The organism is Variovorax stachyos, from assembly GCF_051400855.1.
Lineage (GTDB): Bacteria > Pseudomonadota > Gammaproteobacteria > Burkholderiales > Burkholderiaceae_C > Variovorax.
In genome coordinates this window covers 272759-326635 of record NZ_JBLFFN010000005.1, presented here as the reverse complement: position 1 = coordinate 326635, position 53877 = coordinate 272759, and the positions used below count along the sequence as shown (strand labels likewise).

Here is a 53877-nt window from a genome sequence, read left to right as displayed (position 1 = left end):
GGCCTCGCGCTGGTTTTCGTCATCGCTTCTTTCGCGCTGCCGGCCTGGACGGACCCGCAATGGGCAGCGATGTTCCAGAAGTCGAAGAGCGCACACAGCCCGAAGGCGGGCCACTATGTCCTGCTGTGGGTGATGTACCTGATCAGCTTTTTGGTCATGACCTTTTTCAACACCGCATTGGCGATCGTCGTGCTCGCCCGCGCCGATGGCCACGCGCTGTCGATCGGGCAAGGGCTGCGCGAGGCGCGGGCCAAGCTGCCCGATCTGCTGATGTACGCGCTGGTCTCCGCCACGGTGGGCATCGTGCTGGAGTTCGTCGACGAGCGCGTTCCCGTCATCGGCAAGTTGGCGATCGGCCTGTTCGGCGTCGGTTGGAGCATCGCCACGTACCTCGCCAGACCGGTGCTCGCGGCCGAGAACGTGGGACCGGGCGAGGCCATTGCCCGCAGCCTGAAGCTGTTGCGCACCTGCTGGCGCGAAGGCCTTGTCGGCACCGCCGGATTGCGCGTCGCCGCCGGTGCGATCACGACGCTGGTGGCGCTGATCGCCATCGGCATGATGTCCGTCGGCTCCAGCACGCTGCCCGGCTTCGCGTTCGGCATCGCCGGCATCGCCGCGGTTTCGCTGGTGTTCACCGCGCTCGACGCGATCTACTGCGCTTCGCTCTACCGCTACGCCATGGATGGCGAATCGGGCTCTTTCGACGAACACCTGCTCTCGGGCGCCTTCCACGAGCGCTGAGCGCTCGCCCGCCTACTGCATGAACCAGCCGTGGCTCACCACCAGCGACTGCCCGGTGAGCGCATTGGTGGGAAAGGCGGCAAACAGCAGCGCAACGCGCGCCACGTCGTCGGTGGTGGTGAACTCGCCGTCCACCGTCTCCTTGAGCATCACGTTCTTGATCACCTGCTCCTCGGTGATGCCGAGGGTCCTGGCCTGCTCGGGAATCTGCTTCTCGACCAGCGGGGTACGCACGAAGCCGGGACAGATCACGTTGGCGCGCACGCCCTGCTTGGCGCCCTCCCTCGCCACCGTCTTGGCAAGCCCGATCAGGCCGTGCTTGGCCGTGACATAGGGCGCCTTGAGCAGCGAGGCTTCCTTGGAGTGCACCGAGCCCATGTAGATCACGCTGCCGCCGCGGCCCTGCGCGTACATGTGCTTGAGGCAGGCCTTGGTGGTGAGAAAGGCGCCGTCCAGATGAATGGCCAGCATCTTCTTCCAGTCGGCAAAGCTGAACTCCTCGACCGGGTGCACGATCTGGATTCCGGCATTGCTGATCAGGATGTCGATGCCGCCGAACGCCTGGGCGGCTGCCTCGACAGCCGCGTCGACCTGCTCTTCGCTGGTGACGTCGACCCCGACGCCGATGGCCTGCGCGCCGCTCACCTCGAGCTCGGCGGCGGTGGCGTCGGCAGCCTGCTTGTTGAGGTCGGCAATCACGACCTTCGCGCCTTCCTGCGCGAACAGGAGGGCGATTTCCTTGCCGATGCCGCTGGCCGAACCGGTGATGAAGGCGACCTTGTCCTTGAATTGCATGGAATGTCCTTGGGATGAAGGTGGAAGGATGGTGGCGCGTGCAAGCTGCGTGCCGGTGACAGAGCTTGGCGCAGGAGTCTTGGTCCAGCCTGACCAGCCGCGTCAGCGCGCCGCCTCCGGAATCGTCGGCACCCGCATCGGGCGGCGAACGCGTGGCTTCTCGGGTTCGGCGAGGTCGAAGGTGGTCACGCCGTTGGCCTGCGCCGCTGCGCGCAGCAGCTCCGGGTGCTCCAGCGTGTTGCGGATGTCGCGCAGCCCGGCCTCCCAATGCTCGTCGACGGAGGCGCGGGAGAACTCGTAGTCCTTGGAGTCGAGCTCGTACGGCTTGTCGCGATAGATCAGGTGCACGATCTCGATCGGCTGGTGCGTGAGCTGCGCGCACACTGCGGCCACGCTCGGGTCTTTGCGCAGCGAGGCCGGCAGCTTGGCGATCAGGTCGGCCACGGCCTGCTGCAGGTTCATGTTCGAGGCCAGCGCGTCGGTGTTCATGCGGGTGCGGCTCGAGTAGGTGATGTCCTTCTGCCGTTCCAGCGTCTCGGCCAGGGTGCGCGGCATGATGCCGCGAGCGCTGAACAGGTCCACCTGCAGCACCAGCAGCGGCTCGGTGCGCGGATGGGTGTCGAGCACGTATTGCAGCGGCGTGTTGGAGACGATGCCGCCATCCCAGTAGTCCTCGCCGTCGATGTGCACCGGCGCGAAGCCGGGCGGCAGCGCGCCGCTGGCCATGATGTGCTCGGGGCCGATGCGCTGCCGGGTGTTGTCGAAGTACACCGAGTTGCCGCTGCGCACGTTGACCGCGCCCACGCTCAAGCGGATGTCGCAGTCGTTGATGCGATCGAAGTCCACCAGCCGCTCGAGCGTGGACTTCAGCGGCGAGGTGTCGTAGTAGCTCAGCACCGGCGCAGCGCCGCCGAGCAGAAGCACGGGGTTGTTCCGCGGCTTGAAGAAGCCCGGCACCCCGAACATCGCCGTCGAGTTGGCGCTCCACTGGTTGTAGAGCGCACGGTCACTCCAGCCCGGCGGCAGCCGTTGCGCCGGGCCCGAGGACACGAGGTCCCAGAACTCGCGCAGGCGCGCCACGCGCAGGTCGGGCGGATTGCCGGCGATCAGGGCGGCATTGATCGCACCGATGGAGACACCGGCCACCCAGTCGAGCGCCTTGTGCTTCTCGTACACGCCGGCATAGACGCCGGCCTGGTAGGCGCCGAGGGCGCCGCCGCCCTGCAGCACCAATGCCTTCTTGGCGGCCGTGATGTCGACGCGCGGGAAGGAACGACGCGAGGCGGAACCGTTGGTTTTCTTGCTTGGCGTGGTGGTACGCATGGGCCGATTGGACACCATGCGTGCCGAGCCCGAAGGGCCGACGCCTTACATCTTGGGCAGCAACTGGCCCCGGATCTCGCCGTTCGGATTGGCCGCCGTATGGATGTTGGCGTACCACCGGCCGGCCACCAGGTCGGCGGCCTGGGCCGGGGTCAGCGTAGCCTGGCCTTCGATGGGGCTCGCAGGATTCGCGAAGGGCAGCACCACGCCCGCGTTCGCGCCGGCGGAAGCAGGGCCATGGAAATGCGCCGCCGTGGCCGGGCCGCTCAGTCCGGTGTAGGTGATCTTGTATTTGAGGACATTGGTGTCCTTGTTGAGCCAGGCTTCGGCCAGCCCGCTGCCGCGCGTCATGTTGGGCGGCACCTGGCTGGCCGCGTTCATGGTGCCGCTGAAGCTCACCGTGTTGGACCTCGACATCATGCCGCAACCCGCGAGGGCGGCCGTCGCTACGCCCGTCACGAGGGCGGCGCGCAAGAGGGTGGCAGTTCGATTCATGAGCGGATCTCCATAGTTGCGTGAGCGAACAGCATAGGCAGCACGGAACGGCGCGCGTGTCGGCCACGGGCGCGTTTTGGGCGGCGGACAATGGCATCATCCGGCGCATGACGACTGCTCCCCTGCCCTCCGCGCACGAGGTCGCCTCCTTCTGGCGCGACGCTGGCCCTTCGCGCTGGTTCGCGAAGGACGATGCCTTCGATGCCGAGTTCAAGGCACGCTTCGAAGCCGCGCATCACGCTGCCGCCACCGGTGCCCTCGATGCCTGGGCCAGCGAGCCCGAAGGCGCACTGGCGCTGCTGGTGTTGCTGGACCAGTTCCCGCGCAACGCCTGGCGCGGCAGCGCCCACATGTTCGCCACCGACGGCAAGGCGCGTGCGATCGCGCGCGCGGCGATCGAAGCGGGGCTCGATCGGCGGGTCGAGGATGCGCTGCGGCCCTTCTTCTACCTGCCGCTCATGCATTCCGAGTCGCTGGAGGACCAGGAGCGTTCGGTCGCCCTGAATGCGTCGCTGGATGCCAACACCCAGCGCTACGCGGTGCTGCATCGCGACATCATCGCGCGCTTCGGGCGCTTTCCGCACCGCAACAGGATGCTCGGGCGCGAGACCACGGCCGAAGAGCAGGCCTTCCTGGACCAGGGCGGCTTCGCGGGCTAGCGACCGTTCCCCGCGACCGGCTCGCGCATGGGCGAAGGCGGGGCGTCGGGCCGCTGGAAGTGGCGCAGCGAGCCGTACTTGTGTGCATAGACCCAGGTGAACTCCGCCCCCAGCAGGAAGATCTGCGCGGAGTAGTAGACCCACACCAGCACCACCACCAGCGAGCCCGCGGCACCATAGCCCGAGGCCACGCCGGTCTTGCCGATGTACAGGCCGATGAGGTGCTTGCCCACCGTGAAGAGCAGCGCCGTGACCGCCGCTCCGATCCACACGTCGCGCCACTGCACACGCACGCGCGGCATGATCTTGTAGATCATCGCGAAGGCCACCGTCACGATCACGAAGCTGAAAAAGAAGTTGACCGCCTGCGCCAGCGCGGCCCAGCCGCCGAAGACCGGCGCCCACCACTTGCCCAGCGCCGCCAGTGCCGCACTTGCCACCAGCGAGACCATCAGCAGGAAGCCGATGCACAGGATCATGCTGAAGGACAAGAGCCGCACGCGAAGCAGGTTGAACAGGCCTTTGCTGCTGTCGCGCGCGGGTGCGCGCCAGATGCGGTCGAGCGCATCCTGCAGTTCGCCGAACACGGTGCTCGCGCCGAGCAACAGCAGCGCGACGCCGATCACCGTCGCGAAGATGCCTTCCTTCGGCTTGTTGACGGCCTCCAGCATGCCTTGCACCGCGCGCGCGCCCTCCTCCCCCATCAGGCCCGACAGCTGGTTCATGATCTCGCCGCGGGCGGCCTCCTCGCCGAAGACCAGGCCCGCGACGGAGATCACGATCAGCAGCAGGGGCGCCACCGAGAACACGGTGTAGTAGGCCAGCGCGGCGCCCATGCTGGGGGCGTAGTCGGCCTTCCATGAGAGGAACGCCTGCCTGAAGAGATCGAGGAGTGCGCGCACCTGCATGCCCGCCAGTGTCGCAGCATGGGCACGCGAGCGCGTCAGCGCCATTCCAGTGCGGCGGCCGGACCGTGCTGCGACCATAATCGGGCGCGATGCATCCGGCCCCTTCCCTCGCGGCGCAATCCGACCGTCCGCAGCCGCGTTCCGTCGGCGACCTGTTCTTGTCCTTCACCTGGCTGGCGCTGCAGGGCTTCGGCGGCGTGCTCGCCGTCGTGCAGCGCGAGATGGTCGAGAAGAAGCGCTGGCTGACGGCCGACGAGTTCCTCGAGGACTGGGCGGTGGCCCAGGTGCTGCCGGGGCCGAATGTGATCAACCTTGCCTTGATGATCGGCGACCGCCATTTCGGCCTGCGCGGCGCGATCGCCGCGGTGGGCGGCATGCTGGCCGTGCCGCTGTGCGTGATCCTGGTGCTGGCGCTGCTCTATGCCCACTATGCCGGGAACCCGCAGGTCGCCGGCGCACTGCGCGGCATGGGCGCGGTGGCCGGCGGGCTGATCGCGGCCACGGGCATCAAGCTGATTCCCCCACTGCGGCGCCATCCGCTCGGCTTCGGCGTCTGCCTCGGCATCGTGGCGCTGGTCTTCGGCGCGATCGCCCTCGTTCGCGTGCCGCTCGGCTGGGTGCTGCTGGTCGTCGGCGGCGCTGCGTGCGCATGGACCTGGAAGAGGATCAAGCCATGAGCATCGCCGGGGCCTCATGACCATCGTGATGCACTGGCACGACTGGCTCGGCTTGTTCGGCCAGTACTTGATGCTCTCGATGCTGTCGATCAGCGGCGCCATCACGACCGTGCCCGACATGCACCGCTACCTGGTCGACCGGCACGGCTGGCTGACGGACGCGCAGTTCAGCTCCTCGGTCGCGATCGCGCAGGCGGCGCCCGGCCCCAACGTGCTCTTCGTCGCGCTGATGGGGTGGAACGTCGGCATCAATGCGGGCGGCGGCATCGGCGCCGGCCCGCAGGCCTGGGCGCTGGGCCTGCTCGGCTTGACCATCACGATGGTCGGCATCATGGTGCCGAGCACCACCCTGACCTATGTCGCGACGCGCTGGGGCCACCGCAACCGCGAGCGGCGTGAAGTGCGCGCCTTCAAGCAGGGCATGGCACCGGTGGTCGTGGGCCTGCTGATCGCCACCGGCTGGGTGCTGACGGCCGGTAACCATGGCGGCAACGCGCCTGCCTGGCACCTCTGGCTGCTGAGCGGCGTGGTGGCGTTTATCGTCTGGCGCACCCGCATCCACCTGCTGTGGCTGCTGGGTGCCGGTGCCTTGCTGGGCGCCTTCGGCTTCGTCTGAACTTCCCTGGAAAAGCATCCATGCAACTTCGCCCTCTCGGCCGTTCCGGCCTCCAGGTCTCGCCGCTGGCCTTCGGCGGCAATGTCTTCGGCTGGACGGTGGACGAGAAGCTCTCGTTTCGCCTGCTCGACGCCTGGCTCGATGCCGGCTTCAACTTCGTCGACACCGCCGACGTCTACTCGCACTGGGTACCGGGCCACAGCGGCGGCGAGTCGGAAACGATCATCGGCAAATGGCTGCGCCAGGGCGGCAAGCGCAACCAGGTGGTGCTCGCGACCAAGGTCGGCAAGCCCATGGGCGAGGGCAAAAAGGGCCTGTCGCCGGCCTACATCCGCCAGGCCGTGGACGCATCGCTCAAGCGCCTCCAGACCGACCACATCGACCTCTACCAGTCGCATGACGACGACGCCGACACGCCGCTGGCCGATACGCTCGGCGCCTTCGCCGAACTGATCAAGGCCGGCAAGGTGCGCGCCATCGGCGCCTCGAACTACAGCGCGCCGCGGCTCGCCGAGGCGCTGGACGTGGCCGAGCGCGAGGGCCTTCCGCGCTACGAGAGCCTGCAGCCGCTCTACAACCTGTACGACCGCGCGGTCTTCGAGGAGGCGCTGGAGCCGCTGTGCCTCGAGCGCGGCGTCGGCGTGATCAACTTCTACGCGCTGGCGGCCGGCTTCCTGACTGGCAAGTACCGCAGCGAGGCCGATGCCGTCAAGAGTGCCCGCGGCGCCAGCACCACGAAGAAGTACCTGAACCCGCGCGGCCTGCGCATCCTGGCCGCGCTCGACGAAGTCGCGGGGACGTACCGCGTGACCCCGGGGCAGGTGGCGCTCGCGTGGCAGATCGCCCGGCCGAGCATCACCGCGCCGATCGCGAGCGCCACTTCGGTCCAGCAGCTCGAAGAGCTGGCAGGTGCGGCGCAGTTGTCGCTCGACGCCGAGGCGATCGCGCTGCTCGACAAGGCCAGTGCCGAGACCGCACAGCCGCGGTAGGTGGCCGCCGACACGCGTTGGCGGCCGTTGCCGCCGCATGGCCTGCCGCTGGAAGTCCAGACTGTTTCGATCTTCAATTCGGAGAAACAAAACATGTCCTTCGCGCTCTACATGATCGGCTTCCTGCTCTTCCTGGCCGGCCTGGCCTGGGGCGCCTCGGTCATGGGCGTCCCGACGCTCTACATCGGCATCGGCGCCCTGATCCTGCTTGGCATCGGCATCTTCAGCGCCGTCGGGCGTACGCGCAGCAAGGATCCTTCCTAGTCCTGGTGTGGAGGCGAAAAAGGGCCACGAGGGCTGGTCCATGCTCCACCATTGGCGTGCCGTATCGCCGCCCGCCGCCCGCACCACAAGGGCGCATGCGGCCTCTTGAAATCCTCTGCATGCGCTCCTAATTCCTCCCCCGGAAGCGCCGGAGGCGTCTTCGACGCTCCGTCTGGTTCAACCGTATGGAGGTTTTCGCCATGTATCGATCCTTGTTTCCGCGCGACCTGTTTGCCGAGATGGATCGCCTGCAACGCGAAATGCAGCAGGCCTTCGATCTGTCTCCAAGCATCCGGGGCCTGGGCCGCGGCGGGTTCCCGGCCCTGAACGTCGGCGGCACACCGCAGGCGGTCGAGATCTACGCCTTCGCACCCGGCCTCGATCCAGCCAAGATCGACATCCAGCTCGATCGCGGCCTCCTGACCCTGTCCGGCGAGCGCCCATCGACGTTGCCATCGGCGGAGGACTCGAAGTCGACCGTGCACATCAACGAGCGCTTCGCGGGCAGCTTCCGTCGCACGCTGACCCTGCCCGACGATGCCGACCCGGACGCGATCAAGGCCGACTATCGCGACGGCGTCCTGCGCGTCACCGTCCAGCGGCGTGCGTCCGCGCAGCCGCGCCGCATCACGATCCAATGAGGAGCAGCGACATGAACGACGTTGACACTTTCCGCGCGAACACCCCCTCGGCCGCCACCCGGAAGGACAGCTCCGGCTACGGCGAAGCGGCGCTGACGCCGCCTGTCGATGTGGTGGAGGACGCCACCGGCATCACGCTGTATGCCGACCTTCCCGGCGTCTCCAAGGAGAAGCTCCATTTGCAAGTGGAATCCGACACGCTCACCATAGAGGCAGAATCGGATCTGAGCGTGCCCAAGGAGCTGCAGTCCAGCCACACGGAAGTCGGGCTCGGGCGCTTTCGCCGCGTGTTCACCTTGAGCAAGGAGCTCGACACCGAGAAGGTTTCTGCCGAGCTGGCACGAGGTGTGCTGACGCTGCGTATCCCCAAGGCGGCCCGGGCGCAGCCCCGGCGCATCGACATCTCGGTGAGCTGACGGCGCGCACCGGCTTGCCCTTCGGGCGGAACAACCGCCTGGAGGGAGTTGCCCACCGAAAACGAGGAGGAATGCAGGCAATGGACGATGACGGCGAGGTGAAGCGCTTCATGTACGAGGCCTGGGAGGTCCGCGTGTACCTGAACGGGGTGGCTCTCGAAGAGCAGGCCTGGGGCCACGCGGATCTGTGGCGCGATGGCGAGCACAAGTGCCGCGTTGCCTTGAGCGGCCGCTTCGAGGACGCCGCAAGCGCCCTGGATGCACTGGAGCGCAAGGCGAAGGCCTGGGTCGACGACTGGAAGGTGCGCGATCACTCGGGCGAGACGGGCTTCGCCAGCCTGTGATCAGCCTGTGCTGCGCTGGCGCATCGCCTCGTAGAGGCACACCCCGCTCGCCACGGAGACATTGAGGCTTTCCACGGCTCCCGCCATCGGGATGCGCACCAGTTCGTCGCAGGTCTTGCGGGTGAGCTGGCGCATGCCCTCGCCTTCGGCGCCCAGCACCAGCGCGAGGGGCCGCCGGAGATCGCTCTGGTACAGCGTCCCGGGCGCATCGTCGCTGGTGCCGACGCACCAGATGTTGCGCTCCTTCAGCTCGTTCAGCGTGCGCGCCAGGTTGGTCACCATGAAGTAGGGCACGGTCTCGGCGGCGCCGCTCGCGACCTTGGCCACTGTGGCATTGATGCCGGCCGCGTGATCCTTGGGCGCGACAACTGCATGCGCACCGGCACCGTCGGCCACGCGCAGGCAGGCGCCCAGGTTGTGCGGATCGGTGACGCCATCGAGCACCAGCAGCAGCGGCAGCGTGCCGGCGGCTTCGAGGTCTTCGAGCAGTTCGTCGATTGAACGCGTCTGGGCGATCGGCTGCACCCGCGCGGCGACGCCCTGATGGCCATGACTGCCGCTGAGCTTGGACAGGCGCAGTCCGTCGGCCTCGATCAGGCGCACGCCGGCCTCCTGCGCGCGAGTGACGAACTGGCGCATGCGGGCATCGCGCCGGCTGGCGTCGAACAGCACCTCGATCACCGATTGCGGCGCGGTCTTGATGCGCACGCCCACGGCATGGAAGCCGAAGATCACTTTGGGGGAAGACATGGCGGGATTATCGAGCCCGCCTCGCGAGCGCCCTCAGACGCTCTGGTCGCCCTGGTCGTCGAAGCCCACGCGCCCGGCCTCGATGGTGATGCGCCGCTCGCATTGGGCGGCGATGCCGCGGTCGTGCGTCACCAGCACGAGCGTGGTGCCCAGTTCGCGGTTGAGGTCGAACATCAGCCGCATCACCTGCTCGCCGGTGGCGAAGTCCAGGCTGCCGGTGGGCTCGTCGGCCAGCAGCAGCGCGGGCTGGACGACGAAGGCGCGGGCCAGCGCCACGCGCTGCTGCTCGCCGCCGGAGAGCACCTTGGGATAGTGGTTGAGGCGCTGGCCGAGGCCGACGCGCCCGAGCATCTCGGTCGCGGCCTTGCGCGCGTCGCGGCGGTCGGCCAGCTCGAGCGGCAGCATCACGTTCTCGAGGGCGCTGAGATTGCCCAGCAGCTGGAAGCTCTGGAACACGAAGCCGACCTTGCGTGCCCGAAGCGCAGCTCGGTCATCCTCGTCGATGGCGAACAGGTCCTCGCCGGCCAGCTTGACGGTGCCGCGGGTCGGCGTGTCCAGCCCGGCGACGATCGACAGCAGCGTGCTCTTGCCCGAGCCGGAGGCGCCGACGATGGCGGCGGTCTCGCGCTCGCCCAATTTGAAGTCGATGTCCTGCAGAATATCCAGCGTGCCGGCGGAGTCGGTGACCGACTTGAAAACGTGTTCGACGGCGACAATGGCTGCGGGTGGGTTCGAGGACATTGAATGAGGGTTTGCGCGTGGTGAATCGACGTCACTTTATCTTGACCGGCACCGGGGCCGGTTTCGCGGGGTATTGGCCGGTCGCCATGGCCCAGGCTGGGGCTGCGCGCAAGCCGGTGATCCTGATCGTCGGCGACTCGCTTTCCGCCGAGTACGGCCTCAAGCGCGGCGAGGGCTGGGTGCCGCTCCTCGAGAAGCGGCTGGCCGAGCAGAAGATTGCCGCCACGGTCATCAACGCCAGCATCAGCGGCGACACCACGGCCGGCGGCCGGGCGCGATTGGCGGGATTGCTGTCGCAGCACAAGCCGACGCACGTGGTGCTCGAGCTGGGCGGCAACGACGCGCTGCGCGGCCTGTCGCTCGCGGGCACCGAGGACAACCTCATGCAGATGACCAAGGCCGCGCAGGCGGCCGGGGCCCAGGTGCTGATCGTCGGCATCCAGGTCCCCCCGAACTACGGCAGCGACTACACGCGGCGCTTCGAGGCGATCTTCACAAGGGTGGCCAGCAGCACCAAGGCGGCGCTGGTGCCCTTCCTGCTCAAGGGCGTGGCCGACGGCGCCGAGGCGGCGACACTGTTCCAGCCCGACCGCATCCATCCCACGGCCGCCGCTCAGCCACGCATGCTGGACAACGTCTGGCCGGTGCTGCGCAAGCTGCTTCCACCCAAGTGAAGAAGTGAAGCCACAGTCACGAAAAAAGCCGCTGCAGGTCTCGCCTGCGGCGGCTTTTTTCCACTGATCGGGGTGCCGAGCGGTGTCGGAGCGGCTCAGCCGTCCTTGGTCGGCAGATCCGGCACCGTAGGCGGATCGCGTTCCAGCGAGGCGACATCGGTTTCGGGGTCGCCTGGCGCGAGGCCTTCGCTGCTGGGGTTCAGCTTGCGAGCGGCTTTTTCGCGCGCTTTTTCTTCCTTCTTCTTCTTCTTGGCCAACTCCTTCTGACGCTTCTCGTAGCCGTAGTTCGGTGTTGCCACGTGTACTCCTTCCTGAAAGGCAGTCCCGGTGACTGCGCGTTCCCCACTGTACGCGATAACCGGGCCGGTTCAGAGCGCCGCGAGAGCCTGCTCGAGGTCGGCGCGCAGGTCCTCGGCGTCTTCCAACCCGACCGAGAAGCGCACCAGCGTGCCCTTGTGCGGCCAGTGCGAGACGCCCGGGTCGCGCATCAGGCCGATGTCGTAGGGCACGACCAGGCTGATCGGTCCGCCCCACGAATAGCCGAGCCGGAACAGCTTCAGGCTGTCGCAGAAGCGGTCGACCTGCGCGGCGCTGTAGCGGCCATCGAACACCACCGAGAACAGGCCGGCCGCCAGGTCGGCGGCACCGCACAGCCGCAGCCAGTGCGCATGGCCCGGCGAGCTTTCGAGTGCAGGATGCAGCACCTGCGCGATCTCGGCGCGATCGGCCAGCCAGCGGGCCAGCTCGCGTGCGCTGCGGTCGTGCGCCTCGTAGCGCAACGCGATGCTGGGCAGCGAGCGCAGCAGCGTCTCCACGTCCCCCACGCCGACCCCGAAGCCCATGCGCATGTGGCTGAGCTTGAGCGCGCGGTGCAGCCGCTCGTCGCGTGTGACGACGCTGCCCATCAGCAGGTCGCCGCCGCCGCTCGGGTACTTGGTGAGCGCCTGGATCGAGATGTCGACGCCCTGCCCGCTGCCGTTGAAGTCGAAGGGAGCGAAGGCAAGGCCTGCGCCCCAGGTGTTGTCGAGGGCCGTGAGCACACCGCGGGCGCGGCAGGCCGCAACCAGCGCCGGCAGGTCCGGAAACTCCATCGTGACCGAGCCGGCCGCCTCCATCCACACCAGCCGGGTGCGCGCCGAGAGCTTGGCCGCGAGATCGGCCGGGCTCATCGGATCGTAGAGCCGGTACGTGATGCCGAAATTGGCCAGCTCGCCGCTGCACAACGCCTTGTTGGGGCCGTAGGCGTTGTCGGGGAGCAGCACCTCGTCGCCGGTCTTCAGGAAGGCGAAGGCCACCAGCGCGATCGCCGCCAGGCCGCTGGGTGCCAGCAGGCATTCGGTGCCGCCTTCCAGCGTCGCCAGGCGCTCCTCGAGGGTGAAGGTGGTGGGCGTGCCGTGCAGGCCGTAGGTGTAGCCCGCCTTGGTCTTCCAGTCGCGGGCGCGCATGGCCGCGACATCGGTGAAGAACACGGTTGACGCCTTGTAGACGCCCGGCTGCGGCGCGGCGAAGTTCGCGGGGGGCTTGTAGGGGTGATGGATCAGGTCGGTGATGGACTTGGGCATGCCGCCATGCTAGTCGACGCCCGCGCGCTGGCGCCGGACAATGGCGCATGCTGCTGACCCGCGCGCCCTGCCCCGCGCTTCGCGCCTTCGTCCGCTCCGTGTGGGTGGCGAGGCCTTCCGAGGCCTGCGTCAGTGCGGCCGTGCCGCTGCGGGAGCATGTGCTGCCGACCGGCGACATGCACCTGGTGCTGCGCCTGTCCGGCCCGCCGCTGCGGCTGTTCGCCGGCGCCTCGGATGCGACCGGCTACACCGTCGGCTACGCGATCGTCGGCGGGGCCCGCTCGGTCTTCCATGCGCGCGATGTCTCGGTCGCGACCGGCTCGGTGGGCGCACAGCTGCGGCCCGGCGCGGCGTGCGCGCTCTTCGGCCTGCCGGCCGGCGAGCTGGCCGAGCGCCACACGCCGCTGGAGGCGCTCTGGGGCCACGCCGCCGCGGAGCAATTGCTCGATCGTGTGCACGCGGCCACCGGTCCCGAGGCACAGCTCGCCGTCTTCGAGGCCCTGCTGGCCGAACGCCTTGCTCGGCAGCCGCGCGCCATGCATCCGGCGGTGGCCGGCGCCCTCGCCCGGCTGGGCGGCGGCCTGCCGATCCGGGCGTTGGTCGAGGCCAGCGGCTACAGCCATCGGCGCTTCATCACCCTGTTCCGAGACGCCGCCGGCCTGGCGCCCAAGCAGTGGCAGCGAGTGCAACGGCTGCAGCGCGTCGTGACGGCCCGGCCCGGCGTGCTCGCCCGGCCCTGGGTGGAGCTCGCGCTGGATGCCGGCTACAGCGACCAGTCCCACTTCAACCGCGATTTCCTGGAGATCGCGGGCATGACGCCCCAGGCCTACCGCCGGGCGGCGCCGGCCTCGCCCAACCATGTGCAGGCCGGGTTCAATTTCGTCCAAGACCGAGGGCGGGCGCATGGCCAGAATGATGGCCGGACCCACACTTGCAAAGGAGGCCCCGATGGCCATTCATGAACTCTTCGCCTATCTTTGCGTGAACGACAGCGCCAAGGCGATCGCCTGGTACGGCGAGGTCTTCGGCGCGACCGAGAAATTCAGGCTGACCGAGCCCAGCGGCCGCATCGGGCATGCCGAGCTCGACTTCGGCGGCACCACACTGATGCTGTGCGACGAATTTCCCGAGTACGGCATCCGCGGTCCCCTGAGCACCGGCGCGACCTCGGTGACGATCCACCTGCATGTCGACGATGCCGACGCAGTGGTCGAGCGCGCGCTGGAGGCCGGCGCCGAGCTCGAGATCGCGGTGCAGGATCAGTTCTACGGCGAGCGCTCGGGGTCTTTTCGCGACCCCTTCGGTCACCGCTGGAACATCGGCCACAGCATCGAGCAGCTGTCGCCCGAGGAGATGCAGCGTCGCTACACCGAGATGCTGAAGCAGCAGTGACGCCCCTGCGTCTTCAGACCGACCATTTCTCGATCAGCTTCTCCGCCCCGAGCGAGTCGTAGCCCTCGAAGGGCTGGTGGATCCAGGGATTGGTGGGCAGGTACTCGACCGAGTAATCGGGCGTGAAGGTCGACAGCGCCTTGGTCCAGATGACGGCGCTGCGCAGTTCGGTGATCGGCGCGTAGTTGCGCTTGAGCATCTCCACCACCGCGTGCAGCGTATGGCCGGAGTCGGCCAGGTCGTCCACCAGCAGCACGCGGCCGGCGATCTCGCCCTTGGGGGTGGTGATGTAGCGCGCGATGTCCAGGTGGCCCTGGATGGTGCCGGCATCCGCCCGGTAGGAGCTGGTCGACATGATGGCCAGCGGCTTGTCGAAGATGCGCGACAGCACGTCGCCCGGCCGCATGCCGCCGCGCGCCAGGCACAGGATGGTGTCGAACTGCCAGCCCGACTGGTGCACCTTGATCGCGAGCTTCTCGATCAGGTTGTGGTACTCGTCGTAGCTCACGTAAAGGTGTTTGCCGTCTTCAGTCAGCATGGGAAGCCATCTCCTCGGGGGGGGTCGTTCGTTCAATCTGCCAGATACGGGTGCCGCATCATGATCGTGTGATCGCGGTCCGGACTGGTGGACACCATGTGGATCGGCACGCCGGTGACCTGCTCGATGCGCTGCAGGTAGAGCCGCGCGTTGATCGGCAGCTTGTCGTACTGCGTGACACCCACGGTGCTCTCGGTCCATCCCTCGAGCTTCTCGTAGACGGGGGTGCAGCGCTCGATCTCGTCGGCGCCCAGCGGCAGGATGTCGGTGTATTCGCCGTCCAGCTCGTAGCCGGTGCACAGCTGCAGCTCCTTCAGGCCGTCCAGCACGTCCAGCTTGGTGATGCACAGGCCGGAGAGGCCGTTGACCTGCGCCGAGCGCTTGAGGAGCGCGGCGTCGAACCAGCCGCAGCGGCGGCTGCGGCCGGTGGTCACGCCCTTCTCGGCACCGACGGTGCTCAGGTGGTAGCCGACGGTGCCGGGCTTGTCCCATTCGAGCTCGGTCGGGAAAGGCCCGCCGCCGACGCGCGTGCAGTACGCCTTGGTGATGCCGAGGATGTAGTGCAGCAGACCAGGACCGACACCCGCGCCGGCCGCGGCGTTGCCGGCCACGCAGTTGCTGGAAGTCACGTAGGGGTAGGTGCCGTGGTCCACGTCCAGCAGCGTGCCCTGCGCACCCTCGAACAGCAGGTTGGCGCCCGCACGATGAGCGTCGTTGAGCTCGCGCGAGACGTCGGCCATCATGGGCTTGAGCAGTTCCGCGTGGCGCATCGCCTCGTCGTAGACCGCATCGAACTCGATTGCCGGCGCACCCAGCACCTGGGTGAGCACGTGGTTGTGCAGCTCGAGCAGCACGCGCAGCTTGGCCGCAAAGCGATCCGGGTGCTTCAGGTCCTGCACGCGCAGGGCGCGGCGCGCGATCTTGTCCTCGTAGGCCGGGCCGATGCCGCGGCCAGTGGTGCCGATCTTCTCGATGCCGCCCTTCTCGCGGTAGGCTTCGCGCGCGATGTCCAGCGCGGCATGGACCGGCAGGATCAGCGGGCAGGCCTCGCTGATGCGCAGCCGCGAGCGCACCTCGACACCGGCTTTCTCCAGCCCCTCGATCTCCTCGAAGAGCTTGGCCGCCGACAGCACCACGCCGTTGCCGATGTAGCACTTGACCCCGGGCCGCATGATGCCGCTGGGGATCAGGTGCAGCGCGGTCTTCACGCCGTTGATGACCAGCGTGTGGCCCGCGTTGTGACCGCCCTGGAAGCGCACGACCCCCTGCGCGCTCTCGGTCAGCCAGTCGACCAGTTTGCCCTTGCCCTCGTCGCCCCATTGGGTGCCGACGACGACCACGTTTCGTCCGGTGGTAACGCTCATGATGCTTCGCTTTTCAGATTCAGATGGCTTGGACTTTCCACTGCCCGCCCCGCTCGATCAGCTCGCGGTCGCAGTGGAATTCGTCGATCTCGCTCTCGTGCCCGGGTAGCGCGCAGACCACGGTCTCGCCCTGGCTGCGCAGCGCGGCGATGGTCTTGCCGAGACCCGGGGCGTCGCTCCAGGGCGCGCGGATCGCGGCGCGCAGGGGCCGCACGGGCAGCACGCCCACGAGCTCGCGCACGTCGAGGCTGAAGCCGACGGCGGGGCGATTGCGGCCGAACACCGCCCCCACCTCGTCATAGCGGCCGCCGCGTACCAGCGCGTCGCTCGCGCCCTCGGTGTAGATGCCGAAGCGCATGCCGCTGTAGTAGGCATAGCCGCGCAGGTCGGCCAGGTCGAAACTCACGCGCGCGCCGTCCAGCCGCTGCGCCAGCTGCTTCAGGTCGGCGAGCGCCTGGCGCATGCCGGCCGTGTCGGGCAGGACCTTGGCTGCTTCGTCGAGGACCGCGGCATCGCCATAAAGATGCACCAGAGCGAGCAGGCCTTCGCGCGAGGCGGCGGGAAAGCCCGCGGTGAGCTCGCGCAGGGCACTGGCGTCCTTCGTGGCCAAGGCGGAATGGACGCGCGCAATGACTTCCGCATCGACCGGCACGCCGGCGAGCAGGGCACGCACGATACGCGCGTCGGCCAGGTCGACGATGACGGGATTGCTGACCGCGGCCGCGCGCAGGCAGTCGAGCGCCAGGCGCAGTACCTCGGTGTCGGCCTCGAGGCCGGCGTGGCCATAGATCTCGGCGCCGAACTGGAGCGGCTCGCGGGTCGCGTGGGGTCGGTCGGGCCGGGTGTGCACCACCGGGCCGCAATAGCAGAGGCGGGCCACGCCGCGGCGGTTGAGCAGGTGGGCATCGATGCGCGCGACCTGAGGCGTGGTGTCGGCGCGCAGCCCCATGCTGCGCCCGGAGAGCTGGTCGACCAGCTTGAAGGTCTGCAGATCCAGCGCCTCCCCGGTGCCGGACAGCAGGGACTCCAGGTGCTCGAGGAGAGGCGGCATCACCAGCTCGTAGCCATAGCCACGGGCAGTGTCGAGCAGCTGGCGTCGAAGTTCTTCGATGTGACGCGCCTCGGAGGGCAGCACATCGGCAATGTGATCCGGGAGGACCCAGGCGGACATGAGGGGCGGGGGCGTGGTTAAAACCGGATTCTACCGGGCCACCGGGGCACACTCGCCCGCAGGAAACCGCGACTCAGGCCAGGACCCAGAGCAGGAAGAGCCCCAGCAGGATGCTGCACAGACCGAAGAAGCGCAGCTGCCCGTCGCGCAGTTGCATGAGCTGGCCGAAGCCGCGCCGCCACCCGCCGGGCGACACGAAGGGCAGGAGCCCTTCGATCACCAGCACGAGTGCCAGCGCGCTCCAGAACGTCTCTGCGCTCACGCCTGAACACTGCGCCTAGCGACGCACCGCCGCCGCCGGGCCACCCGAACTCTGCATCGCGCGGAAGAAGTCCGACGAGGGGTCCAGGACCATCACGTCACTCTTCTTGTTGAAGCTCTGCTTGTAGGCATCGAGGCTGCGGTAGAACTGCGCGAACTGCGGGTCGCGGCCGAAGGCGTCGGCATAGGCCGACGCGGCGCGGGCGTCGCCCTCGCCCTTGATCTTCTGGGCGTCGCGGTAGGCATTGGCGACGATCACCTCGCGTTGCCGGTCGGCATCGGCACGGATCTTCTCGCCCTCGGCGAAGCCGGTGGAGCGCAGCTCGTTGGCCACGCGCTTGCGCTCTGCCTCCATGCGGCGGTAGACCGATTCGGTGATCGCCTCGACATAGTCGACGCGCGTGACGCGCACGTCGATGATGTCGATGCCCCAGGGCTTCGTGCCCTTCACCACCGCCAGCATCTCGCGCTGCACGTCGTTCATGAGAGCCTCGCGGCGCGTCGAGATCAGCTCGCGCACGGTGCGCTTGTTGACGTTTTCCTGGAAGGCGTTGCGCACCACGCGGTTGAGCTGCACCGCGCCGGCGTTCTCGTCGAGGCCGACGTTGCGGATGTATTCCGAGGGGTTGGTGATGCGCCAGCGCACATACCAGTCGACCACCACGCGCTGCTTCTCGGCCGTGAGCATGGGCTCGGGATCGAGGCTGGACAGAGTGAGCAGGCGCTTGTCGATGTACGACACGTTCTGGAAAGGCGGCGGCAGCTTGAAGTTCAAGCCCGGCTCGGTAATCACTTCCTTGATCTGTCCGAGCGCATAGACCACGCCGAACTGGCGCTGGTCGACCACGAAGAGCGTGGAGCTCAGGAGCGCCAGCGCCACGAGGACCGACGATACGATGAAGCCTAGTCTGTTCATGCTGTGTTGCTCCTCAGCGCACGTCGCGGTCGCGCGAGCGGCCGTCGCGTGCACGCGCGTCGTTGGGTGGGACGACGGGGATCACCGACGACTGAGGCGGCGCGGTGCCGGCCACGTTCGGGCTGGCGCCGTCGGCAGGCGCGCCGCCCCCGGGCTGGCCGGACATCTGGATCAGCTTGTCGATCGGCAGGTACAGCAGGTTCGAGCCCTGCTTGGAATCGACCAGCACCTTGGTCGTGTTGCTGTAGATCTGCTGCATGGCGTCGGTGTACATGCGGTCGCGCGTGACCTGCGGCGCCCGCTGGTACTCGGTCAGCACCGAGCTGAAGCGCTGCGCGTCGCCCTGCGCCTGCGCGATGATCCGCGCCTTGTAGGCCTCCGATTCCTCCTTCAGGCGCGATGCGGTACCCGTGGCGCGCGGCACCACGTCGTTGGCATAGGCCTGCGCCTCGTTCTTGGCGCGCTCGCGCTCCTGGCCGGCCTTGAGCACGTCGTCGAAGGCGGCTTGCACCTGTTCCGGCGGACGCAGTCCGCCCTGCTGCAGGTTGATGCCCACCACCTCGATGCCGACCTTGTAGCGGTCCAGGATGTTCTGCATCAGCGCGCGCACGCGCGGAGCGATCTGGTCGCGTTCCTCGGCGAGGGCCGCATCCATCTTCATCTTGCCGACGACTTCGCGCACTGCGGTCTCGGCAACCTGCACCACGGTATCGGTCGGCGTCTTGCTTTCGTAGAGGTAGGCTCGCGCGTCGCTCAGGCGGTACTGCACCGCGAACTTGATCTCGACGATGTTCTCGTCCTCGGTCAGCATGGCCGACTCGCGCAAGCCGGTCGAGCGCACGATCGAGTCGCGGCCGACGTCGATCGAGCGGATCTGCGTCACGACCACGATCTCATGGCGCTGGATCGGATATGGCAGCCGCCAGTTGAAGCCCGCGCCCACGGTCGTCTTGTAGCGGCCGAACTGCGTGATCACGGCCTGCTGGCCTTCGTTGACGATGAAGAAGCCGGTGCCCAGCCAGATCAGCACGGCGACAGCCGCCACCAGGCCGAGGCCGACGCCGGCATTCTTCATGTCGGGCTTGAGGCCATTGCCGCCATTGCCCCCGTTCGGGCGGCCGCCGTTGCCGCGCCCGCCGCCGAACAGGCCGCCGAGCTTGCGGTTGAAGTCGCGCCAGAGCTCGTCGAGATCAGGTGGACCCTGGTTCGGCCCCTGGCCGCGCGGACGGTTGTTGTTGCCGGAAGATCCGGAATCGTCATCGGGACGGTTGGCATTGGGACGATCCCCGTTCGAGGACGGCTCGTCGCCGCGGCCCCAACGCCCGTCATTCAGGTTGAACATGCCCTGAAATCGTCTCCACACTGGCTTTGCATTCATTCGATCTCTTCTCTGGTCAGTGGGGCGATTGTGCCAATCCGCCGGGGGGACCGTGCAATTCGGCGTCCGGCTCTGGGGTCATGGCCTCGCTCACCGAAGGCGCGCGCCGTCCAAGCTCGGCCCGCAGCGCTGCCACGCCCTCGCCGGTAAGAGCGCTCAGGAAGATGCGCGGCACCTGCACGCCGTCGACTTCGATCTCGTCGGCAAGCGACAGCGGCCGCTGCGTGTCGTCGAGGGCGTCGAGCTTGTTGAAGACCAGTAGCTGCGGCACGGTGTCGGCGCCGATCTCCTTCAGCACCGACTGCACTTCGGCCATCTGCTCCGGATGGTGCGGATTGGAGGCATCCACGACGTGCAGCAGCAGATCGGCGTCGACCGCCTCCTGCAAAGTGGCCTTGAAGGCATCGATCAGCCCGTGCGGCAACTCGCGGATGAAGCCTACGGTGTCGGAGATCGACACCTTGCGGCGTGCGTCACCGAGATACAGATGCCGCGTGGTGGTGTCGAGCGTGGCGAACAGCTGGTCGGCCGCGTAGGCGCGCGCCTTCACCAGTGCATTGAACAGCGAAGACTTGCCGGCATTGGTGTAGCCGACCAGCGAAATGTTGAAGGTGTCGCGGCGCTCGCGCTGGCGCCGCTGGGTGCCGCGCTGGCGCTGTACCTTGGCGAGCCGTTCGCGGGTGCGCCGGATGGCGTCGCCGATCATGCGGCGGTCGAGCTCGATCTGGGTCTCGCCCGGGCCGCCGCGCGCGCCGATGCCGCCGCGCTGGCGCTCCAGGTGCGACCAGCGCCTCACCAGGTGCGTGCTGAGGTATTGCAGCCGCGCCAGCTCGACCTGCAGCTTGCCCTCGTGGGAGCGTGCGCGTTGCGCGAAGATCTCGAGAATCAGGAAGGTGCGGTCGTACACCGCGACCCCGAGCTGACGCTCGAGGTTGCGCTGCTGCGCCGGGCTCAGTGCCTGGTCGAAGATCACCTCGCTGGCGCCGTGCAGCTCGGCCAGCTCGCGGATCTCGTTGGCCTTGCCGCTGCCGACGAACAGGGCCGCGTCAGGGGCTCGGCGCTTGGCTACCAGGCGCACGACCGGCGCAAGGCCCGCGGTCTGCGCAAGCAGTCCGAGTTCCTCGAGTTCGCCGTCGAAATGCGGCAGCCCGAAATCGACACCGACGAGGACGACGGCACCGTCTTTCCGGGAATTCAGTTCAGACAAGCGGAATCAATTGAAAAGAAAGCGCGGCGGGCGGGCCGCCGCGCTCCGTGCACTCAGGCAGCAGCGTCGTCGTTCTCGTTTGCCGAGAAATTGACTGCGCGACCCGGCACGATGGTAGAGATGGCATGCTTGTAGACCATCTGGGTCACCGTATTGCGAAGCAACACGACGTACTGATCGAAAGACTCGATCTGCCCTTGCAGCTTGATGCCGTTGACCAAATAGATCGAAACCGGCACGTGCTCTCGACGCAAGGTATTCAGAAAGGGGTCTTGTAGGAGTTGCCCTTTATTGCTCACGATATTCTCCGTGTTCAAGAGTAGTTGTTGGACCGGTCACCTTAACACAGCACTTCCGCACTGCAGCACGAAACCCGAATGGCCCCCTAAAAATAACGGCACTGAAAGGCGGAACTTCGAGCGCCCGCACTGCTCGCGTCCGTCCCGGCCGCATCAGCAATGCGGCACCCGCTACGCCAACAGCGGACACTCAGCCTTCCTTGTCTGCATAGGGATTGTGCGAGGTCTTGAACTCGATGCGCAGCGGCGTGCCGACCAGATCGAACTCCTTGCGGAAGCGTCCCTCGAGAAAGCGCCGGTAGGCCTCGGTGACGTGCTCCAGCGAATTGCCATGGATGACGATCACCGGCGGGTTCATGCCCCCCTGGTGCGCATAGCGCAGCTTGGGCCGGAACATGCCGGACTTCTTGGGTGTCTGGAACTGCACGGCTTCCAGCAGCAGGCGCGTGAGCACCGGTGTCGACATCTTGCGGGTGGCAGACTTGTGCGCCTGCGCAATAGCCTGCCAGAGCGGGCCCAGCCCCTGGCGCCGCGTGGCCGAGATGAAGTGCAGGGAGGCGAACTTCAGGAAGGCCAACCGGGTCTCGATCTGGCGCTGGATCTGCTCGCGCTGGTAGCTGTCGACGGCGTCCCACTTGTTGATTGCGATCACCACTGCGCGGCCGCTCTCCAGGATGTACCCGGCGATGTGGGCGTCCTGGTCGGTGACGCCCTGGGTGGCGTCGATCAGGAGCAGCACCACGTTGGCGGACTCGATGGCCTGCAGGGTCTTGACCACCGAGAACTTCTCGATCGCCTCGAACACCTTGCCCTTGCGCCTGAGGCCCGCGGTGTCGATGAGCTCGAAGCGCTGTCCGTTGCGCTCGAAGGGCACCGAGATCGCGTCGCGCGTGGTGCCGGGCAGGTCGAAGGCGACCAGCCGCTCCTCGCCGAGCCACGTGTTGATCAGGGTGGACTTGCCGGCGTTGGGCCGGCCCGCGACGGCCAGCTTGATAGGTTTGTTGACGTCTTCTTCCTCGTCCTCGTGTCCCGGCTCGGGCAGCGCCAGCGGGTCGAGCGCGAGCTCGACCAGGCCGCGGATACCCTGCCCGTGCGCGGCCGAGACGCCGTGCACCTCGCCGAAGCCCAACTCGTAGAACTCGGCGAGCCGCGCGTTGTCCTTCATGCCCTCGGCCTTGTTGGCCGCCAGCACGCAGGGCTTGCCGAGGCGGCGCAGCTCGTTGGCGATGTCGTGGTCCTGCGCCGAGAGCCCCTCGCGAGCATCGACCACGAAGATCACCACGTCGGCCTCGGCCACCGCCTGGCGCGTCTGCTTGGCCATCTCCTTGAAGATGCCGGCGCCTGCGTCGGGCTCGAAGCCGCCCGTGTCGATGACGATGAACTCGTAGCGGCCCTGGCGGCCGTTACCGTAATGGCGGTCGCGCGTGAGACCGGCGAAGTCGGCGACGATGGCGTCGCGCGTCTGGGTCAGGCGGTTGAACAGCGTCGATTTGCCGACGTTGGGGCGCCCAACCAGTGCGATGACGGGTTTCATGGTCGAGCGCTCGCGGTCCTACGTTCTTACGTTCTACTCAGGCCGGTAGCCGAAGATGCCGCCGTTGCGGGTCACGACCACGACCGTATTGCCCGAGAGCACCGGCGCCGCGGCGATGGGGGAGCCATCGGGCGTGAGGCGGTTGAGCAGCGCGCCGTCCTCGCGCGAGATCACATGCACTAGGCCCGCGGCGTCGCCGATGATCAGCGAGCGCCCGACCGCGAGCGGCGCGGTCAGCGTGCGGTACTTGAAATGCTCGGTCTGCCACGCCCGCTCGCCATCGTTGCGGCGCCAGGCCACCACATTGCCGTTGTCCTCGGTGCCGTAGATGAAGCGGTCGTCGCCGGAAACGCCGTCAGCCCCGCTGGCCGGCTTGCTCCACAGCACGGTGCCGCGCAAGGTGTCGACGCAGCCGACGCTGGCGTAGTAGGCGCGCGCGCAGACGGAGTCGCCGACGCGGCTCACGCTGCCGGTCAGGTCGACGAGGCGCTCGACGTCGTTGGTGCCGCGCGGGGCGGCAATCGGCGCTTCCCATCGCGAGGTGCCGTTGGCCGGATTGATGCCGACCAGCCGGCCGCCCACGCCGGCCACCAGGGTGTCATCGACGGCGATCAGCACGCCTGGCCGCTTCAGCACCAGATTCTCGGCAGTGCGCTGCTGCGACCACAGCCGGCGGCCGCTCTGGCCGTCCCACGCGGTGGTGGTGCGATCCGCGCTCTGCACGAAGACGCGGCGGCCGGCCACCAGCGGCGCGGTGTACGACTGGGCCGGGAGCCGCTGCCGCCACAGCACCTTCCCGCCCTGAAGGGCGACGAGTTCGTTGCCGGTGGTGATCACTGCCGCCAGCGAGCCGTCGCTGCCGACGCCGGCGGCCAACGGGGCCCCCACGCCGGCGCGCCAGGACTCCTGGCCCGAGCGGGCATCGATCATGACGACAGTTCCGTCGCTGGAAGCCACCGTCACCATGTCGCCGCTCACGTCGGTCGCAAGCGGGAACTCCACCTTCGGGATGCGAATGCTCCAGGCCTGCCGCACCCCCAGCACCGCCGGGTTGGGCGGCAGCTCCGCCGGCTTGGGCTTGGGCGTGCCCGAGCAGGCCGCGAGCGCGGCGACGACAAGCGCGGCAGCGCCGGCGCGCAGGAGGGAGGCGGAGAGCATCGAACGCTGGCTGAAATTCATGGTGTGTTCTTGGCGGGAGATGCGGTGCCGGCCGGAGCCAGGCTCTTGGGGTCGACACCGACCGCGTTGAGCTTGATCTCGACCAATCGGCGGTACTCGTTGCCAGGATCGAAGGCGGCCCAGGCCTTGCGGTATTCCGCCTTGGCCTCTTCGCGCTTGCCCTGGCTCATGTAGACGTCGCCCTTGCGGTCGGCCGCGAGGGCCTCGAATTCCTTGGGCATGCCGACCGAGAGCTGCTTGAGCGCCTCATCGTAGGACTTGGCCTCGACCAGCACGCCGGCCAGGCGCAGCCGGGCCACCGCCTGGTAGCCGGGGTCGGTGCCGTGCTCCGCCACCCAGGCCAGCGCGGTGCGCGAGGCGTCGGCATTGCCCTTCTCGTACAGCACGCGGGCGGCCAGCAGGCCGCCCTGCTGGGCATAGGCCGTGCGGGCGAACTTGCTCTTCATGTCGGCCAGCGCGCGCTCGACGCGGGCCGTATCGCCGGCCTGCGCGCCGCGCTCGAGCTCGTCGTAGAGCGCCGAGGCGCGTGCGGTCTGCTCGCGCTGCCAGTATTGCCAGCCGGTCCAGGCCAGGAAGGCGCCGGCCGCCAGCACCACGACCCAGGTGATCAGCGTGCCGTAGGTGTTCCAGAAATGCTTGAGCTGATCGAGCTGTTCCTGTTCTTCGAGATCGAGATGGGTGGCCATGTGCTGTCAGTTCTTGGGAGCCGGGGATTGTAGGGTGGCGGCCCAGGCGGCCGGATCGGCCAGCGGGCGCGCGGTCTGGGCTCCGGTGCCGTCGCGCAGCGCCTTCACGGTGAGCTCGCCGCGCGCCAGTTCGTCGGCGCCGAAGACCAGTGCGTAGGCCGCACCGCTGCTGTCGGCCTTCTTGAACTGCGACTTGAAGCTGCCCAGGCTGTCCGCGGTGGCGGCGTGCATCTGCACCCGCACGCCGGCCTCGCGCAGCTGCTGCAGCGTGCGCAGCGCGACCGGCATTGCGGCCGCGTCCGGCACCACCGCATAGGCGTCGGGCGCGGGCGTGGGGATCGCGGTGCCCTGCTCCTTCACCAGCTCGAGCACGCGCTCCACGCCGATGGCCCAGCCGACGGCCGGCGCGGGCTTGCCGCCGAGCTGCTCGAACAAGCCGTCGTAGCGCCCGCCGGCGCACACCGTGCCCTGGGAGCCGAGCCGGTCGGTCACGAACTCGAAGACGCTCAGGTTGTAGTAGTCGAGTCCGCGCACCAGGCGCGGGTTGACGGTGTAGGCGATCTCGTTGGCGTCGAGGATGGCCTTCAGGCCGTCGAAGTGCGCCAGCGACTCTGCCCCCAGGAAGTCGATCAGCTTGGGGGCCGCTTCCACCAGCGCCTTCATCGCCGGATTCTTGGTGTCGAGGATGCGCAGCGGATTGCTGTGCAGGCGGCGCCTAGCGTCCTCGTCGAGCTGGTCGGCGTGCGCCTCGAAGTGCGCGATCAATTGCGCGCGGTGCTGCGCGCGTTCGGCCGGCTGGCCGAGGCTGTTGATCTCCAGCCGCACATCGGCGAGGCCGATGGCCTTCCAAAGCGCGTTGGCCAGCAGGATCAGCTCGGCGTCGACGTCCGGCCCGGCGAAGCCCAGCGCCTCGACATCGATCTGGTGGAACTGTCGGAAGCGGCCGCGCTGCGGCTTCTCGCGCCGGAACATCGGGCCCATGGCCCACAGGCGCTTGCCGCCGTCGTACAGCATGTTGTGCTCGATGGCGGCGCGCACGATGCCGGCGGTGTTCTCCGGACGCAGTGTCAGGTGGTCGTTGTCGCCGTACTTGTCCGAGCGGTCGTGGAAGGAATACATCTCCTTCTCGACGATGTCCGTCACCTCGCCGATCCCGCGCACGAACAGCGCCGTGTGCTCCAGGATCGGCGTGCGGATATTGCGGTAGGCGAAGCGCGACATCAGTTCGCGCACCACGCCCTCGAGCCATTCCCAGCGCGCCGATTCCGGCGGCAAGGTGTCGTTCATGCCTTTGACGGCATTCAGTTTGTCAGCCATGGATTTGGACACTCAGGCGGGTTGCGCAGCAGGCGCGCCGCCGAAGCGTTTCTCGACGTAGTTTTCGACCAGTTGATGGAACTCGGCAGCGATGTTGTCGCCGCGCAGGGTGAGCGCCTTCTCGCCATCGATGAAGACCGGCGCGGCCGGCGCCTCGCCGGTGCCGGGCAGGCTGATGCCGATGTCGGCATGCTTGCTCTCGCCGGGGCCGTTGACGATGCAGCCCATCACGGCCACCTTCATCGTCTCGACCCCCGGATACTTGGTACGCCAAACCGGCATCTGCATGCGCAGGTAATCGTCGATCTCCTTGGCCAGCACCTGGAAGGTGGTGCTGGTGGTGCGTCCGCAGCCGGGGCAGGCGGTGACACTGGGCACGAACACGCGCAGGCCCAGGGCCTGCAGGATCTCGTTGGCGATCACCACCTCCTGCGTGCGCGCTTCGCCCGGCTGGGGCGTAAGGGAGACGCGGATCGTGTCGCCGATGCCTTCCTGCAGCAGGATCGACAAGGCGGTCGCCGAGGCCACCGTGCCCTTGGTGCCCATGCCGGCCTCGGTCAGGCCCAGGTGCAGCGCATAGTCGCAGCGCTTGGCCAGTTCCCGATAGACCGAGATCAGGTCCTGCACGCCGCTCACCTTGCAGCTGAGGATGATCTGGCTGCCGTCCATCCCCATCGATTCGGCGAGCTGCGCCGAGCCGATGGCCGAGCTGACCAGCGCCTCGTACATCACCTGCTTGGCGTCCCAGGGTTCGGCGCGGCGGCTGTTGATGTCCATCAGGCTGGCCAGCAGCTCCTGGTCGAGGCTGCCCCAGTTGACGCCGATGCGCACCGGCTTGGTCCAGCGCATCGCGGCATCGATCATCTGGCCGAACTGGCGGTCGCGCTTGTCGCCCTTGCCCACGTTGCCGGGGTTGATGCGGTACTTGCTGAGTGCCTCCGCGCAGGCGGGGAAGTCGGTCAGCAGGCGATGGCCGTTGTAGTGAAAGTCGCCGATCAGCGGGACATCGACGCCCATGCGGTCGAGCTGCTCGCGAATGTAGGGCACCTGCGCAGCGGCCTCGGGCGTGTTAACCGTGATGCGCACCATCTCCGAGCCGGCCTGCGCCAGGTCCTTGACCTGGATCGCAGTGCCGATCGCATCCACGGTGTCGGTGTTGGTCATCGACTGCACCCGCACCGGCGCGTCGCCACCCACGGTGACGGTGCGCGGGCCCCAGACCACCCTGGCCTGGCGCGAGCGGCGCGCGCGCGGCGCGGCCGACTCGATGGGCAGGCAACTTTGGGGACGCACCGTGTCGTCGTTCATCATGGTTTCACCTCGAAACGGGCCACCCCGCCGCCGCGCGTCAGCGGCTTCAGGTCGAAGGCCTTGCCGCGCACCTGCACGTCCACGGCCGAGGCACGGCCAACGACCACCGACAGGGGCAAGGTACCGTTGAGTCCGACGGTTTCGCCGGCCTGCACCGTGCGCCGCAGCAAGGACTTGCCGCCGGCTTCGTTCACCGTCACCCAGGAGTCCTCGCGCGCGATGAAGACGATCAGATCCGCCGCATTGGCCGGCGGCGGCGCCGGTGCCTGGACCGCCGGGGCTGCCGCCGTAGCGGGCGCCCCGCCTGGGGCCGAGGCAACGGCCAGCGGTGCGGGCTGGACCGACTCGACGACGGTGCCGCCGGCCTGCGGCCCTGCAGGCGCTTGTGCCGAAGGCGCCGATGGCTCGCTACTGTCGGCCCGCCTGCTGATCTGCGAGATCGCCTCGCCGACCCGGTCGAAAATCGATTGCGGCAGCCAGAACAGCACCGCCGCGCCGACGAGCAGCAACCCGACGACCGTCAGCAGCCGGCGCGAGGGCAGGCCGTTGGAGCTGCTGCTGGCGCGCACCTGCGATGGCAGGGGCTTGCTCATGGTGCGATCGGCTTGTGCCAGCCCCGCGGGCTGCGCGCCCGGCAGCTTGGCCAGCACCGGCGCGGGGTCGATGCGCAGGGCGCGGCAGACGCTGGCGGCGAGCGCACGCGCGAACACGGGATCGGGCAAGGCTTCGATGTCGTCGGACTCCAGTGCGGCCAGCTTCTGCGGCGTCACCTTGAGCGCAGCGGCCACCATGTCGAGGTGCAGGCCGTGCGCCTCGCGCGCCTGCCGCAACATGTCGCCAGCCGACATGTGCGTGTTGTCGCCTGTCATCAGGGGTACCGCAGCCGAGGCCCCGAATTCGCTCGCCTTCTCAATCATTGAAGTTTCCGCGCTCATAGGCCACGGCCTCGCGCGATTGGGGGAAGCGCCGCTGCAGCTGTCCGGCAAGCTGGGTGACCGCGTCGCGGTTGTTGAGCCGGCGTTCGACCTTGATGCCCAGCCACAGCGTCTCGGCATTGGCCGCGGGGCCGTTGTTGATGCGGCGGATGTAGAACTGCGCGCGCGACCAGTCCTCGCGCTGCGCCAGCAGCGAAGCCAGGTTGTAGCCGATCACCGGGTTGCCGGCATCGAGCTCGTAGGCCTGCATCAGGCTGCGCTCGGCCTCGGGGCGCTGGCCGGCGCGCAATTGGCACACGCCCTGCGTCATCAGCGTCTTGGCGCGGTCGCCGTAGGTGGAGATGGCCAGGGCCGCCGCGAACTGCTGCTGCGCGTCGGCGAAGCGGTTCTGCTGGCACAGCAGCCAGCCGTAGTTGTGCAGCGTGTTGGGCTCGCGCGGGTTCAGTGCGATGGCGCGGCGAAAGCTGTCCTCGGCCAGGCCGGCGTCGTCCAGGCGCATGTAGACCAGGCCGCGCAGGTTGTAGGCGTCGGCGAAGTTGGGATCGGCGGCGAGTGCCTGCTTGATCTCGTCCAGCGCCACCGTGGCCTGCCCCTGCTCGAAGTAGCCGATGGCCAGCTCGAGGCGCAGACGGGCGCGCTTGCGGGCATTGCCCTCGTCCGAGTCGGTGACGATGCCGCCCGCGTTGCCGGCCGTGCTGGGCACGCCGGCATCCTTGGTGGCGCAGCCGGCGAGCAGGAATGCCGCCGCGACGCCGAAGAGCGCTTGCATCATCCGCTGCCACGCGGTCGAAGGGGCCTTGATCATTGCTTCATTGCTCCTGGGCGGTGGACGTGGCGGGCTTCTTGCGCGCCGGGTGCAGCACCACGGTGCGCCGCTGCGCCATGCGCTGGGCGGCGTTGGTCCGGTCCTTCACGTCGCCGGCCAGCTGGCCGCAGGCTGCGTCGATGTCGTCGCCACGGGTCTTGCGCACCGTGGTCACGATGCCTGCTTCGCTCAGGAGCCGGGCGAAGGCGAGCACGCGCGGCTGCGGCGAGCGCAGCAGGCCCGAGGCCGGAAAGGGGTTGAAAGGGATCAGGTTGAACTTGCAGGAGATGCCCTGCGAGCGCACCAGATCGACGAGCTGGCGCGCATGCTCGGGCTGGTCGTTCACGCCGTCGAGCATGCAGTACTCGAAGGTGATGAAGTCGCGCGGCGCGTGCGCCAGGTAGCGCTGGCACGCGTCGAGCAACTCGACCAGCGGGTATTTGCGGTTGAGCGGCACCAGGTCGTCGCGCAGCGCATCGTTGGGCGCATGCAGCGACACCGCCAGTGCCACCGGGCAATCGGCACCGAGCCTATCGATCATGGGCACCACCCCGGAAGTCGACACCGTGACCCGACGGCGCGACAGGCCGTACGCGTTGTCGTCGAGCATGGTGCGCAGGGCGGGCACCAGGGCTGCGTAGTTCTGCAGCGGCTCGCCCATGCCCATCATCACGACGTTGGAGATCACGCGCTCGTCACGTTTCAGGTGCTTGCGCAGGAAGTGCTCGGCAAACCACAGCTGGGCCACGATTTCGCCGGTGCTCAGATTGCGGCTGAAGCCCTGGTGCCCGGTAGAGCAGAAGCGGCATCCCACCGCGCAGCCGGCCTGGGATGACACGCACAGCGTGCCGCGATCGTCCTCGGGGATGAACACGGCTTCGACTGCGTTGCCGTCGCCGACATCGAACAGCCACTTGATGGTGCCGTCGGCAGATTCCTGCTGGGTGATGACCGGCAGTGGCTCGACGTGCGCGCTGCCCGCGAGCTTCTCGCGCAGCGACTTGGCGAGGTCGGTCATCTGCGCGAAATCGCTCGCGCCGCGCTGATGGATCCAGCGGAACAGCTGGGTGGCGCGGAAGCGCTTCTCCCCGAGCCTTTCGCAGAACGCGGCCAGCCCCTCGAGATCGAAGTCGAGCAGGTTGGCCGTGGTCATTGCGGGAGAAGGCGCTTCGCCTCAGCGGGCCTTGAGCTCGGGGAAGAAGAAGGCGATCTCGACCTTCGCGGTTTCGGCGGCGTCGGAGCCGTGCACGGCATTGGCATCGATGCTGTCCGCGAAGTCGGCGCGGATGGTGCCCGGGGCTGCCTTCTTGGGGTCGGTGGCGCCCATCAGATCGCGGTTCTTGCTGATGGCGTCCTCGCCCTCGAGTGCCTGCACGAACACCGGACCGGAGATCATGAAGCTGACCAGATCCTTGAAGAAGGGGCGCTCCTTGTGCACGGCGTAGAACTGCTCGGCTTCGGCCTGCGACAGCTGCACCAGCTTGGCGGCCACGATCTTCAGGCCGGCGGCCTCGAAGCGGGAGACGATCTTGCCGATGACGTTCTTTGCCACGGCGTCGGGCTTGATGATGGAGAGGGTGCGTTCGATGGCCATTGAAGTGCTTTCTTGAGTGCTTGGATTTCGATGAGTTCCGTCAAGCCGCAGCGACAGGCTGCGCTCCCTTGACAAAGCCTCTGATTTTAACCGGCGCGGCCATCACCGCCCGTGACGGGCGGGTGAATGAACCCTGGCCGATCGCGCGATTCAGCGGCCGCGGCGGCGGCCGCCGCCCTGGCCGCCCTGCCCGCCGAAATTGCCGCCCGAGGGCCCTCCCCCGCCGCCGCGGCGCGGACCCGAGCGCTGCTCCTTGCGCTGGCGCGAGAAGCTGTCGGCGCCGATGTAGCCCAGCGAGGTCTTCATCGGATCGGGCTGGCTGTTGCCGCCGCCACCGCCGGGCGCGCGGTCGTCGCGCTTGCCGCCCTGCCGGTTGCGGCGCGGCTGCCCTTGTCCCTGCCCTTGCGGCGCGCCGCCGTTGCCGCCGCGGCCGCGGGCGCCCGGCCCGCTGGTCAGGGGATTCGGGATCGGCGGCTCGCGGCTCTCGGCCTGTGCACCGCCGCCGCCGTTTCGGTTGCCCCGGCGCTTGCGATTGCGATTGTTGCGGCCACCGCCGTCCTGGCCGCCGCCCTTCGGGCCGGGCGCGCCTCGTGCGGGGCGCTCTGCGCCCACCGCCTGGAACAGCGCCCGGATGTCGCGCTCGTCCAGCTCCATCCAGGCGCCGCGCTTCAGTCCGCGCGGCAACACCATGGCGCCGTAGCGGATGCGGATCAAGCGGCTGACCGCGTGGCCGACCGATTCGAAAAGGCGGCGCACCTCGCGGTTGCGGCCCTCGGAGATGGTGACGCGGTACCAGCAGTTCGAGCCTTCGCCACCGCCGTCCTCGATGGTGCCGAAATGCGCCATGCCGTCGTCGAGGCGCACGCCTTCAAGCAGGCGCTGCTTCTCGTCGTTGCTCAGCGCGCCCAGCACGCGGACCGCGTACTCGCGCTCCAGGCCGAAGCGCGGATGCATCAGCTGATTGGCCAGCTCGCCGGAGCTGGTGAAGAGCAGCAAGCCCTCGGTGTTGAGATCGAGGCGGCCGACCGACTGCCATTTGCCTTGCGGCAGGCGCGGCAGCTTGCGGAACACGGTGGGGCGGTTCTGCGGATCGTCGTGCGTGACGACCTCGCCGACGGGCTTGTGGTAGGCGATCACGCGCGCCGGCGGCGGCGCGATGCGGTAGCGGATCGGCTTGCCGTTGAGCTTGACCTGGTCGCCGAACTGAATGCGCTGGCCGATGTGGGCCGGCTCGTTGTTGACCGAGATGCGCCCCTGCAGGATGAGCTGTTCCATCTCGAGCCGCGAGCCAAGGCCAGCCTGCGCCAGTACCTTGTGCAGCTTCGGCGAATCGGCCTCTGGCAGCAGCACACGCTTGAGCGGCGGCACCTCCGGGCTGTCCTCGTCGGCGTCGAACTGGCCCGACACGACATCGACGAAGCGGATCGGCTCGGGCGGCGGCGCGTTGCGCTGCTCGCGCTCGGCGGCGCGGCGGGCGCGGTCGAGGTCGTCTTCTTCTTCGTCGGGCTCTTCGTCCTCGTCTTCCTCTCCTTCGTCCTCATCCCGCGCCTCTTCCACGACTGGCGCGTGGGCTTCCACAGGAGGTGCCTCGACCGGTGGCGCTTCCGGCGCTTCCGGCGCGACAAGCACGACCGGCGTCTCGGCACCCTCGGCTTCTGCGGGCTGCTCAGCCGGCTTGCGACGGCGCGGCCGGCGTTTGCGTGGCGCCTCTGCGGGACCCTCGCCCGCGGCTTCGGCGCCGTCTTCTGACGGCTGCGCGGGAGACGCCGCGACTTCTTCCTCGGACACGGGTCCGGGCGGCAGCATCGCTGCGTCTTCAGGATCGGATGGGCTCATGGTCGGGTTCCGGAACGAACGGCGGGGATGTCTTCCTCATCGGCATCGACGTCGGCGTCGGAGCCGGGGCCGGAAGAGGACTGGGGCTCGGACTCGAGCTCGGGACCAGCGGGAGCGGCCTGCAGGGGAACGTCCAGCGCGGATGGGGGAGCTGCTTCGGACTCGTGCTCCGGCTGCACTTCGGACTCTGCCGCCGGCCCCGTATCGCCCTCTGGTTGGAGGATGGATTCTTCCCGGGCCCCGGACTCTGCTCCTGCCGCCGCCGGGGCCTCGGGCAACAGTGCCTGGTCGTGCGCACCTTCGACATGCACCGCGGCAAGCTCGGTCTGCACCCGCTCGGAACCGGCCTCGCTTTCCATGCCGACGGCGATGTCGGCTGCGGGCTCGTCGATCGGCAGTCCCGCTTGCCGGTCGGCAGCCTGGGCCAGGGCGTCGGCCAGCGCAGCCTGCTGGGCCGGGGTCTCGATCACCGGGAGCTGGTCGAGCGATTCCAGGCCGAGGTCGTCGAGGAACTGGCGCGTGGTCGCGTAGAGCGCCGGGCGGCCCACCGTCTCGCGATGGCCGATGACCTCGACCCAGTTGCGGTCTTCGAGCTGCTTGAGGATGAGCGAGTTGATGGTGACGCCGCGGATGTCTTCCATGTCGCCGCGCGTGACCGGCTGGCGGTAGGCAATGATGGCCAGCGTCTCGAGCGCGGCGCGCGTGTAGCGCGGCGGCTTCTCGGGATGCAGGCGATCGAGGTGGTCGCGCAGCTCGGGACGGCTCTGGAAGCGCCAGCCGCTGGCCACGCTCACGAGCTCCAGGCCGCGCTGCGACCAGTCTTCCTGCAACTCGTGCAACAGCGACTTGATCGTGTCGGCGCCCAGCTCGTCATCGAACAGCACGCGCAGTTCGCGCACCGGCAAGGGCTGGGTCGAACAGATCAAGGCGGTTTCGAGAATGCGCTTGGCATCCGCCGTATTCATGGTTCGCGGTATCCGGGAAAAGGCGCCTTGGAGACGCTTGTTTTTCAGAAGGATGGAAGAAGCGCTGCCGGCACTCGGGCGATTGACAGCGAAGCCGGCATCGGAGGGCCGGCGCGGCCCTCGGGCCGTCAGGCGCGATTGTAATCCAGCCCCCACGCCTGCATAGCCTGCACCAGGTCGAGAGGCGGCGCGGACAGGAACTCCATCGGCGCGCCGGTGACCGGATGCGCGAAAGCGAGCCTGAAGGCATGCAGCGCCTGCCGCGCCAGCCCCGCCGCGGCGGCGCCGCCATAGAGCGTGTCGCCCACCAGCGGATGGCCGATGGAGGCCATGTGCACGCGGATCTGGTGCGTGCGCCCCGTCTCCAGCGTGCAGCGCACGGTGCAGCCTTGATCGTTGCTGTCCAACGCCTCGATCAGCGTGCGTGCGGGCTTCCCGGAGTGGCGTTCGAGGTCGACCACGGCCATGCGCAGCCGGTTGCGCGGGTCGCGCCCGATCGCCGTATCCACATGGCGCGCGGCCGCGCCCTGCCAGCTGCGGTGCGCGAGCGCGAGGTACTGGCGCTTGACTTCGCGCGCCGCGATCAGCGCCACCAGCGCATCCATCGCCGGGCGACTGCGGGCGACGACCATCAGGCCGCTGGTGTCGCGGTCCAGCCGGTGGACGATCCCCGCGCGCGGCAGCAGCGACGCCCGCGGGTCCTGCGCCAGCAACCCGTTGAGCAGCGTGCCGCTCCAATGGCCCGGCGCGGGATGGACCACGAGGCCGGCCGGCTTGTCGATGATGCGCAGGTGCTCGTCCTCGTGGACCACCGTGATCGGCATGCGCTCCGGCTTGAAGGCCTGGCTTTGAGGCGTGGGCCGCAATTCGATGCTGCCGATCTCGCCGGCATGGACCGTGGCGGCGGCCTTGGTCGCGACACGATGCTGGATCGTGACCGCACCGGCCTCGATCAGCTGCTGCAGGTAGCTGCGAGAGAACTCGGGCACCAGGGCCGCCAGTGCGCGGTCGAGGCGCTGCCCGTGCTGCGCCTCGTGGATGAGGAAGCTGCGGATCTCGCTGGGCTCGGTCGGCTCGGCGCCTTCGTCGTGCTCGACCCCGTCCGGAGGCTCGCCCAGAGGGGTGGCCGATATAATTGAAGGCACTGTTTTCACGAAAGCCTGATGTGATGAGTCGCGCCAAATTATCGGTTGTCCCCGCCTGGCTGGCCTTGTGCTCGGCCGCATGGCTGGTGGCCGGCTGCTCGTCGACCTCGGCCGACAAGACTGCCAACTGGAGTCCCAACCGCATCTACTCCGAAGCCAAGGAAGAAGCGGACTCCGGCGCCTACGACAAGGCCGTGCCCCTGTTCGAGAAGCTCGAAGGTCGGGCAGCCGGCACGCCCCTCGCCCAGCAGGCGCAACTGGACAAGGCCTTTGCCCAGTACAAGTCCGGCGACAAGCCCGCCGCCATCGCGACCATCGACCGCTTCATGAAGCTGCATCCGGCCAGTCCGGCGATGGACTACGCCATCTATCTCAAGGGCGTGGTCAACTTCAACGACGACCTCGGCATGTTCGGCTGGCTGACGCGCCAGGACCTGTCGGAGCGCGACCAGAAGGCGGCCAAGGAATCCTTCGAGGCCTTCAAGGAACTGGTTACCCGCTTCCCGGCGTCGCGCTACACGCCCGATGCGCGCCAGCGCATGAACTACATCGTCAACTCGCTGGCCCAGTACGAGGTGCACGTGGCGCGCTACTACTTCAACCGCGGTGCCTACCTGGCGGCAATCAACCGCGCGCAGCTGGCGCTGGCGGACTACCGCGAAGTGCCGGCGCTCGAGGAGGCGCTCTACATCATGGTCCAGTCGTACGACGCGCTCGGCATGGCGGACCTGCGCGACGACGCAAAACGCGTGCTGACCACCAACTATCCCCAGAGCGAGTACCTGTCGCGCGGCTTCCGCGGCAAGGACGACCCGTGGTGGAAGCTCTGGTAGCGAAGCGAGAAAAAGGCCCGGTCCGGGCCTTTTTCTTTTTCAGGGCGTGACAAGCTCGCGCAGCGCGGCCTCGAAGGCGGCCTCGTCTTCGAGCCGCCGCATCGGCGGCAAGGCAGACAGCAGCCGGCGCCCATAACCCATGGCGACGAGCCGCGTGTCGCAGATCGCCAGCACGCCACGGTCGGTCTCGCGTCGGATCAGCCGGCCGGCGCCCTGCTTGAGCGCCACCGCGGCTTCGGGAAGCGAATAGTCGGCGAAGGCGCTGCGGCCCTGCGATTCGAGGCGCTGCGAGCGCGCCTCGACCAGCGGATCGTTGGGCGGCGGGAAAGGCAGTTTGTCGATGACCACCAGTTGCAGGGCGTCGCCGGGCGCGTCGAAGCCCTCCCAGAACGAGGCCGAGGCCACCAGCACGCAGCCCGCGCGGCCGTGCGAGGCACCTTCGCGGAAGCGCTCCATCAGCACCCGCTTGGGCAGCTCGCCCTGCACCAGCACCTCCGGCCTGCGCGCGGCATCCATGGGCTCGAAGTGCTGGCGGATCGCGTCGCCAATGGTGCGCAGCGCGCGCAGCGTGGTCGTCAGCACCAGCGTGCGTCCGCCCAGCACGGCGGCCCCCTGCGCGGCGAGCCGTGCCACCTGCACGCTGTGCGCCGGATCGCTGGGTTTCGGAAACAGGCGCGGCACGTAGAGCGCCGCTTGGCGCGCATAGTCGAACGGGCTCTGCACGCGCAGCACTTCGGCGCTCTCCAGGCCGCAGGGCTCGGTGAACCAGCGCAGCTTCGGGTCGTCGCCCAACGTGGCGGAGGTAAACACCCAGGCGCGCCCCTGCTCCTGCGCGTCGCCCTGCCCGGTCTTGAGGACGCGCGTGCGCACTGCCTCCGCGATGTCCAGCGGCGACTCGACCAACCGGAGCTGCGTGCCCACGTCCACCCAGCGCACCGACTCCGGCGCGCAGGGCTTGGCGAAGCGCGCTGCGCGTTCGGCCAGCTGTTCGGCGCGCTCGTGCAGCCGCACGAAATCGGGCGAGAGCTCGCTCACCGTGTCCAGGCCCCGGGCGGCTTCCGCAAAGGCGTGCTTCAGCGCGTCGAGCGCGCCTTGCCAGGCTTCGGCCATCACCCCTTCCGGCGCCGGGCCGGCCCAGCGCAGCTTGGCGCCAGGCCATTGCTTGCCGGCGGCCAGGCGCAGTTCCCTGGCCGCGTGGTCTGTCGCTGCGACCAGCTGCTGCCAGTCGACCAGGCCGCGCGCGTGCTGCAGGCCGGCCGCGAGCATGTCGCGCGCGAAGTCCAGGGCCTGCCCACTGCCCAGCTGCGCGCCGAGAAACTGCACGCCGGTCTCGTTGAGCTGGTGGGCCTCGTCGAACACCACCACGCGCACCGTCGGCAGCAATTCGGCCATACCCGACTCGCGCACGGCGAGATCGGCGAAAAACAGGTGATGGTTGATCACCACCACATCGGCCGCCATGGCCTCGCGCCGGGCCAGGTTGACATGGCAGGGCTTGAACTGCGGGCACTGGGCGCCGAGGCAGTTGTCGCGGGTGGAAGTGACCAGCGGAATCAGCGGCGAGCGCTCGTCCAGTCCCGGCAGCTCGGCCAGGTCCCCGGTACGGGTGGCCTTGGACCACTGCTCGATCTTCGCCAGCGTGCGCAGGGTGCCGCGCTCGGGCAGGCTCGCGTCGTGCCGCGCCTGGTCGAGCCGGTGCAGACACAGGTAGGCGGCGCGGCCCTTGAGCAAAGCCGTGCGCAACGGCAGGCCCAGCGCCTCGACCAGCCGCGGCAGGTCACGGCCGAAGAGCTGGTCCTGCAGGGCCTTGGTGGCGGTCGACAGCAGCACGCGCTCGCCACTCAGCAGCGCCGGTACCAGGTAGGAGAAGGTCTTGCCGACGCCGGTGCCGGCCTCCACCACCAGCAGGCCGCCCTGGTCGATGGCACGGGCCACGGCCAGCGCCATCTGGGTCTGGCCCTCGCGTTCGCGGAACTGCTCGGCCGCCTGCGAGAGCACGCCGTGCTGGGCGAAGGCGGCCTGGACTTCGGCCGCCAGGTGGCCGGCCTCCCGCGACGCGCGGGCAGGCTCGGGGGATACCGCGTCTGCCTCGAAGTCTTCGGGCCAATCGACGATGGACATGGATGACGGGCCCTAAGCAGGCTCTTGCGGGTCGAGCAGGTGCTCAAGCCGCGCGATGCAATCGCGCAGGAACAGCCGCTTCTTCTTCAGCCGGCGCAGCAGCAGGTCGTCGCGCGGCTCGATGGTCTCGGCCAGCCGGTCGATGGCGGCATCCAGGTCGGCATGCTCCATGCGCAGTTCGATCAGTTGGCGAGAGAAGGAGTGGAGATTGGAGTCCAAGGGATGATGCGAAGACGTGACGGAGTGCTCTCCGGCTTGGCTCGGGTTGACTCGATAATGTACGTCCTCGTTCCCACTCGCCAGACCTTATGCAGGACTTTGCCGGCGCTGCCGCGCCCCCGACTCGAGGCTTTCGGCTTGCAGCCGCGACCGGCCTTCACAAGGGCGACCGCCCCTATCAGCAGGACCAGGTCCTGCTGATGAACCACCCGCGGGCGGCGGGCTGCGTGCTCGGCGTTGTCGCCGACGGGATGGGCGGGCGCAGCGGAGGACGCAAGGCCTCCGACCAGGTGCTGATGACGGCGCGCCAGCTGTTCGCCCGCTACAAGCCGGGACGCGACGAGGCGGTGCATGTGCTGCGGCAGCTGCTCGAGGAAGCCAACACGGTCATCAAGCTGACGGCCCTGTCCAGCGAGCAGGAACCGCACAGCACCGTGGCCGCCTTCCTGATGAACCCCGAGGGCGACTGCGCCTGGATCCATGCCGGCGATTCGCGCATCTACCACTTCCGGCGCGGCCAGCTGGTCAAGCGCACCAAGGACCACTCCTACGTGCAGGCGCTGGTGGACCGCGGCGAGATCAGCGAGGCAGAGGCCAACATCCACCCGCAAAGCAACATCCTGCTCGGCTGCCTGGGCATGAAGTCCATGCCGCCGCCCGTCGACATCCACCTCGTCCCCAAGCTCGAGCCCGACGATCTGCTGTTGGCCTGCAGCGACGGCCTCTGGCACTACTTCACACCTCAGGAGATGGGCCGCGTGCTGGCCGAGCAATCGCCGCGCGCCGCCGCGGAGCTGCTGGTGGCCGAGGCGCGCAAGCGGGCACGCGGAACCGGCGACAACATTTCGCTGGCCATCCTCAAGCTCGAAGTCCTGCCCGACCCGCAGGACGCGGAAGAGGACTGAACTTCCGCGTCCGCGTTCAGGGCGGCGTGGGCAGCGGCGCCGCGCGCGGCTTGGTGTTTTCGGCGTTGCGCCGCTCGCGATCGCGGCGATGCTGCTCCGCCCGCTCGAGCCTGCGCTCATGGGCCTCGCGATTGGCGGGAGCCTCGGCGCGCCGGCTCGCGGCCTTGGCCTGCTCCTCGGCATGGGCCCGCTGCTTCTCCTCGAACTGCCGCCGCTTCTCCGCCGCCTCCGAGGCGAGGCGGGCGCGATCCTGGGCATGGTCCGCGGCGCGCTGCTCGCGCTCCTGCTGCGACCTCAGGGACTTCTCCTGCTCCGCCGCGGTGTCCTGGGCGCGGGGGTTCGCCTTCTTGTCCTCGAGCCGGTCGAGCGCGGCCGCGCCGCGCCGCTTGCGCTCGATGTCATTCATCGCCGCTTCCTGGCGCTTGATGTTCTCGGTGGCCTGGCGGCGGCGGCGGCGGCTGTCGTCCAGGCAGCCCTGGACGGCGAATCTCTGGTAGCAGGCCGCCTGCTCGGCGGCGAAGCGCTCGTCTACTTCCTTGCGCTCCTGTTCCAGGCGCGCGCGCTCGGCGGCGAAATCCGCCTGGCCGGTGGTGGCAGTGGTCTGCGCCCACAGCGGCGCGGCGCCGAGGACGATCATCAGGGAAAGGAGCAGCTTCTTCATGTGAGGCGGGTGTCCACGATGCGTCGCTCCTGCGCAAGGAACTCGGTCGACTGCATCTCGTTGAGCCTCGAGACGGTGCGCGGGAACTCATGGGCCAGGGGCCCTTCGGTGTACAGGGCCTCGGGGGGGACCTCGGCCGACATGATGAGTTTCACGCGCCGATCGTAGAACACGTCGATCAGCCATGTGAAACGACGTGCTTCAGAGGCCATGCGCACCGGCATGTGGGGCACGTCGGACAGCAGCACGGTGTGGAACTGGCTGGCGATCTCGAGGTAGTCGTTCTGGGAGCGCGGGCCCCCGCAAAGGGTCTTGAAATCGAACCAGACCACGCCGCCGGCCTTGCGCCGCGCATGGATCTCGCGCGCCTCGATGTGCAGCACCGGGTTCTCGTCGGCGCTTTCGGCCAGGCGCTCGAAGGCGTGCCGCATCTCCTTGTCGGCCGCGGCGCCATTCGGGGTGAGGTAGAGCTTGACCTGCTCGAGCGTGCGGCGGCGGTAATCGGTGCCGTTGTCGACGTTGACCACCTCGAGGCGCTGGTTGAGCAGCTCGATCGCCGGCAGGATGCGGTCGCGGTGCAGGCCGCCCGGATAGAGATCGTCGGGCCTGAAGTTCGAAGTGGTCACGAAGCCCACGTCGTTGTCGAACAGCGCGACCAGCAGCCGGTGCAGGATCATCGCGTCCGTGATGTCCGCGACATGGAACTCGTCGAAGCAGATCAGCTTGTAGCGCTTGGCGATGCGGCGCCCGAGCTCTTCCAGCGGGTTGACCGTGCCCTGCAGTTCGGCCAGCTCGCGGTGCACCTCGCGCATGAACTCGTGAAAGTGCAGCCGCGTCTTGCGCCGCAGCGGCACCGCGTTGAAGAAGCAGTCCATCAGGAAGCTCTTGCCGCGCCCCACCCCGCCGTACATGTAGACGCCGCGCGGGATCTCGGGCCGGTTGATGAGTTTCTTGAAGGCGTTGGAGCGCTGCGACTTGTACGCAGCCCATTCGCTGGCGCAGCGGTCAAGCGCCTCGACGGCACGCAGCTGCGCGGGGTCGCTCTGGTACCCCCGCGCAACCAGCTCCGCTTCGTAGGCCTGTTGGACGCTCAAGGGGTCAGAAGTTCAGCGTGCGCTTGTCCACCGCAAGCGCCGCTTCCTTCGTGGCTTCCGAGAGCGAGGGATGCGCATGGCAGATGCGCGCGATGTCCTCGGCGCTGGCCTTGAACTCCATCGCCACCACGGCCTCGGAGATCAGCTCGCTGGCCATCGGGCCGACGATGTGCACGCCGAGAATCTCGTCAGTGGCCGCATCGGCCAGGAACTTGACCATGCCCGTCGTGTCGCCGAGTGCGCGCGCGCGCCCGTTGGCCAGGAACGGGAAGGTGCCGGCCTTGTAGGCGCGCCCCTCGGCCTTGAGCTGCTGCTCGGTCTGGCCGACCCAGGCGATCTCGGGCGAGGTGTAGATCACCCACGGGATGGTGTTGAAGTTCACGTGGCCGTGCTGGCCCGCGATGCGCTCGGCCACCGCCACGCCTTCTTCTTCCGCCTTGTGCGCGAGCATCGGGCCGCGCACCACGTCGCCGATGGCCCAGACATTCGGCAGGCTGGTCCGGCACTCGTCGTCGACCACGATCGCGCCGCGCTCGTCGAGCTTCAGGCCCACCGCCTCGGGGTTGAGGCCGATGGTGTTGGGGATGCGGCCGATCGAGACGATCAGCTTGTCGACCTCGAGCGTCTGCGCCTCGCCCTTGGCATTGGTCCAGGCGACCGAAACCCCCTTCTTGCCGGACTTGACTTCGCCGACCTTGACGCCGAGCTCGACCTTCAGGCCTTGCTTGACGAAGGCCTTGTGCGCCTCCTTGGCGATCTGCTCGTCCACTGCGCCCAGGAAGGTCGGCAGCGCTTCGAGCACGGTGACCTCCGAACCCAGCCGGCGCCAGACCGAGCCCATCTCGAGCCCGATCACGCCGGAGCCGATCAGCCCCAGCTTCTTCGGCACGGAAGGGATGCGCAGCGCGCCGTCGTTCGAAAGGATGTTCTCTTCATCGAAGTCGGTCCCCGGCAGCGCGCGCGGATTGGAGCCCGTCGCCACGATGATGTGCTTGCCTTCGATGGACTCCTCGGCCGCGCCGGTCACCTTCAGCTCGTAGCCCGCGCCGGATGCCTTCACGAAGGCGCCCCGGCCATGGAAGAAGGTGATCTTGTTCTTCTTGAACAGGTAGGTGATGCCGTCGTTGTTCTGCTTCACCACCGCGTCCTTGCGACCGAGCATCTTGTCGATGTCGAGGCCCAGGCCTTCGACCTTGATGCCATGGTCGGCAAAGTGCTTGCCGGCATGCTCGAAATGCTCGGAGGACTGCAGCAGCGCCTTCGAGGGGATGCAGCCGATGTTGGTGCAGGTGCCGCCCAGCGCGGGGCCGCCCTTGGCGTTCTTCCACTCGTCGATGCAGGCGACGTTGAAGCCGAGCTGCGCCGCGCGGATGGCCGCGACGTAACCGCCGGGGCCGCCACCGATGACGATGACGTCGAATTGCTTGTTGGCCATTGATTTTTCTTTCAGAAGTTGTTCGCGTTCGTCGCCCCGGATCACGCACGGCAAGCGCAGCGAGGCCCGTTCGGGAGACCCCGCGGAACCGGCTTTGCCGGGCCGCTGGGGTCGCCCCCTTGAGGGGGGAGGCGGCTACACGAAGTGAGCAAGCAACGGGGGTGGGTCAAATGTCGAACAAGAGGCGAGCGGGATCTTCCAGCGCTTCCTTCATGGCGACCAGGCCCAGCACGGCTTCGCGGCCGTCGATGATGCGGTGGTCATAGGACATCGCAAGGTAGTTCATCGGCCGCACGACGACCTGCCCGTTCTCGACCACGGCGCGGTCCTTGGTCGCGTGCACGCCCAGGATGGCCGACTGCGGCGGGTTGATGATGGGCGTCGACAGCATCGAACCGAACACGCCGCCGTTGGAGATGGAGAAGGTGCCGCCGGTCATCTCCTCGATGCCCAGCTTGCCGTCCTTCGCCTTCTGCCCGTACTCGGCGATCTTCTTCTCGATGTCCGCAAAGCTCATCTGGTCGGCATTGCGCAAAATCGGCACCACGAGGCCGCGCGGCGAACCCACCGCGATGCCGATGTCGAAGTAGCCGTGGTAGACGATGTCGTTGCCGTCCACTGACGCATTGATCACCGGGTACTTCTTGAGCGCATGCACCGCCGCCTTCACGAAGAAGCTCATGAAGCCGATCTTCACGCCGTGCTCCTTCTCGAACTTCTCCTGGTAGCGCTTGCGCATCTCCATGACGGGCGCCATGTTCACCTCGTTGAAGGTGGTCAGGATGGCGTTGGTGGATTGCGACTGCAGCAGGCGCTCGGCGATGCGGGCGCGCAGGCGGCTCATCGGCACGCGCTCTTCGGGGCGCTCGCCCAGGTCCGGCGCGGCGGCGGGCGATGCGACCTGCGGCAGTGCCGTCTTGGGAGCGCCGGTGGGAATCGCGGCGGGAGCGGCCTTGGCCGTGGCGCCGCCCGCGACGGCGGAGAGCACGTCGCCCTTGGTGACGCGGCCGTCCTTGCCGGTGCCGCTCACGTCGCCGGTCGTCAGCTTGTTGTCGGCCAGCAGCTTGGCGGCGGCCGGCATCGCAACGTCGGATTTCGAGCCGCCCGTGGCCGCGGTTGCAGCGGCTGCGGGTGCCGCCGCGGGAGCGGCCGCAGGCGCCGCCGGTGCCGCGGCGGGTGCAGCCGCACCTGCCTTGGCGTCCGTGTCGATCTTGGCGATCACCTGCTCGGCCACGACGGTGGCGCCGTCGCCGGCGACGATCTCGGCCAGCACGCCGGCGGAAGGTGCCGGCACCTCCAGCACGACCTTGTCGGTCTCGATCTCGATCAGGATTTCATCGATGGCGACCGCTTCGCCGGGCTTCTTCTTCCATTGCAGCATCGTGGCTTCGGCCACGGATTCGGACAACTGGGGGACTTTGACTTCAACGATGGACATTTTGGAGTTCGCTTCGCTTCGTGTTCTTGAGTGAGGTTGTTTTTACTTGGTGAGCACGAAGCCCTTGAGCTTGCCGAAGGCGCCGTCGACCAGTGCCTTCTGCTGCTCCTGGTGCAGGTGGGAGTAGCCGACCGCGGGCGACGCCGAGGCGGCGCGACCCGAGTAGCCGAGCTTCTGGCCTTCCTGCAGGTTCTCGTGGATGTTGTGCTGCACGAAGAACCAGGCGCCCTGGTTCTGCGGCTCGTCCTGGCACCACACCACGTCGATGAGATTCGGATACTTCCTGAGTTCGGTGCCGAAGACCTTGTGCGGGAAGGGATAGAGCTGCTCGACGCGGATGATCGCCACGTCGTCGCTGCCCTTCTCCTCGCGCTTTTTCGCCAGGTCGTAGTAGACCTTGCCGGAGCAGGCGATCACGCGCTTGACCTTGTCGGCCTTGAGCTCCTTGTTGTCGGGAATGACGGTCTGAAAGCTGCCCTTGGTGAACTCCGACAGCGGCGAGGTCGCGTCCTTGTTCCGCAGCAGCGACTTGGGCGTCATGATGATCAGCGGCTTGCGCAGGCTGCGCACCATCTGGCGGCGAAGCACGTGGAAGATCTGGCTCGCGGTGGTGGGCTGCACGACCTGCATGTTGGTGTCGGCCGACAGCTGCATGAAGCGCTCCAGGCGCGCCGAGCTGTGCTCCGGGCCCTGCCCTTCATAGCCGTGCGGCAGCATCAGCGTGATGCCGTTGACGCGGCCCCACTTCACCTCGCCGGAGGCGATGAACTGGTCGATCACAACCTGCGCGCCGTTGGCGAAGTCGCCGAACTGCGCCTCCCAGATCACCAGCGTGTTGGGATCGTTCGAGGCATAGCCGTATTCGAAGGCCAGCACCGCCTCTTCCGACAGGATGGAGTCGATGACGACGAAGGGCGCCTGGTTGTCGGCCACGTTCTGCAGCGGCACGTAAGTGCCTTCGTCGAACTTCTCGCGGTTCTGGTCGTGCAGCACGGCGTGGCGGTGGGTGAAGGTGCCGCGCCCACTGTCCTCGCCCGAGAGGCGCACCGGATAGCCGCTGGCCACCAGCGAGGCGAAGGCCATGTGCTCGCCCATGCCCCAGTCGACATTGATCTCGCCGCGGCCCATGGCAGCGCGGTCGTCCAGCACCTTCTTGACCAGCGGGTGCACGGTGAACTTCTCGGGCGCCTTGGTGATGCGCTCCGCCAGGCGCTTCCACTCCGCCGTCGGAATGGCCGTGTCGCCGGCATCGGTCCACTTCTTGTTGAGGAAGGGGCTCCAGTCGACCGCGTACTTGCTCTTGAAGTTGGTGAGCACCGGGTTGGTGGTGTTCTTGCCCGCGTCGAAGGCAGCGCGCTGCGCCTTCACCAGGTCGTCGCCGAGCGTGTCGCCCAGGCCCTGTGCGGCGAGCCGGTCGGCGTACAGCTTGCGGGTGCCGGGGTGCGCTGCGATCTTCTTGTACATCAGCGGCTGGGTGAGCGAGGGCGTGTCCTGCTCGTTGTGGCCCAGCTTGCGGAAGCAGACGATGTCGACCACGACGTCCTTCTGGAACTCCATGCGGAACTCCAGCGCCAGCTGGGTCGCCAGCACCACGGCTTCCGGGTCGTCGCCGTTCACGTGCAGCACCGGCGCCTCGATCATCTTGACGATGTCGGTGCAGTACAGCGTCGAGCGGCTGTCGCGCGGGTCGCTGGTGGTGAAGCCGATCTGGTTGTTGATCACGATGTGCACCGTGCCGCCGGTGGAGTAGCCGCGGGTCTCGGCCAGGGCCAGCGTTTCCATCACCACGCCCTGCCCCGCGAAGGCGGCGTCGCCATGCACGATCACCGGCAGCACCTGCTTGCCCTGCGGGTCGGCGCGACGGTCCATGCGGGCGCGTACCGAGCCCTCGACCACCGGGTTCACGATCTCGAGGTGCGACGGATTGAAGGCCAGGCTCAGGTGGACCGGGCCGCCGGGCGTCGAGACGTCGGAGCTGAAGCCCTGGTGGTACTTGACGTCGCCGCTGGGCAGCTCTTCGGGCGCCGTGTGGTCGAACTCGGCGAACAGGTCGGCCGGCATCTTGCCGAGCGAATTGACCAGCACGTTGAGGCGGCCGCGGTGGGCCATGCCGATCACGATCTCCTGCACGCCCTTGACGCCGGCCTGGCTGATCAGCTCGTCCATCGAGACGATGAAGCTCTCGCCGCCTTCCAGCGAAAAGCGCTTCTGGCCGACGTACTTGGTGTGGAGGAAGCGCTCCAGGCCCTCGGCAGCCGTCAGGCGCTCCAGGATGCGCTTCTTCTGCTCGGTGTTCAGCTTGGGGTTGGTCCGCGCGCTTTCGAGCCGCTGCTGCCACCAGCGCTTCTGCCCCTGGTCCGTCATGTACATGTACTCGGCGCCGATCGTGCCGCAGTAGGTCTCGCGCAGCGCGTTCAGCAGGTCGCGCAGCGACATCGTCTCCCTGCCGAAGAAGGTGTTGCTCGTGTTGAACACCGTCTCGAGGTCACCGTCGGTGAAGCCGTAGAACGAGGGCTCGAGCTCGGGGATGGCCGGGCGCTCGGTGCGCTTGAGCGGATCGAGGTCGGCCCAGCGCGCGCCGACGTTGCGATAGGCGGCGATCAGCTGCTGGACTGCCGTGCGCTGGCGGCCGAGCTCGGAATCGGCTCCGCTGGCCTGCACCACCCTGGTGGTGCCCTGCTTGGCGCGCTCGGCAAAGGCGTTGATGACCGGCTGGTGGGGGACGTCCCGCGTGGTGCTGCCGTCGGTGGCCGGCACGTTCTGCAGCGCATCGAAGTAGGAGCGCCAGTTGTCGGGCACGCTGCCGGGATTGGCGAGATAGTTCTCGTACATCTCTTCGACATAGGGGGCATTGCCGCCGAAGAGGTAGGTGTTGCCTTGGTAGGCGTGATAGATGGACGCGGAGGACGTCGAATCGCTCATGTTGCGCTGACCTTCGCTTCCCTTGGGGAAGCATTAGCTGGTTTGAGAAACCTTCCGCGACACGGCTGAACCGGTTGGCGGATGCGACTGTGGCTGGGGAAGGGCCGGAGTACCTTGGCATTGTGCCATGGCAACTATGTGACGACGGAAAGCGTCGGCGCAAGCCCTTCCGGCGTAGGCCCGAACTACCCCTTTGGATCGAGGGACTGCCTGATCTGCTGAAGGGCGCCAGGGTCCTCGATGGTGGTCAGGTCGCCAGGATCGCGCGCCTCGCAAACGGCCTGGATCGCCCGCCGCAGCAGCTTCCCGCTGCGCGTCTTGGGCAGCGCACCCACGAAGTGCACGCGCGCGGGCCGCGCCAACGCGCCGAGCTGGTCGGCCACCTTCTTCATGATCTCCCCTTCCAGCGCCAGGGATGCCTGGGCGTCGCCGAGCACGGCACCGTCCTTCGGCACGACGAAGGCCACGGCCACCTGCCCCTTGAGCGCATCGGCCACGCCCACCACCGCGACCTCGGCGACCTTCGCGTGGCCGGAAATGCTCTCCTCGATCTCGCGCGTGCCGAGGCGGTGGCCGGCGACGTTGATCACGTCGTCGGTGCGGCCGAGGATGTAGTAATAGCCCTCCTCGTCGCGGATGCCCCAGTCGAAGGTGGAGTACACCAGCTTGCCGGGCACGGTCTTCCAGTAGGTATTGACGAAGCGCTCGTCGTCTCGCCACACGGTCTGCATGAAGCCGGGCGGCGTGGGGCCCTCGATCACGACCACCCCTTTCTCGTTGGGGCCCTTCAGCTCCTCGCCAGTGGTCTCGTGCAGGATCTTGACCTCGTAGCCGTACATCGGCACGCCCGGGCTGCCGAACTTGCTGGGCGTGCGCTCCACGCCATTGGCCACCGTGAGGATCGGCCAGCCAGACTCCGTCTGCCAGTAGTTGTCGATGATCGGCACGCCCAGGCCGTCGCTGATCCACCGTGCCGTCGGCTCGTCGAGCGGCTCGCCCGCCAGGAACAGCGCGCGCAGGCTCGACAGGTCGTACTTCTTGAGCAATGCCGGATCCTGCTTCTTGAGTACGCGCACCGCGGTCGGCGCACTGAACATCACGGTGACCCTGTACTTCTCGACCAGCTTCCACCAGATGCCGCCGTCGGGCTGCCGGTCGAGACCCTGCGTGGGCAGGCCCTCGTACATGATCGTCGCCATGCCTGCGATCAGCGGGCCGTAGACGATGTAGCTGTGCCCCACCACCCAGCCGATGTCGCTCGTCGAGAAGTAGGTCTCGCCGGCCCGGCCGTCGAAGATGTGCTTCATGCTTGCCGCCAGCGCCACCGCATAGCCGCCGGTGTCGCGCTGCACGCCCTTCGGCCGGCCCGTGGTGCCGCTGGTGTAGATGGTGTAGCTGATGTCGGTGGCGTCCAGCCAGGCGCAGGGCACCTGAGCGTCGCGATGCTTTTCGATCAGCCCGGCCGCCGGATGGTCACGCCCTTCGGTCAGCGTCATCGGCGCAAGTCCGCGGTCGAACAGCAGCACTGCATCCGGCTTGTGCGCGGAGAGCCGGATCGCCTCGTCCAGCAGCGGCTTGTACGCGACCACCTTGCCGCCACGCGATCCCGCGTCGGCGCTGACGACGACCTTGGGCGTCGCGTCCTCGATGCGCGAAGCCAGCGATGAACTCGCGAAGCCGCCGAACACCACGCAGTGGATCGCGCCCAGCCGCGCACAAGCCAGCATGGTGAAGGCGGCCTCGGGAACCATGGGCATGTAGATCAGCACGCGGTCGCCCTTGCCCGCGCCGAGCTCCATCAGCGAAGCCGCGACGCGCTGCACCTCGGCATGCAGTTCCTCGAAGCTGTAGGTCCTCTCGGTGCCGGTCTCGGTCGAGACTGCGATCAGCGCCGGCTGGTCGCCGCGCGCGGCGAGATGGCGATCGACCGCGTTGTGGCAAAGATTGGTGGTACCACCTGCGAACCACCGCACGAAAGGAGGCCGGCTCACGTCGAGGATCTGCTGCGGAGGCGTTTTCCAATCGATGAGTTCGGCCTGCTCGGCCCAGAAGGCCTCCGGCTCCTCGATGGAACGGCGATAGAACTCTGCATAGCGGCTCATGGCTTGTCTCCTGCTGAGGCTCGGCTCCGTGGCCGGACCGAGTTCATGTTAAGCCGATCGCTTGCTGGACGTTGACACTGCGCAGCAATCTTGCGGGCTTCGCCCTCAGGCGAGTGGCTCTGCATTGGCGTACAGACGGCACAGCCACCCGCGCGCCAGCCACCCGTGTAGACCCCGACTGGGCCGGGAAGGACATGGCTGACACAATCCATCGATTGAACAAGGAACAGTCCATGAGCATCACGGTCCGGCGCGACGACATTGCAGGCACCCGGCACATCGTCAAGATCCGCGCACACGAGTTTCCGGTGGACCCCGGGCCCGGCGCAGGGGGCACGGATGCGGGCCCGACACCACACGACCTTTACGACGCGGCGCTCGCCGCCTGCAAGGCCCTGACCATGGTGGTCTATGCGCAACGCAAGGGCATGCCTCTGGAAGACGTCGAAGTCGCCGTCGACCGCGACGACAGCGAAGAGCGCCAGGGCACCTACCGCCTGAAGACTTCGCTGCGCGTGACGGGCGACCTGAGCGATGCGCAAAGGGCCGAGCTGCTCCGCGTGGCCGGCAAGTGTCCGCTTCATCGGCTCATGAGCGAAGTCAAGACCGAGATCACCACGGACTGGGCCTGATCCCGGCGCCGCATCGAATTCCGATGCGCCCCGCCTTACTTGCGGGCGCGCTTGCCCGAGGCGCGCGCCCTTCGCGCCGGCGTGCCGGCTGCCTCCGTCATCAACACGCCTACGGCAAGCCCATGGCACAGCGCCATCGAAGCCGCCACCGTGCGGAAGCCTGAAATGTCCGCGTCGCGAACTTCGAGCACGACAGTCGCATTGCGGGCAAAGGGCGACAGCGCGCTGTCGGTCAAGGCGAGCACCGAAACGCCTTGCGCGCGTGCCCGTTCGACCGCAGCCACCGTGTCGGCATGGAAGGGGTGAAAACTGATCGCCACCAGCACATCCTCCTTCTGCAGCGGACGGACCTCGTCGATCAACATGCCCGCCATGCCGCCGAGCAGGCGCACGAAACGCTGGCTGCGCGAAAGAAGATAGGCGAGGTAGGTCGCAATGGGCCAGGCGCGCCGCAGGCCCACCACATGGATCGTGCGCGCGCCCGCGAGCAGGTCGATCGCCGCGCCCAGCGTGCCGGCATCGACCGACTCGCGCAGCCCCTGAAGCGAGCCGATGGAGCCATCGCACAGCAGGCGCAGCATGTCGTCCGCGGCCTTGGGCGCCGCGTCGTGACGCCCGCGCCGCTGCGTGCGCATGCGCTCGCCATAGCTTTGCGTCTGTTCCAGCAAGGCATCGCGGAACACCGCCTGCATCTCGGAAAAGCCGGAGTAGCCGAGTGTCTGGGCGAGCCGCACCAGCACCGACGGCTGCAGGCCGGCGGCCCCCGAAAGCAGCTTGATCGTGTCGACCGCTGCCGCGTTGGGATGGTCGATCAGATAGCGCGCAGCGGTCTGCAGGCGCGCCGGAAGGCTGTCGAAGCGCTCGGCGACGAGTTCCTTCAATGCGTCCAGCGTGAAGGGGGCCGTCACGGCGTTCCTGGCGTCCATGGCGCGAAACAGCTCAAGCCGCCGCGCCGCGGACACGCGCGACCACATCCCGCACCAGCAGCTCCGGGCTCGCGAGCACAGGCAGGCGCAGCCGCGCTGCCAGCGGCTCGGCCAGGTGCGCGAGCGAGGCCTGCGCGAGCACGATGCGATCGGCGCGAGGTGCCAAGGCTTCGGCGGCGTCCGTCACCAGCCGGTCGTGCAGTTCCCGCTGCCCTGCGACCAGCGCGTCGAAGGCGGCGGCGCAGAGAACGCTTTCGATCTCGATCTTTCGCCCACCCTGGCGCGCATGCGCTTCGAGCAGCGCCCGGCTCGGCGCCACCGTCGACGATGTCGTGCAGATCAGTCCCACGCGCCCGTCCGTGCGGGACGCTTCGGCATACAGGGGATCGTCGATCTTCAGGATGGGAATGCCGACCAGCTGGCGCGCCGTGTCGATCGCCGGCGACGTGGACGAACAGGTGAAGACGATGAGTTCGGCGCCGGCATCGGCTGCCAGCGTCGCGAGGCCGCAGATGCGGCGCGTGATCGAGGCCGACGGCCCGTGGCGCATCAGGTCCTGCAGCACGCTTTCGTCCAGCATGTGGAAGCAATCGGCTTCGGGCAGCTCGGCCTGGAAGCGCGGACGAAAGCGCTCGACGAGCATGGCGACGGTGTGGATGAAGGCGATGCGGCGGATCATGGGATATGGATGTTAGTCAGTGCTGGCGCGCGAGCCATGCGTCGACTTCGGCGCGCAACGGAATGCCGCGGCGCCCCGACGCGCGGGTGCACTTGATGGCGGCCGCGGCGTTGGCAAAGCGCGCGGCCTGCGCCACCGTGCGGCCCTCGGCGAGCGCCAGTGCATAGGCGCCGTGGAAGACGTCGCCGGCACCGAGCGTGTCGATGGCATCGACACGGAAGCCGGGCACGGCATGTAGCGTCTCGCCTTCCAGCCAACGGTAACCGGCCGGCCCCACGGTGACGCCGACAAAGGGCCCGCGCACGCGGGCGCGAGCCCAGTGCAAGGCCTGCGCCGGATCGGAGATGCCGCTCATGCGCGTCAGCGCTGCTTCGGAGAAGACGACGTGGTCCGCCAGCGCCAGGAGCTCCGGTGCCAGCGGGTCGACGCTCAGGTCCGCATCGAGCACCGTCGGAATGCCCGCCGCGGTGGCCAACGCCAGCACGTGGCGCGCGCCGCGTGCCCAGCCCATGTCCGCGAGCACGATGTCTGCTTCGGCAAGGCTCGCCGGGTCGATCCAGCCGGCCTCGACGTCCAGCCCCTGGCCGGGGAAATGGGTGATCTGGCGCTCTCCCCGGTCATCGACGATCACGTTGCTCGCGGCGGATTGCGCTCCCCGCAGCGTGCGCATCGCCGTGATGTCGACGCCGTGCGCGGCAAGTTCGTTCCTGATGGCATCGCCCGTCGGATCGTCGCCCACGCGGCCGATCAGCCGCGCCGCGCCGCCGAGCCGCTGCACTGCCACCGCCGCGGTGGCGGCGGGGCCACCGCCGATCTCGTCGTAGCCGCTCGCGTAGATCTTGCTGCCGCCGGTCGCGACGGCGGCCACCCGCATGATGCGGTCGAGCCCGCTCATGCCGATGCTCGTCACGCGCGCCGGGCGCTGCTGGCCGGGGGTCACCAGGTGTCGCTCAGAACGAAGGCAGTTCCGGCAGGTTCATGCCGAAGTACTGCTTGAAGAGGTCGCCCAGTTCGCCGTTGGCGCGAATGTGATAGATGAAGGTGTTGGTCCATTGCAGCAGGTCGGCGCTGTCGCGCTTCATGCCGATGCCGATGTGCTGGGTGCCGAGCTTCAGGCGCGACACATAGGTCTTTCCGGGGTTGGCCTTGGTGGTCTGCGCCGGGATGAGAAAGCCGGTGGCGGTCGCATCGACCTGCCCTGTCACCAAGGCCTGGATCGTGGAGGCGTCGGTGTCGAAGCGCTGCATCTGCGCGCGCGGCGCGAGCTTGGTGACGAGCGCGTCCTGGATCGCTCCCCGCACCACCGAGACCTTCTTGCCGTTGAGGTCCTCGAAGCTCTTGATCGGGCTGTTGTCGGTGGTCATGATCACGCTGTCCTGGAGCGCATAGGGAATCGAATACCAGATCTGCAGCGCGCGCTGCGGCGTGATGGTCAGGGTTGCCATCACCACGTCGGCCTTGCCGGTCACGACGAAGGGAATGCGGTTCTGGCTGGTCACCGGCACGATCTCCAGCGGCACGCCCATGTACTTGGCCATCAGCTTGGCCACGCCGACGTCGATGCCTTCGGGTTGCATCGATGCATCCATCTGGCCCCATGGCGGATTGTTGGTGTCGATGGCCACCAGCAGCTTGCCGCGCTTGATGATGTCGTCCACCGTGACGGCCCCTGCCATGTGCGCCGCGGCGAACAGCAGCATGGCCGCAAGCGACTTGAAGACGCGCGAAAGAAGTGTCGAAGTCATGGTTGTCTCCTGGCTATGAAACGGTTGGGGCATCAGCCCTTGTTGCGAATCGACTGGACGAACTGCTGCAGCGGCGGCGTCCTGGGGTCGTCGAGCATCTCCGCAGGCGTGCCCTGCTCGCACACCTTGCCCGCGTGCATGAAGACCACCCGATCCGCGGCCTGGCGCGCGAAACCCATCTCGTGCGTGACGAGCATCATGGTCATGCCGCCCTGCGCGAGCTCGGCCACCACGTCGAGCACCTCGCCGACCATCTCCGGGTCCAGCGCGGACGTGATCTCGTCACACAGCAGCACGCGGGGCTCCAGCGCCAGCGCGCGCGCAATGGCCACGCGCTGCTGCTGCCCGCCCGACAGCTTGGAAGGATAGGCACTTGCGCGAGACGACAGCTGCACCCGCTCGAGCAGGCGCGCGGCATTGGCGCGCGCCTCTTCCCTCGGCGTCTTGTTGATCACGATCTGCGGCAGCGCCACGTTGTCGAGCGCGCTCAGGTGCGGGAACAGGTTGAAGCTCTGGAAGATCATGCCGACCGAGCGGCGCACCTCGCGCAGGCTCGATGGCTGCACCTTCACGCCGGCAGCGCTGACTTGGCCGCCGTCGATGGTCTCGAGGCCGTTGATGCAGCGCAGCAGCGTGCTCTTGCCGGAACCCGAGCGCCCGATGATGGCGACCACCTCGCCCTCGGCCACGTCGAGGTCCACGCCATCGAGCACCGTGGCGGGCCCGAAGCGCTTGGTGAGCGCGTTGATTTCAACGATCGGCATTGAATCTCTTCTCCAGGCGGCGCGACAGCAGATAGAGCGGAAAGCACACCGCGAAATACAGGGCCCCGACCACGCTGTACACCAGGATCGGCTTCAGCGTGACGTTGTTGACGTACTGCGCCGCATGCGTGAGCTCGTGGAATCCGATGATGGAGGCGAGCGAGGTGTTCTTCACCAGCTGCACCATGAAGCCGACCGTCGGCGGCGTGGCAATGCGCACCGACTGCGGCAGCACCACGTGGCGCATCTGCTCCAGGTACGAAAAGCCCAGCGCGGCGGAGCCTTGCCACTGCGTCTGCGGCACGGCCTGGATCGAGCCTCGCCAGATCTCGCCGAAGTACGCGCTGGCATAGCAGGTCAGCGCCACCGTCACCGCAAGAAAAGCGTTCTGGCTGAGCCCGAACAGAGCCAGGCCGAAGAACACCAGGAACAGCAGCATCAGCAGCGGCGTGGCCTGGAACAGCTGGATGTAGCCGGCGGCCAGCCAGCGCAGGGGCGCGACGGGCGCCACGCGCAGCAAGGCCACGAGCAGCCCGACCACCCCGCCGCAGACGAAGGCGAGCAGCGAAAGCCCGAGCGTCCAGCGCATTGCCGCCAGCAGGTAGAAGAACTCGACGCTGCCGAAATCGCGGATCAAGCGCGCCCCCGAACCTGGAAGTAGAAGCGGTCGAGCGCCGCGAACACCAGCTTGAACGTGAACGCGATGGCCAGGTAGATGGCCGTTACGACCAGATAGACCTCGAAGGGCCGGAAATTCTCGGTCTCGATCAGGTGAGCGACCCCGGTGAGCTCTTCGACCGAGATGGTGGAGACCACCGCCGACCCGAGCATGACCAGGATGAACTGGCTCGCCAGCGCCGGGAACACGGCGCGCAGTGCGGGGAACAGGATCACGTGGCGCACGATGCTGGGCACCGGAAAGCCCATGGCGCGCGCCGCTTCCAACTGCCCGCGCGGAATCGCATCGATGCCG

Annotated in this window: 58 protein-coding genes (2 of these 58 only partly in view); 15 read left to right on the top strand and 43 right to left on the bottom strand. The window is 68.0% G+C overall.

Features of this window, described 5'->3' with window-relative positions; genetic code table 11:
- Window positions 1-741 carry the 3' portion of a DUF6159 family protein gene (locus ACMGEZ_RS11995; protein WP_436822484.1) on the top strand. The gene continues 96 nt to the left of window position 1, outside the view, so only the last 741 of its 837 coding nucleotides appear in the window; its start codon lies beyond the left edge, outside the window; its stop codon occupies window positions 739-741.
- A 12-nt stretch (window positions 742-753) separates the two neighbouring features.
- Here the strand turns inward: ACMGEZ_RS11995 and ACMGEZ_RS11990 are convergent, their stop codons facing one another.
- The 3 genes from ACMGEZ_RS11990 to ACMGEZ_RS11980 all read right to left on the bottom strand — a co-directional run bounded on the left by ACMGEZ_RS11990 (window position 754) and on the right by ACMGEZ_RS11980 (window position 3354).
- Complete coding sequence (locus tag ACMGEZ_RS11990; protein ID WP_436822483.1) at window positions 754-1536, bottom strand: 3-hydroxybutyrate dehydrogenase; 783 nt, start codon at window positions 1534-1536, stop codon at window positions 754-756.
- Window positions 1537-1638: 102 nt separating this feature from the next.
- Window positions 1639-2859, bottom strand: a complete 1221-nt coding sequence (locus ACMGEZ_RS11985) for a patatin-like phospholipase family protein (protein WP_436822482.1) — start codon at window positions 2857-2859, stop codon at window positions 1639-1641.
- A gap of 45 nt (window positions 2860-2904) precedes the next feature.
- Window positions 2905-3354 (bottom strand): CHRD domain-containing protein, encoded by a 450-nt coding sequence (locus ACMGEZ_RS11980; RefSeq protein WP_436822481.1) that lies wholly within the window; start codon window positions 3352-3354, stop codon window positions 2905-2907.
- 107 nt (window positions 3355-3461) lie between these two features.
- Between ACMGEZ_RS11980 and ACMGEZ_RS11975 the strand changes: the two genes are divergently transcribed.
- On the top strand, window positions 3462-4013 hold the full coding sequence (locus tag ACMGEZ_RS11975) for a DUF924 family protein (RefSeq protein ID WP_436822480.1): 552 nt from the start codon (window positions 3462-3464) through the stop codon (window positions 4011-4013).
- On the opposite strand, the gene ACMGEZ_RS11970 is transcribed toward ACMGEZ_RS11975, so the two are convergent.
- Window positions 4010-4921 (bottom strand): YihY/virulence factor BrkB family protein, encoded by a 912-nt coding sequence (locus ACMGEZ_RS11970; protein WP_436822579.1) that lies wholly within the window; start codon window positions 4919-4921, stop codon window positions 4010-4012. The genes ACMGEZ_RS11975 and ACMGEZ_RS11970 overlap by 4 nt on opposite strands.
- An 89-nt stretch (window positions 4922-5010) precedes the next feature.
- Between ACMGEZ_RS11970 and ACMGEZ_RS11965 the strand changes: the two genes are divergently transcribed.
- From ACMGEZ_RS11965 to ACMGEZ_RS11935, 7 genes are all read left to right on the top strand, one after another.
- Entirely contained in the window at window positions 5011-5598 is a 588-nt protein-coding gene (locus ACMGEZ_RS11965) for a chromate transporter (protein WP_436822479.1), read from the top strand.
- Window positions 5599-5614: 16 nt separating this feature from the next.
- Window positions 5615-6214 carry a chromate transporter gene (locus ACMGEZ_RS11960; RefSeq protein ID WP_436822478.1) on the top strand — a complete coding sequence of 200 codons (600 nt, stop codon included), beginning with the start codon at window positions 5615-5617 and terminating at the stop codon, window positions 6212-6214.
- A 20-nt stretch (window positions 6215-6234) separates the two neighbouring features.
- Window positions 6235-7203, top strand: a complete 969-nt coding sequence (locus ACMGEZ_RS11955) for an aldo/keto reductase (RefSeq protein ID WP_436822477.1) — start codon at window positions 6235-6237, stop codon at window positions 7201-7203.
- Between the two features lie 93 nt (window positions 7204-7296).
- Window positions 7297-7467, top strand: a complete 171-nt coding sequence (locus tag ACMGEZ_RS11950) for a SoxR reducing system RseC family protein (protein ID WP_146039330.1) — start codon at window positions 7297-7299, stop codon at window positions 7465-7467.
- A gap of 200 nt (window positions 7468-7667) precedes the next feature.
- The gene (locus ACMGEZ_RS11945; RefSeq protein WP_436822476.1) at window positions 7668-8108 is read left to right on the top strand and encodes an Hsp20/alpha crystallin family protein; all 441 of its coding nucleotides are present in this window, start codon (window positions 7668-7670) and stop codon (window positions 8106-8108) included.
- Between the two features lie 11 nt (window positions 8109-8119).
- Window positions 8120-8524 (top strand): Hsp20/alpha crystallin family protein, encoded by a 405-nt coding sequence (locus ACMGEZ_RS11940; protein ID WP_436822475.1) that lies wholly within the window; start codon window positions 8120-8122, stop codon window positions 8522-8524.
- Between the two features lie 80 nt (window positions 8525-8604).
- Window positions 8605-8868 (top strand): hypothetical protein, encoded by a 264-nt coding sequence (locus ACMGEZ_RS11935; RefSeq protein WP_436822474.1) that lies wholly within the window; start codon window positions 8605-8607, stop codon window positions 8866-8868.
- Here the strand turns inward: ACMGEZ_RS11935 and rlmB are convergent, their stop codons facing one another.
- Together rlmB and ACMGEZ_RS11925 are read right to left on the bottom strand one after the other, a co-directional pair.
- A complete protein-coding gene (rlmB, locus tag ACMGEZ_RS11930) occupies window positions 8869-9618 on the bottom strand; it encodes a 23S rRNA (guanosine(2251)-2'-O)-methyltransferase RlmB (RefSeq protein ID WP_436822473.1) in 750 nt (249 codons plus the stop codon).
- A 33-nt stretch (window positions 9619-9651) separates the two neighbouring features.
- Window positions 9652-10359, bottom strand: coding sequence for an ABC transporter ATP-binding protein (locus ACMGEZ_RS11925; RefSeq protein ID WP_436822472.1), 708 nt, complete (start codon window positions 10357-10359; stop codon window positions 9652-9654).
- Window positions 10360-10445: 86 nt separating this feature from the next.
- Between ACMGEZ_RS11925 and ACMGEZ_RS11920 the strand changes: the two genes are divergently transcribed.
- Window positions 10446-11033 (top strand): arylesterase, encoded by a 588-nt coding sequence (locus tag ACMGEZ_RS11920; protein ID WP_436822471.1) that lies wholly within the window; start codon window positions 10446-10448, stop codon window positions 11031-11033.
- 95 nt (window positions 11034-11128) lie between these two features.
- Here ACMGEZ_RS11920 and ACMGEZ_RS11915 read toward each other — a convergent pair whose 3' ends face one another.
- Window positions 11129-11332 (bottom strand): hypothetical protein, encoded by a 204-nt coding sequence (locus ACMGEZ_RS11915; protein WP_068685948.1) that lies wholly within the window; start codon window positions 11330-11332, stop codon window positions 11129-11131.
- Between the two features lie 69 nt (window positions 11333-11401).
- Entirely contained in the window at window positions 11402-12595 is a 1194-nt protein-coding gene (locus tag ACMGEZ_RS11910; protein ID WP_436822470.1) for a cystathionine beta-lyase, read from the bottom strand.
- Between the two features lie 47 nt (window positions 12596-12642).
- Between ACMGEZ_RS11910 and ACMGEZ_RS11905 the strand changes: the two genes are divergently transcribed.
- Both ACMGEZ_RS11905 and ACMGEZ_RS11900 read left to right on the top strand, forming a co-directional pair.
- A complete protein-coding gene (locus tag ACMGEZ_RS11905) occupies window positions 12643-13557 on the top strand; it encodes a helix-turn-helix domain-containing protein (protein ID WP_436822469.1) in 915 nt (304 codons plus the stop codon).
- Window positions 13544-13987 (top strand): VOC family protein, encoded by a 444-nt coding sequence (locus tag ACMGEZ_RS11900; RefSeq protein WP_436822468.1) that lies wholly within the window; start codon window positions 13544-13546, stop codon window positions 13985-13987. The genes ACMGEZ_RS11905 and ACMGEZ_RS11900 overlap by 14 nt, the downstream gene beginning before the upstream one ends.
- 13 nt (window positions 13988-14000) lie before the next feature.
- Here ACMGEZ_RS11900 and ACMGEZ_RS11895 read toward each other — a convergent pair whose 3' ends face one another.
- The 20 genes from ACMGEZ_RS11895 to ACMGEZ_RS11800 all read right to left on the bottom strand — a co-directional run bounded on the left by ACMGEZ_RS11895 (window position 14001) and on the right by ACMGEZ_RS11800 (window position 34428).
- Complete coding sequence (locus tag ACMGEZ_RS11895) at window positions 14001-14525, bottom strand: phosphoribosyltransferase (protein WP_436822467.1); 525 nt, start codon at window positions 14523-14525, stop codon at window positions 14001-14003.
- 32 nt (window positions 14526-14557) lie between these two features.
- Window positions 14558-15889 (bottom strand): adenylosuccinate synthase, encoded by a 1332-nt coding sequence (locus ACMGEZ_RS11890; protein WP_436822466.1) that lies wholly within the window; start codon window positions 15887-15889, stop codon window positions 14558-14560.
- Window positions 15890-15908: 19 nt separating this feature from the next.
- Window positions 15909-17060, bottom strand: coding sequence for an ATP phosphoribosyltransferase regulatory subunit (locus ACMGEZ_RS11885; RefSeq protein ID WP_436822465.1), 1152 nt, complete (start codon window positions 17058-17060; stop codon window positions 15909-15911).
- Window positions 17061-17133: 73 nt separating this feature from the next.
- On the bottom strand, window positions 17134-17322 hold the full coding sequence (locus ACMGEZ_RS11880) for a DUF2065 domain-containing protein (RefSeq protein WP_068685938.1): 189 nt from the start codon (window positions 17320-17322) through the stop codon (window positions 17134-17136).
- Between the two features lie 15 nt (window positions 17323-17337).
- Window positions 17338-18237, bottom strand: coding sequence for a protease modulator HflC (gene hflC, locus ACMGEZ_RS11875; protein WP_436822464.1), 900 nt, complete (start codon window positions 18235-18237; stop codon window positions 17338-17340).
- A 13-nt stretch (window positions 18238-18250) separates the two neighbouring features.
- Window positions 18251-19579 carry an FtsH protease activity modulator HflK gene (gene hflK, locus ACMGEZ_RS11870; protein WP_436822463.1) on the bottom strand — a complete coding sequence of 443 codons (1329 nt, stop codon included), beginning with the start codon at window positions 19577-19579 and terminating at the stop codon, window positions 18251-18253.
- A 52-nt stretch (window positions 19580-19631) separates the two neighbouring features.
- Entirely contained in the window at window positions 19632-20822 is a 1191-nt protein-coding gene (gene hflX, locus ACMGEZ_RS11865; RefSeq protein WP_436822462.1) for a GTPase HflX, read from the bottom strand.
- Window positions 20823-20875: 53 nt separating this feature from the next.
- Window positions 20876-21121, bottom strand: coding sequence for an RNA chaperone Hfq (gene hfq / locus ACMGEZ_RS11860; protein WP_056582504.1), 246 nt, complete (start codon window positions 21119-21121; stop codon window positions 20876-20878).
- 190 nt (window positions 21122-21311) lie between these two features.
- The gene (gene der, locus ACMGEZ_RS11855; RefSeq protein WP_436822461.1) at window positions 21312-22655 is read right to left on the bottom strand and encodes a ribosome biogenesis GTPase Der; all 1344 of its coding nucleotides are present in this window, start codon (window positions 22653-22655) and stop codon (window positions 21312-21314) included.
- 33 nt (window positions 22656-22688) lie between these two features.
- Window positions 22689-23834: an outer membrane protein assembly factor BamB gene (gene bamB / locus ACMGEZ_RS11850; RefSeq protein WP_436822460.1), complete on the bottom strand. Its 1146-nt coding sequence runs from the start codon at window positions 23832-23834 to the stop codon at window positions 22689-22691.
- Window positions 23831-24520 carry a YfgM family protein gene (locus tag ACMGEZ_RS11845; protein ID WP_436822459.1) on the bottom strand — a complete coding sequence of 230 codons (690 nt, stop codon included), beginning with the start codon at window positions 24518-24520 and terminating at the stop codon, window positions 23831-23833. Before ACMGEZ_RS11845 ends, bamB begins: the two co-directional genes overlap by 4 nt.
- A gap of 6 nt (window positions 24521-24526) precedes the next feature.
- Window positions 24527-25837 carry a histidine--tRNA ligase gene (gene hisS / locus ACMGEZ_RS11840; RefSeq protein ID WP_436822458.1) on the bottom strand — a complete coding sequence of 437 codons (1311 nt, stop codon included), beginning with the start codon at window positions 25835-25837 and terminating at the stop codon, window positions 24527-24529.
- Between the two features lie 12 nt (window positions 25838-25849).
- The gene (gene ispG / locus ACMGEZ_RS11835) at window positions 25850-27145 is read right to left on the bottom strand and encodes a flavodoxin-dependent (E)-4-hydroxy-3-methylbut-2-enyl-diphosphate synthase (protein ID WP_436822578.1); all 1296 of its coding nucleotides are present in this window, start codon (window positions 27143-27145) and stop codon (window positions 25850-25852) included.
- Complete coding sequence (locus ACMGEZ_RS11830) at window positions 27145-28065, bottom strand: helix-turn-helix domain-containing protein (protein ID WP_436822457.1); 921 nt, start codon at window positions 28063-28065, stop codon at window positions 27145-27147. Before ACMGEZ_RS11830 ends, ispG begins: the two co-directional genes overlap by 1 nt.
- Window positions 28058-28888 (bottom strand): type IV pilus biogenesis/stability protein PilW, encoded by an 831-nt coding sequence (gene pilW, locus ACMGEZ_RS11825; protein WP_436822456.1) that lies wholly within the window; start codon window positions 28886-28888, stop codon window positions 28058-28060. Before pilW ends, ACMGEZ_RS11830 begins: the two co-directional genes overlap by 8 nt.
- A gap of 4 nt (window positions 28889-28892) precedes the next feature.
- Complete coding sequence (rlmN, locus tag ACMGEZ_RS11820; RefSeq protein WP_436822455.1) at window positions 28893-30041, bottom strand: dual-specificity RNA methyltransferase RlmN; 1149 nt, start codon at window positions 30039-30041, stop codon at window positions 28893-28895.
- Between the two features lie 21 nt (window positions 30042-30062).
- Window positions 30063-30482: a nucleoside-diphosphate kinase gene (ndk, locus tag ACMGEZ_RS11815; protein WP_436822454.1), complete on the bottom strand. Its 420-nt coding sequence runs from the start codon at window positions 30480-30482 to the stop codon at window positions 30063-30065.
- Window positions 30483-30632: 150 nt separating this feature from the next.
- The gene (locus ACMGEZ_RS11810; protein ID WP_436822453.1) at window positions 30633-32318 is read right to left on the bottom strand and encodes a pseudouridine synthase; all 1686 of its coding nucleotides are present in this window, start codon (window positions 32316-32318) and stop codon (window positions 30633-30635) included.
- Window positions 32315-33283: an SMC-Scp complex subunit ScpB gene (gene scpB, locus ACMGEZ_RS11805; protein WP_436822452.1), complete on the bottom strand. Its 969-nt coding sequence runs from the start codon at window positions 33281-33283 to the stop codon at window positions 32315-32317. Before scpB ends, ACMGEZ_RS11810 begins: the two co-directional genes overlap by 4 nt.
- 128 nt (window positions 33284-33411) lie before the next feature.
- The gene (locus tag ACMGEZ_RS11800; protein ID WP_436822577.1) at window positions 33412-34428 is read right to left on the bottom strand and encodes an RluA family pseudouridine synthase; all 1017 of its coding nucleotides are present in this window, start codon (window positions 34426-34428) and stop codon (window positions 33412-33414) included.
- Window positions 34429-34451: 23 nt separating this feature from the next.
- Between ACMGEZ_RS11800 and ACMGEZ_RS11795 the strand changes: the two genes are divergently transcribed.
- Window positions 34452-35261, top strand: coding sequence for an outer membrane protein assembly factor BamD (locus tag ACMGEZ_RS11795; RefSeq protein WP_436822451.1), 810 nt, complete (start codon window positions 34452-34454; stop codon window positions 35259-35261).
- 39 nt (window positions 35262-35300) lie between these two features.
- Here ACMGEZ_RS11795 and yoaA read toward each other — a convergent pair whose 3' ends face one another.
- Both yoaA and ACMGEZ_RS11785 read right to left on the bottom strand, forming a co-directional pair.
- Entirely contained in the window at window positions 35301-37382 is a 2082-nt protein-coding gene (gene yoaA, locus ACMGEZ_RS11790) for a DNA repair helicase YoaA (protein WP_436822450.1), read from the bottom strand.
- 12 nt (window positions 37383-37394) lie between these two features.
- Window positions 37395-37601 carry a DUF465 domain-containing protein gene (locus ACMGEZ_RS11785; protein WP_436822449.1) on the bottom strand — a complete coding sequence of 69 codons (207 nt, stop codon included), beginning with the start codon at window positions 37599-37601 and terminating at the stop codon, window positions 37395-37397.
- Between the two features lie 89 nt (window positions 37602-37690).
- Here ACMGEZ_RS11785 and ACMGEZ_RS11780 point away from each other — a divergent pair, with 89 nt between their 5' ends.
- A complete protein-coding gene (locus ACMGEZ_RS11780) occupies window positions 37691-38506 on the top strand; it encodes a PP2C family protein-serine/threonine phosphatase (protein WP_436822448.1) in 816 nt (271 codons plus the stop codon).
- A gap of 16 nt (window positions 38507-38522) precedes the next feature.
- Here ACMGEZ_RS11780 and ACMGEZ_RS11775 read toward each other — a convergent pair whose 3' ends face one another.
- From ACMGEZ_RS11775 to ACMGEZ_RS11750, 6 genes are all read right to left on the bottom strand, one after another.
- On the bottom strand, window positions 38523-39167 hold the full coding sequence (locus ACMGEZ_RS11775) for a hypothetical protein (RefSeq protein ID WP_436822447.1): 645 nt from the start codon (window positions 39165-39167) through the stop codon (window positions 38523-38525).
- Window positions 39164-40261 carry a cell division protein ZapE gene (gene zapE / locus ACMGEZ_RS11770; RefSeq protein ID WP_436822446.1) on the bottom strand — a complete coding sequence of 366 codons (1098 nt, stop codon included), beginning with the start codon at window positions 40259-40261 and terminating at the stop codon, window positions 39164-39166. The genes ACMGEZ_RS11775 and zapE overlap by 4 nt, the downstream gene beginning before the upstream one ends.
- Before the next feature lie 4 nt (window positions 40262-40265).
- Complete coding sequence (lpdA, locus tag ACMGEZ_RS11765; RefSeq protein WP_436822445.1) at window positions 40266-41696, bottom strand: dihydrolipoyl dehydrogenase; 1431 nt, start codon at window positions 41694-41696, stop codon at window positions 40266-40268.
- A gap of 166 nt (window positions 41697-41862) precedes the next feature.
- Entirely contained in the window at window positions 41863-43134 is a 1272-nt protein-coding gene (gene odhB / locus ACMGEZ_RS11760; RefSeq protein WP_436822444.1) for a 2-oxoglutarate dehydrogenase complex dihydrolipoyllysine-residue succinyltransferase, read from the bottom strand.
- Between the two features lie 42 nt (window positions 43135-43176).
- Entirely contained in the window at window positions 43177-46056 is a 2880-nt protein-coding gene (locus ACMGEZ_RS11755) for a 2-oxoglutarate dehydrogenase E1 component (protein ID WP_436822443.1), read from the bottom strand.
- Window positions 46057-46241: 185 nt separating this feature from the next.
- Complete coding sequence (locus ACMGEZ_RS11750; RefSeq protein WP_436822442.1) at window positions 46242-48158, bottom strand: propionate--CoA ligase; 1917 nt, start codon at window positions 48156-48158, stop codon at window positions 46242-46244.
- Window positions 48159-48391: 233 nt separating this feature from the next.
- Here ACMGEZ_RS11750 and ACMGEZ_RS11745 point away from each other — a divergent pair, with 233 nt between their 5' ends.
- Complete coding sequence (locus ACMGEZ_RS11745; protein WP_436822441.1) at window positions 48392-48790, top strand: OsmC family protein; 399 nt, start codon at window positions 48392-48394, stop codon at window positions 48788-48790.
- Window positions 48791-48825: 35 nt separating this feature from the next.
- Here the strand turns inward: ACMGEZ_RS11745 and ACMGEZ_RS11740 are convergent, their stop codons facing one another.
- The 7 genes in view from ACMGEZ_RS11740 to ACMGEZ_RS11710 are tightly spaced (at most 32 nt apart) and all read right to left on the bottom strand, a layout consistent with a single transcriptional unit that may run on beyond the window.
- Window positions 48826-49716: a MurR/RpiR family transcriptional regulator gene (locus ACMGEZ_RS11740; RefSeq protein ID WP_436822440.1), complete on the bottom strand. Its 891-nt coding sequence runs from the start codon at window positions 49714-49716 to the stop codon at window positions 48826-48828.
- A 13-nt stretch (window positions 49717-49729) separates the two neighbouring features.
- Window positions 49730-50395 (bottom strand): aspartate/glutamate racemase family protein, encoded by a 666-nt coding sequence (locus ACMGEZ_RS11735; RefSeq protein ID WP_436822439.1) that lies wholly within the window; start codon window positions 50393-50395, stop codon window positions 49730-49732.
- Between the two features lie 16 nt (window positions 50396-50411).
- Window positions 50412-51335, bottom strand: coding sequence for a PfkB family carbohydrate kinase (locus ACMGEZ_RS11730; RefSeq protein WP_436822438.1), 924 nt, complete (start codon window positions 51333-51335; stop codon window positions 50412-50414).
- A gap of 10 nt (window positions 51336-51345) precedes the next feature.
- Entirely contained in the window at window positions 51346-52140 is a 795-nt protein-coding gene (locus ACMGEZ_RS11725; RefSeq protein ID WP_436822437.1) for a transporter substrate-binding domain-containing protein, read from the bottom strand.
- A 32-nt stretch (window positions 52141-52172) separates the two neighbouring features.
- Window positions 52173-52904 (bottom strand): amino acid ABC transporter ATP-binding protein, encoded by a 732-nt coding sequence (locus ACMGEZ_RS11720; RefSeq protein WP_436822436.1) that lies wholly within the window; start codon window positions 52902-52904, stop codon window positions 52173-52175.
- Window positions 52891-53541 carry an amino acid ABC transporter permease gene (locus tag ACMGEZ_RS11715; protein ID WP_436822435.1) on the bottom strand — a complete coding sequence of 217 codons (651 nt, stop codon included), beginning with the start codon at window positions 53539-53541 and terminating at the stop codon, window positions 52891-52893. The genes ACMGEZ_RS11720 and ACMGEZ_RS11715 overlap by 14 nt, the downstream gene beginning before the upstream one ends.
- Window positions 53538-53877 carry the 3' portion of an amino acid ABC transporter permease gene (locus ACMGEZ_RS11710; protein WP_436822434.1) on the bottom strand. 332 nt of this gene lie beyond the right edge of the window, so 340 of the gene's 672 nt are visible here — the last part of the coding sequence; the start codon falls outside the window, past its right edge — the gene reads right to left on this strand; the stop codon is at window positions 53538-53540. Before ACMGEZ_RS11710 ends, ACMGEZ_RS11715 begins: the two co-directional genes overlap by 4 nt.

Coding starts and splice junctions, on each gene's coding strand:
- ACMGEZ_RS11795 (WP_436822451.1), top strand. CDS start 34,452: ATGAGTCGCGCCAAATTATCGGTTGTCCCCGCCTGGCTGGCCTTGTGC.
- ACMGEZ_RS11905 (WP_436822469.1), top strand. CDS start 12,643: ATGCTGCTGACCCGCGCGCCCTGCCCCGCGCTTCGCGCCTTCGTCCGC.
- hflC (WP_436822464.1), bottom strand. CDS start 18,237: ATGAACAGACTAGGCTTCATCGTATCGTCGGTCCTCGTGGCGCTGGCG.
- ACMGEZ_RS11925 (WP_436822472.1), bottom strand. CDS start 10,359: ATGTCCTCGAACCCACCCGCAGCCATTGTCGCCGTCGAACACGTTTTC.
- ndk (WP_436822454.1), bottom strand. CDS start 30,482: ATGGCCATCGAACGCACCCTCTCCATCATCAAGCCCGACGCCGTGGCA.
- ACMGEZ_RS11970 (WP_436822579.1), bottom strand. CDS start 4,921: ATGCAGGTGCGCGCACTCCTCGATCTCTTCAGGCAGGCGTTCCTCTCA.
- ACMGEZ_RS11810 (WP_436822453.1), bottom strand. CDS start 32,318: ATGAGCCCATCCGATCCTGAAGACGCAGCGATGCTGCCGCCCGGACCC.
- yoaA (WP_436822450.1), bottom strand. CDS start 37,382: ATGTCCATCGTCGATTGGCCCGAAGACTTCGAGGCAGACGCGGTATCC.
- ACMGEZ_RS11990 (WP_436822483.1), bottom strand. CDS start 1,536: ATGCAATTCAAGGACAAGGTCGCCTTCATCACCGGTTCGGCCAGCGGC.
- rlmB (WP_436822473.1), bottom strand. CDS start 9,618: ATGTCTTCCCCCAAAGTGATCTTCGGCTTCCATGCCGTGGGCGTGCGC.
- bamB (WP_436822460.1), bottom strand. CDS start 23,834: ATGAATTTCAGCCAGCGTTCGATGCTCTCCGCCTCCCTCCTGCGCGCC.
- scpB (WP_436822452.1), bottom strand. CDS start 33,283: ATGAATACGGCGGATGCCAAGCGCATTCTCGAAACCGCCTTGATCTGT.
- ACMGEZ_RS11955 (WP_436822477.1), top strand. CDS start 6,235: ATGCAACTTCGCCCTCTCGGCCGTTCCGGCCTCCAGGTCTCGCCGCTG.
- ACMGEZ_RS11775 (WP_436822447.1), bottom strand. CDS start 39,167: ATGAAGAAGCTGCTCCTTTCCCTGATGATCGTCCTCGGCGCCGCGCCG.
- ACMGEZ_RS11935 (WP_436822474.1), top strand. CDS start 8,605: ATGGACGATGACGGCGAGGTGAAGCGCTTCATGTACGAGGCCTGGGAG.
- der (WP_436822461.1), bottom strand. CDS start 22,655: ATGAAACCCGTCATCGCACTGGTTGGGCGCCCCAACGTCGGCAAATCG.
- ACMGEZ_RS11950 (WP_146039330.1), top strand. CDS start 7,297: ATGTCCTTCGCGCTCTACATGATCGGCTTCCTGCTCTTCCTGGCCGGC.
- ACMGEZ_RS11985 (WP_436822482.1), bottom strand. CDS start 2,859: ATGCGTACCACCACGCCAAGCAAGAAAACCAACGGTTCCGCCTCGCGT.
- ACMGEZ_RS11965 (WP_436822479.1), top strand. CDS start 5,011: ATGCATCCGGCCCCTTCCCTCGCGGCGCAATCCGACCGTCCGCAGCCG.
- ACMGEZ_RS11780 (WP_436822448.1), top strand. CDS start 37,691: ATGCAGGACTTTGCCGGCGCTGCCGCGCCCCCGACTCGAGGCTTTCGG.
- hisS (WP_436822458.1), bottom strand. CDS start 25,837: ATGGCTGACAAACTGAATGCCGTCAAAGGCATGAACGACACCTTGCCG.
- ACMGEZ_RS11940 (WP_436822475.1), top strand. CDS start 8,120: ATGAACGACGTTGACACTTTCCGCGCGAACACCCCCTCGGCCGCCACC.
- ACMGEZ_RS11980 (WP_436822481.1), bottom strand. CDS start 3,354: ATGAATCGAACTGCCACCCTCTTGCGCGCCGCCCTCGTGACGGGCGTA.
- ACMGEZ_RS11975 (WP_436822480.1), top strand. CDS start 3,462: ATGACGACTGCTCCCCTGCCCTCCGCGCACGAGGTCGCCTCCTTCTGG.
- lpdA (WP_436822445.1), bottom strand. CDS start 41,696: ATGGCCAACAAGCAATTCGACGTCATCGTCATCGGTGGCGGCCCCGGC.
- ACMGEZ_RS11725 (WP_436822437.1), bottom strand. CDS start 52,140: ATGACTTCGACACTTCTTTCGCGCGTCTTCAAGTCGCTTGCGGCCATG.
- ACMGEZ_RS11945 (WP_436822476.1), top strand. CDS start 7,668: ATGTATCGATCCTTGTTTCCGCGCGACCTGTTTGCCGAGATGGATCGC.
- rlmN (WP_436822455.1), bottom strand. CDS start 30,041: ATGACCACGGCCAACCTGCTCGACTTCGATCTCGAGGGGCTGGCCGCG.
- ACMGEZ_RS11755 (WP_436822443.1), bottom strand. CDS start 46,056: ATGAGCGATTCGACGTCCTCCGCGTCCATCTATCACGCCTACCAAGGC.
- ACMGEZ_RS11750 (WP_436822442.1), bottom strand. CDS start 48,158: ATGAGCCGCTATGCAGAGTTCTATCGCCGTTCCATCGAGGAGCCGGAG.
- pilW (WP_436822456.1), bottom strand. CDS start 28,888: ATGATCAAGGCCCCTTCGACCGCGTGGCAGCGGATGATGCAAGCGCTC.
- ACMGEZ_RS11845 (WP_436822459.1), bottom strand. CDS start 24,520: ATGGCCACCCATCTCGATCTCGAAGAACAGGAACAGCTCGATCAGCTC.
- hflK (WP_436822463.1), bottom strand. CDS start 19,579: ATGTTCAACCTGAATGACGGGCGTTGGGGCCGCGGCGACGAGCCGTCC.
- ACMGEZ_RS11920 (WP_436822471.1), top strand. CDS start 10,446: ATGGCCCAGGCTGGGGCTGCGCGCAAGCCGGTGATCCTGATCGTCGGC.
- ACMGEZ_RS11895 (WP_436822467.1), bottom strand. CDS start 14,525: ATGCTGACTGAAGACGGCAAACACCTTTACGTGAGCTACGACGAGTAC.
- ACMGEZ_RS11740 (WP_436822440.1), bottom strand. CDS start 49,716: ATGGACGCCAGGAACGCCGTGACGGCCCCCTTCACGCTGGACGCATTG.
- ACMGEZ_RS11735 (WP_436822439.1), bottom strand. CDS start 50,395: ATGATCCGCCGCATCGCCTTCATCCACACCGTCGCCATGCTCGTCGAG.
- ACMGEZ_RS11910 (WP_436822470.1), bottom strand. CDS start 12,595: ATGCCCAAGTCCATCACCGACCTGATCCATCACCCCTACAAGCCCCCC.
- ACMGEZ_RS11720 (WP_436822436.1), bottom strand. CDS start 52,904: ATGCCGATCGTTGAAATCAACGCGCTCACCAAGCGCTTCGGGCCCGCC.
- ACMGEZ_RS11830 (WP_436822457.1), bottom strand. CDS start 28,065: ATGATTGAGAAGGCGAGCGAATTCGGGGCCTCGGCTGCGGTACCCCTG.
- ACMGEZ_RS11885 (WP_436822465.1), bottom strand. CDS start 17,060: ATGTCCGCCTGGGTCCTCCCGGATCACATTGCCGATGTGCTGCCCTCC.
- ispG (WP_436822578.1), bottom strand. CDS start 27,145: ATGAACGACGACACGGTGCGTCCCCAAAGTTGCCTGCCCATCGAGTCG.
- ACMGEZ_RS11745 (WP_436822441.1), top strand. CDS start 48,392: ATGAGCATCACGGTCCGGCGCGACGACATTGCAGGCACCCGGCACATC.
- ACMGEZ_RS11890 (WP_436822466.1), bottom strand. CDS start 15,889: ATGAGCGTTACCACCGGACGAAACGTGGTCGTCGTCGGCACCCAATGG.
- ACMGEZ_RS11900 (WP_436822468.1), top strand. CDS start 13,544: ATGGCCATTCATGAACTCTTCGCCTATCTTTGCGTGAACGACAGCGCC.
- ACMGEZ_RS11960 (WP_436822478.1), top strand. CDS start 5,615: ATGACCATCGTGATGCACTGGCACGACTGGCTCGGCTTGTTCGGCCAG.
- odhB (WP_436822444.1), bottom strand. CDS start 43,134: ATGTCCATCGTTGAAGTCAAAGTCCCCCAGTTGTCCGAATCCGTGGCC.